This is a genomic window from Ruegeria sp. AL1 (genome assembly GCF_056540905.1).
This window is the reverse complement of record NZ_JBQFXP010000011.1, coordinates 1-57,671: the sequence shown is the minus strand read 5'-3', so window position 1 is coordinate 57,671 and position 57,671 is coordinate 1. Positions and strand designations below refer to the sequence as shown.

At 59.5% G+C, this 57,671-nt stretch carries 53 protein-coding genes and 1 tRNA gene (1 of these 54 running past the window's edge); 27 read left to right on the top strand and 27 right to left on the bottom strand.

What is annotated here, in order from left to right; translation table 11 throughout:
* The 3 genes from ACRZ9X_RS17250 to rplT all read left to right on the top strand — a co-directional run.
* Positions 1-332, top strand: partial view of an alanine/glycine:cation symporter family protein gene (locus ACRZ9X_RS17250; protein ID WP_480521091.1) — the 3' portion only. 1,219 nt of this gene lie to the left of the window's left edge; 332 of the gene's 1,551 nt are visible here — the last part of the coding sequence; the start codon falls outside the window, past its left edge; the stop codon is at positions 330-332.
* Between the two features lie 182 nt (positions 333-514).
* On the top strand, positions 515-715 hold the full coding sequence (gene rpmI, locus ACRZ9X_RS17245) for a 50S ribosomal protein L35 (protein WP_010443552.1): 201 nt from the start codon (positions 515-517) through the stop codon (positions 713-715).
* Between the two features lie 15 nt (positions 716-730).
* Positions 731-1,096, top strand: a complete 366-nt coding sequence (rplT, locus tag ACRZ9X_RS17240) for a 50S ribosomal protein L20 (RefSeq protein WP_170658380.1) — start codon at positions 731-733, stop codon at positions 1,094-1,096.
* A 92-nt stretch (positions 1,097-1,188) separates the two neighbouring features.
* On the opposite strand, the gene ACRZ9X_RS17235 is transcribed toward rplT, so the two are convergent.
* From ACRZ9X_RS17235 to ACRZ9X_RS17215, 5 genes are all read right to left on the bottom strand, one after another.
* On the bottom strand, positions 1,189-1,851 hold the full coding sequence (locus tag ACRZ9X_RS17235; protein ID WP_480521089.1) for a DUF1194 domain-containing protein: 663 nt from the start codon (positions 1,849-1,851) through the stop codon (positions 1,189-1,191).
* 163 nt (positions 1,852-2,014) lie between these two features.
* Positions 2,015-2,476, bottom strand: coding sequence for a hypothetical protein (locus ACRZ9X_RS17230; protein WP_480521087.1), 462 nt, complete (start codon positions 2,474-2,476; stop codon positions 2,015-2,017).
* Positions 2,477-2,557: 81 nt separating this feature from the next.
* A complete protein-coding gene (locus tag ACRZ9X_RS17225) occupies positions 2,558-2,947 on the bottom strand; it encodes a carboxymuconolactone decarboxylase family protein (RefSeq protein ID WP_480521085.1) in 390 nt (129 codons plus the stop codon).
* Positions 2,944-4,044, bottom strand: a complete 1,101-nt coding sequence (locus ACRZ9X_RS17220) for an aromatic ring-hydroxylating oxygenase subunit alpha (protein WP_480521083.1) — start codon at positions 4,042-4,044, stop codon at positions 2,944-2,946. The genes ACRZ9X_RS17225 and ACRZ9X_RS17220 overlap by 4 nt, the downstream gene beginning before the upstream one ends.
* Positions 4,041-4,928 (bottom strand): MurR/RpiR family transcriptional regulator, encoded by an 888-nt coding sequence (locus ACRZ9X_RS17215; protein ID WP_480521081.1) that lies wholly within the window; start codon positions 4,926-4,928, stop codon positions 4,041-4,043. Before ACRZ9X_RS17215 ends, ACRZ9X_RS17220 begins: the two co-directional genes overlap by 4 nt.
* Positions 4,929-4,993: 65 nt before the next feature.
* On the opposite strand from ACRZ9X_RS17215, the gene ACRZ9X_RS17210 reads away from it, so the two are divergent.
* The 5 genes from ACRZ9X_RS17210 (at position 4,994) to ACRZ9X_RS17190 (ending at position 12,099) form a co-directional block, all read left to right on the top strand.
* A complete protein-coding gene (locus ACRZ9X_RS17210; protein ID WP_480521079.1) occupies positions 4,994-7,447 on the top strand; it encodes an FAD-dependent oxidoreductase in 2,454 nt (817 codons plus the stop codon).
* On the top strand, positions 7,444-8,526 hold the full coding sequence (locus tag ACRZ9X_RS17205; protein WP_480521077.1) for an alcohol dehydrogenase family protein: 1,083 nt from the start codon (positions 7,444-7,446) through the stop codon (positions 8,524-8,526). Before ACRZ9X_RS17210 ends, ACRZ9X_RS17205 begins: the two co-directional genes overlap by 4 nt.
* Complete coding sequence (locus ACRZ9X_RS17200; RefSeq protein ID WP_480521075.1) at positions 8,523-9,626, top strand: mandelate racemase/muconate lactonizing enzyme family protein; 1,104 nt, start codon at positions 8,523-8,525, stop codon at positions 9,624-9,626. Before ACRZ9X_RS17205 ends, ACRZ9X_RS17200 begins: the two co-directional genes overlap by 4 nt.
* Before the next feature lie 3 nt (positions 9,627-9,629).
* Positions 9,630-10,907, top strand: coding sequence for an aspartate aminotransferase family protein (locus ACRZ9X_RS17195; RefSeq protein ID WP_480521073.1), 1,278 nt, complete (start codon positions 9,630-9,632; stop codon positions 10,905-10,907).
* A 73-nt stretch (positions 10,908-10,980) separates the two neighbouring features.
* The gene (locus tag ACRZ9X_RS17190; protein ID WP_480521071.1) at positions 10,981-12,099 is read left to right on the top strand and encodes an aminotransferase; all 1,119 of its coding nucleotides are present in this window, start codon (positions 10,981-10,983) and stop codon (positions 12,097-12,099) included.
* Positions 12,100-12,102: 3 nt separating this feature from the next.
* On the opposite strand, the gene ACRZ9X_RS17185 is transcribed toward ACRZ9X_RS17190, so the two are convergent.
* From ACRZ9X_RS17185 to ACRZ9X_RS17165, 5 genes are all read right to left on the bottom strand, one after another.
* Entirely contained in the window at positions 12,103-13,185 is a 1,083-nt protein-coding gene (locus ACRZ9X_RS17185) for an ABC transporter ATP-binding protein (protein ID WP_480521069.1), read from the bottom strand.
* 3 nt (positions 13,186-13,188) lie between these two features.
* Positions 13,189-14,838 (bottom strand): alpha-amylase family glycosyl hydrolase, encoded by a 1,650-nt coding sequence (locus ACRZ9X_RS17180; protein WP_480521067.1) that lies wholly within the window; start codon positions 14,836-14,838, stop codon positions 13,189-13,191.
* Positions 14,839-14,847: 9 nt separating this feature from the next.
* A complete protein-coding gene (locus tag ACRZ9X_RS17175) occupies positions 14,848-15,996 on the bottom strand; it encodes a carbohydrate ABC transporter permease (RefSeq protein WP_480521065.1) in 1,149 nt (382 codons plus the stop codon).
* Positions 15,997-16,000: 4 nt separating this feature from the next.
* Positions 16,001-17,008: a carbohydrate ABC transporter permease gene (locus ACRZ9X_RS17170; RefSeq protein ID WP_170658398.1), complete on the bottom strand. Its 1,008-nt coding sequence runs from the start codon at positions 17,006-17,008 to the stop codon at positions 16,001-16,003.
* A gap of 66 nt (positions 17,009-17,074) precedes the next feature.
* Positions 17,075-18,343 carry an ABC transporter substrate-binding protein gene (locus ACRZ9X_RS17165; RefSeq protein ID WP_480521063.1) on the bottom strand — a complete coding sequence of 423 codons (1,269 nt, stop codon included), beginning with the start codon at positions 18,341-18,343 and terminating at the stop codon, positions 17,075-17,077.
* 214 nt (positions 18,344-18,557) lie between these two features.
* Here ACRZ9X_RS17165 and ACRZ9X_RS17160 point away from each other — a divergent pair, with 214 nt between their 5' ends.
* Positions 18,558-19,589, top strand: coding sequence for a LacI family DNA-binding transcriptional regulator (locus ACRZ9X_RS17160; protein WP_480521061.1), 1,032 nt, complete (start codon positions 18,558-18,560; stop codon positions 19,587-19,589).
* Between the two features lies 1 nt (position 19,590).
* Complete coding sequence (locus ACRZ9X_RS17155; RefSeq protein WP_480521059.1) at positions 19,591-20,898, top strand: GH1 family beta-glucosidase; 1,308 nt, start codon at positions 19,591-19,593, stop codon at positions 20,896-20,898.
* Positions 20,899-20,900: 2 nt separating this feature from the next.
* On the opposite strand, the gene ureG is transcribed toward ACRZ9X_RS17155, so the two are convergent.
* The 9 genes from ureG to ACRZ9X_RS17110 form a co-directional block, all read right to left on the bottom strand.
* Positions 20,901-21,548: an urease accessory protein UreG gene (gene ureG / locus ACRZ9X_RS17150; protein ID WP_480521057.1), complete on the bottom strand. Its 648-nt coding sequence runs from the start codon at positions 21,546-21,548 to the stop codon at positions 20,901-20,903.
* Positions 21,545-22,216, bottom strand: coding sequence for an urease accessory protein UreF (locus ACRZ9X_RS17145; RefSeq protein WP_480521056.1), 672 nt, complete (start codon positions 22,214-22,216; stop codon positions 21,545-21,547). Before ACRZ9X_RS17145 ends, ureG begins: the two co-directional genes overlap by 4 nt.
* Positions 22,182-22,634: an urease accessory protein UreE gene (locus ACRZ9X_RS17140; RefSeq protein ID WP_480521054.1), complete on the bottom strand. Its 453-nt coding sequence runs from the start codon at positions 22,632-22,634 to the stop codon at positions 22,182-22,184. The genes ACRZ9X_RS17145 and ACRZ9X_RS17140 overlap by 35 nt, the downstream gene beginning before the upstream one ends.
* Before the next feature lie 28 nt (positions 22,635-22,662).
* Positions 22,663-22,887: a hypothetical protein gene (locus ACRZ9X_RS17135; RefSeq protein ID WP_480521052.1), complete on the bottom strand. Its 225-nt coding sequence runs from the start codon at positions 22,885-22,887 to the stop codon at positions 22,663-22,665.
* A gap of 122 nt (positions 22,888-23,009) precedes the next feature.
* Complete coding sequence (gene ureC / locus ACRZ9X_RS17130; RefSeq protein ID WP_480521050.1) at positions 23,010-24,770, bottom strand: urease subunit alpha; 1,761 nt, start codon at positions 24,768-24,770, stop codon at positions 23,010-23,012.
* On the bottom strand, positions 24,770-25,075 hold the full coding sequence (locus tag ACRZ9X_RS17125; RefSeq protein ID WP_480521048.1) for an urease subunit beta: 306 nt from the start codon (positions 25,073-25,075) through the stop codon (positions 24,770-24,772). Before ACRZ9X_RS17125 ends, ureC begins: the two co-directional genes overlap by 1 nt.
* A complete protein-coding gene (locus tag ACRZ9X_RS17120; protein ID WP_480521046.1) occupies positions 25,072-25,233 on the bottom strand; it encodes a hypothetical protein in 162 nt (53 codons plus the stop codon). The genes ACRZ9X_RS17125 and ACRZ9X_RS17120 overlap by 4 nt, the downstream gene beginning before the upstream one ends.
* A 15-nt stretch (positions 25,234-25,248) precedes the next feature.
* Entirely contained in the window at positions 25,249-25,551 is a 303-nt protein-coding gene (locus ACRZ9X_RS17115) for an urease subunit gamma (protein WP_480521044.1), read from the bottom strand.
* A gap of 1 nt (position 25,552) precedes the next feature.
* A complete protein-coding gene (locus ACRZ9X_RS17110) occupies positions 25,553-26,326 on the bottom strand; it encodes an urease accessory protein UreD (protein ID WP_480521379.1) in 774 nt (257 codons plus the stop codon).
* A gap of 442 nt (positions 26,327-26,768) precedes the next feature.
* Here ACRZ9X_RS17110 and urtA point away from each other — a divergent pair, with 442 nt between their 5' ends.
* The 5 genes from urtA to urtE are packed head-to-tail and all read left to right on the top strand — an operon-like array spanning position 26,769 to position 32,731.
* Positions 26,769-28,049: an urea ABC transporter substrate-binding protein gene (urtA, locus tag ACRZ9X_RS17105; protein ID WP_480521042.1), complete on the top strand. Its 1,281-nt coding sequence runs from the start codon at positions 26,769-26,771 to the stop codon at positions 28,047-28,049.
* 60 nt (positions 28,050-28,109) lie between these two features.
* Positions 28,110-30,062 carry an urea ABC transporter permease subunit UrtB gene (gene urtB, locus ACRZ9X_RS17100; RefSeq protein WP_480521040.1) on the top strand — a complete coding sequence of 651 codons (1,953 nt, stop codon included), beginning with the start codon at positions 28,110-28,112 and terminating at the stop codon, positions 30,060-30,062.
* 3 nt (positions 30,063-30,065) lie between these two features.
* Entirely contained in the window at positions 30,066-31,295 is a 1,230-nt protein-coding gene (gene urtC, locus ACRZ9X_RS17095) for an urea ABC transporter permease subunit UrtC (protein ID WP_480521038.1), read from the top strand.
* Entirely contained in the window at positions 31,292-32,032 is a 741-nt protein-coding gene (urtD, locus tag ACRZ9X_RS17090; RefSeq protein WP_480521036.1) for an urea ABC transporter ATP-binding protein UrtD, read from the top strand. The genes urtC and urtD overlap by 4 nt, the downstream gene beginning before the upstream one ends.
* A gap of 3 nt (positions 32,033-32,035) precedes the next feature.
* Positions 32,036-32,731 (top strand): urea ABC transporter ATP-binding subunit UrtE, encoded by a 696-nt coding sequence (gene urtE / locus ACRZ9X_RS17085; protein ID WP_480521034.1) that lies wholly within the window; start codon positions 32,036-32,038, stop codon positions 32,729-32,731.
* Between the two features lie 56 nt (positions 32,732-32,787).
* Here the strand turns inward: urtE and ACRZ9X_RS17080 are convergent, their stop codons facing one another.
* From ACRZ9X_RS17080 to ACRZ9X_RS17060, 5 genes are all read right to left on the bottom strand, one after another.
* Entirely contained in the window at positions 32,788-34,158 is a 1,371-nt protein-coding gene (locus ACRZ9X_RS17080; RefSeq protein ID WP_480521032.1) for an HlyD family type I secretion periplasmic adaptor subunit, read from the bottom strand.
* Positions 34,155-35,900, bottom strand: coding sequence for a type I secretion system permease/ATPase (locus tag ACRZ9X_RS17075; protein WP_480521030.1), 1,746 nt, complete (start codon positions 35,898-35,900; stop codon positions 34,155-34,157). The genes ACRZ9X_RS17080 and ACRZ9X_RS17075 overlap by 4 nt, the downstream gene beginning before the upstream one ends.
* Positions 35,901-35,963: 63 nt before the next feature.
* Positions 35,964-40,292, bottom strand: coding sequence for a CHRD domain-containing protein (locus ACRZ9X_RS17070; protein ID WP_480521028.1), 4,329 nt, complete (start codon positions 40,290-40,292; stop codon positions 35,964-35,966).
* A gap of 312 nt (positions 40,293-40,604) precedes the next feature.
* Positions 40,605-41,579, bottom strand: a complete 975-nt coding sequence (locus ACRZ9X_RS17065; protein ID WP_480521026.1) for a LysR family transcriptional regulator — start codon at positions 41,577-41,579, stop codon at positions 40,605-40,607.
* A 240-nt stretch (positions 41,580-41,819) separates the two neighbouring features.
* The gene (locus ACRZ9X_RS17060; RefSeq protein WP_480521024.1) at positions 41,820-42,365 is read right to left on the bottom strand and encodes a ZrgA family zinc uptake protein; all 546 of its coding nucleotides are present in this window, start codon (positions 42,363-42,365) and stop codon (positions 41,820-41,822) included.
* A gap of 233 nt (positions 42,366-42,598) precedes the next feature.
* Here ACRZ9X_RS17060 and ACRZ9X_RS17055 point away from each other — a divergent pair, with 233 nt between their 5' ends.
* From ACRZ9X_RS17055 to speB, 10 genes are all read left to right on the top strand, one after another.
* A complete protein-coding gene (locus ACRZ9X_RS17055) occupies positions 42,599-43,867 on the top strand; it encodes an imelysin family protein (RefSeq protein WP_480521022.1) in 1,269 nt (422 codons plus the stop codon).
* Positions 43,868-43,998: 131 nt separating this feature from the next.
* A complete protein-coding gene (locus tag ACRZ9X_RS17050) occupies positions 43,999-44,292 on the top strand; it encodes a (2Fe-2S)-binding protein (RefSeq protein ID WP_480521377.1) in 294 nt (97 codons plus the stop codon).
* Positions 44,240-44,725 (top strand): bacterioferritin, encoded by a 486-nt coding sequence (gene bfr, locus ACRZ9X_RS17045; RefSeq protein ID WP_480521020.1) that lies wholly within the window; start codon positions 44,240-44,242, stop codon positions 44,723-44,725. Before ACRZ9X_RS17050 ends, bfr begins: the two co-directional genes overlap by 53 nt.
* Entirely contained in the window at positions 44,685-46,232 is a 1,548-nt protein-coding gene (locus ACRZ9X_RS17040) for a di-heme oxidoreductase family protein (protein ID WP_480521018.1), read from the top strand. Before bfr ends, ACRZ9X_RS17040 begins: the two co-directional genes overlap by 41 nt.
* Complete coding sequence (locus tag ACRZ9X_RS17035; RefSeq protein ID WP_480521016.1) at positions 46,232-47,239, top strand: imelysin family protein; 1,008 nt, start codon at positions 46,232-46,234, stop codon at positions 47,237-47,239. The genes ACRZ9X_RS17040 and ACRZ9X_RS17035 overlap by 1 nt, the downstream gene beginning before the upstream one ends.
* Positions 47,240-48,328, top strand: a complete 1,089-nt coding sequence (locus tag ACRZ9X_RS17030; protein ID WP_480521014.1) for a DUF1513 domain-containing protein — start codon at positions 47,240-47,242, stop codon at positions 48,326-48,328. It begins immediately after the preceding gene.
* Positions 48,329-48,428: 100 nt separating this feature from the next.
* Complete coding sequence (gene speA, locus ACRZ9X_RS17025; protein ID WP_480521012.1) at positions 48,429-50,318, top strand: biosynthetic arginine decarboxylase; 1,890 nt, start codon at positions 48,429-48,431, stop codon at positions 50,316-50,318.
* 14 nt (positions 50,319-50,332) lie between these two features.
* On the top strand, positions 50,333-51,544 hold the full coding sequence (locus tag ACRZ9X_RS17020) for a saccharopine dehydrogenase family protein (protein WP_480521010.1): 1,212 nt from the start codon (positions 50,333-50,335) through the stop codon (positions 51,542-51,544).
* A gap of 78 nt (positions 51,545-51,622) precedes the next feature.
* Complete coding sequence (nspC, locus tag ACRZ9X_RS17015; RefSeq protein WP_480521008.1) at positions 51,623-52,792, top strand: carboxynorspermidine decarboxylase; 1,170 nt, start codon at positions 51,623-51,625, stop codon at positions 52,790-52,792.
* On the top strand, positions 52,789-53,631 hold the full coding sequence (gene speB, locus ACRZ9X_RS17010) for an agmatinase (protein ID WP_480521006.1): 843 nt from the start codon (positions 52,789-52,791) through the stop codon (positions 53,629-53,631). The genes nspC and speB overlap by 4 nt, the downstream gene beginning before the upstream one ends.
* A gap of 69 nt (positions 53,632-53,700) precedes the next feature.
* Here the strand turns inward: speB and lptF are convergent, their stop codons facing one another.
* Positions 53,701-54,831 carry an LPS export ABC transporter permease LptF gene (gene lptF / locus ACRZ9X_RS17005; protein WP_480521004.1) on the bottom strand — a complete coding sequence of 377 codons (1,131 nt, stop codon included), beginning with the start codon at positions 54,829-54,831 and terminating at the stop codon, positions 53,701-53,703.
* Positions 54,832-54,984: 153 nt separating this feature from the next.
* Positions 54,985-55,060 (bottom strand) — tRNA-Trp (locus tag ACRZ9X_RS17000).
* A gap of 142 nt (positions 55,061-55,202) precedes the next feature.
* On the opposite strand from ACRZ9X_RS17000, the gene ACRZ9X_RS16995 reads away from it, so the two are divergent.
* Positions 55,203-55,904, top strand: a complete 702-nt coding sequence (locus ACRZ9X_RS16995) for a lysophospholipid acyltransferase family protein (RefSeq protein ID WP_480521002.1) — start codon at positions 55,203-55,205, stop codon at positions 55,902-55,904.
* Between the two features lie 179 nt (positions 55,905-56,083).
* A complete protein-coding gene (locus ACRZ9X_RS16990; protein ID WP_480521000.1) occupies positions 56,084-56,659 on the top strand; it encodes a hypothetical protein in 576 nt (191 codons plus the stop codon).
* Positions 56,660-57,003: 344 nt separating this feature from the next.
* Here ACRZ9X_RS16990 and ACRZ9X_RS16985 read toward each other — a convergent pair.
* Positions 57,004-57,671, bottom strand: a 668-nt coding sequence (locus tag ACRZ9X_RS16985; RefSeq protein WP_480520998.1) for an EF-Tu C-terminal domain-related protein, incomplete at its 5' end; no start/stop codon positions are given.

Below are 57,671 nucleotides of genomic sequence, written 5' to 3'. Positions count from 1 at the left end.
GCTGGTTCCCGTTCATCCTGGCGATTGCCGTGGTGTTGTTTGCCTTCTCGACCATGATCAGCTGGTCCTACTACGGCCTCAAGGCCTGGACCTACCTGTTCGGCGAAGGTCACACCAAGGAACTGGTGTTCAAGATCATCTTCTGCGTCTTCGTTGTTATCGGTGCAGCGGCCAACCTTGGCCCGGTCATCGACTTCTCGGATGCGGCGATCTTTGCCATGGCGGTTGTGAACGTCTTCGCGCTCTACTTCCTGATGAAAGTGGTGCGGCAGGAGCTGGCATCCTACGCCGAGCGGCTGAAGAGCGGCGAGATTCGCAAATTCGAACACTAAACCAATTCACCGGGGCGGCCCGCAGCTGCCCCGGTGCCTGACCTGTGCGGATTCCGCAGATTCCGGTCGATACCCCCTTGCCAGTATGATCGAACTTGCGTAAACGGCGCATCTGTTGCGTGACCGGCCGAGATGGCATGCCGAGTCGCGTCTGAAACCGAACCCGAGAACAGGAGACGGAAATGCCTAAGATGAAGACCAAGTCGAGCGCCAAAAAGCGCTTTAAGGTGACTGCGACCGGTAAGGTCCTTGCTGGCCAGGCCGGCAAACGGCACGGCATGATCAAGCGGACCAAGAAGTTCATCCGCGACGCCCGTGGCAACACCACCCTGTCCGCCCCCGACGCAAAGATCGTCAAGGGCTACATGCCCTACGACCGCTAAGAGGAGATTTGAGAGATGTCCCGCGTTAAAGGTGGAACCGTAACTCACGCCCGTCACAAGAAGATCATCAAGGCCGCAAAAGGCTATTATGGTCGTCGCAAGAGCAACTTCAAAGTTGCCACTCAGGCCGTTGACAAGGCCAACCAGTACGCAACCCGCGACCGCAAGAACCGCAAGCGCAACTTCCGCGCGCTGTGGATCCAGCGCATCAACGCGGCTGTGCGCAGCCATGACGAGGCTCTGACCTATTCCCGCTTCATCAACGGCCTGAACCTGGCCGGTATCGAAGTGGACCGCAAAGTTCTGGCCGACCTGGCCGTGCACGAACCGGAAGCGTTCGGCGCGATCGTCGCCAAAGCTCAGGCCGCTCTGACAGCCTGATCCTCTGATACAGAGACAGTGAATGAAAAGGCCGCCCCTTGTGGGCGGCTTTTTTAGTTGGGTCAGCTTTACCTGCCCCTCAGAAATCACGATTATCGGCTGGCCACCGGGGCGGGGATTTCTCGGAGCAGTTTGCGCCGCAGGGCCGCTGCGTAATCCTCGTATTCAGAGGCGATTTCCATGAAAGCCCCGCTGCCGGAAATGACATGGGTGGCATAGTACTCAAGCACTTCAGACTCGGCTCCGGCGATCACCAGCGCGTTGACAGTGACGCCCTGCATCGCTGGCATTTCCCGCGCAACATGCGGACGAAACCCATTGTCGTGTTTGCCATCCCCTGACACGTCGATCACACGGCGTCTGCAATTTGTACCGTAATCGATCATCAGGGCACCGAAGGCGACGGCTGGTCCTATCCCGGTCGCGCCCGTTGCGCTTCGGGGCGCGGCAAGAATGTCCGCGGCCATCGCTTGCAACCCGACCGACCCTTTGACCAGCCGCCAAGCGGCGATTTGTGTTTGCTGTCGCGAATCAGCCCATTCATACGCCATAAGCGCCACCCCGCCGGGCTGTGCTGAAATCGCAGTGACCACATCGGGGTCGAGCAAGGCCGTGGCCAACCCTTCGCGTTGAAGCCGGAACTCGGCGTCATCGACGCTTCCGGAAACGTCCAAGGCGAGGGCCAACGCCAGTTCACACGACCACGCCTTGCCCATAGAAAGAAACAAGCTTGAGAAGATGATAAACGCAGCCATCCGCATGGCCAGAACTTGGCCCCACACAGGCGCGTATTGTCAACACAACTTTTGGTCGGTTCGCGCCCGTCTATTCAGCTTTTCCAGAACGTTTCGATCAATTTTGTACGCCAATTGCGAGCACATTCAGAATGCGGCAATCGAAGCGAACTTGCACGCCGGGCTACTTTCCATCGTCCTTCTTTACCAACTGCGCGGCAAAGGCCACGCCTGTGCCTGGCCCGGCATAGGTGACCATCAGGACGTCATCCAGATACACGCCGTTGAAGACGCCTGATGAGACGTCCTCACCCGAAGTCCCCGCCTCGGCCAGAACAAAGCGGGTGGGGTCGTCGAGTGCGAAGGTGCCCATGGTCTCTTCGACGATCCAGTCGGTGTCGCCGATCCGCCGCCAGCGGTTGGTGGCCGTGATCAGGTTGCCGTCGAGCTTGGTGATCTCAAGCTCCATCTCGGTTTTCAGCAGGCCCTTTTCGTGGTTGGGGTTCGATTTGGCGAAGGCCACCAGATAGGTCCCATGCCAGGTGCCAGTGATCTGAGGGAAACCGCCGCCTTCGTCTGCGGATACGGCGGCGGGGATGGTCAGGCTCAGAATGATGGCCAGTGATCGGGCAAGAGTACGGAACATTGTGAAATCTCCTGTGACACGAGGGGGTGATCACACGCTAACGCGCCTCAGGGATTTGACAAGCGCGCGGCCCGACGGTGGTCAGGAACCGACTTGTTCTTCGATCACCCTACGCGCCACGCGGAAGCATTCCAGCGCCTGCGGCACGCCGCAATAGATGCCGATCACGTGGATGATGGCGCGGATTTCCTCGGTGGAGACGCCGTTGTTGATCGCGCCTCGGCAATGGATCTCCCACTCGTGCATCTTGCCCAGCGCGCCGATCATCGACAGGTTCATCATCGACCGCGTCTTGGCGTCGATCACATCGTCGCCCCAGCCGAAGCCCCAGCACCAGGCGGTCATCGCCTCTTGAAACGGGCGGGTGAAATCGTCGGCGGCGGCCAGGTTCTTTTCGACATATTCTGCGCCCAGCGTCGCCTTGCGCTGTTCCAGACCTTTCAGGAACAGGTCTTCGTCAAATGTGCTCATGATCCGGTCCTCCGAGGCTGTTCGTCGATGGCTTCGCGCATCCATCTTTGCAGGTGCATGACGGGGTGTTCTGAATTCACCCCGCCCTTGGGGTCAATCACCAGCGGACCGGGGCGATAGCCGCGCGAATGCAGGCCTCGCTGTACGGATTCGACCAATCGGATGTCCTCTTCCACCGTGGTTGCTCGATCCTGCGCGGCGAGTTGCCGTATCTTTTGATCGTCCACGCCACCCACCGAATACCAGCCGCGCCAGACCACCACGTGATCGGCGCCCACAGCACGCCAGTGATAGGTGTTCAGTACATTCCCCGGATAGACTTGGAACGAGAACATCGGCCAGAGGAACCAGCTGGAATATTCATCAAAATGCTTAAAGCCTGACTGAATATCATAGGTCATGTTCTCAAGGCTCTGGCATTCCGTCGTGTGACGCAGGCACATGCCCTGAGGCTGGATGTCATAGGTTTCAGGCCGGACCACACCGTTCGCAAAGGTCGGGTGGTTCAGCGAGCAGTGGTAGCATTCCGAGTAGTTCTCGACCGAGACCTTCCAGTTGCACAGTTCCGGTATCTCGACCCATTCCAGCGGCTTCAGGTCAGCCCAATTGGGCACCCATTCCTCAAGCTCGGCGCGCGTGCTCGGGAACCAGTCGTCCATCGGCGCGGCGTTGGGGTCCAGATTGACGAAAACAAACCCCAGAAACTCTTCGCTGCGCACCTCGTTCAGGCAGACCGAGGATTTGTCGAACCCTTCAACCGCCTTGAGGTTTGGCCCGGCGCGCAGCTCTCCGGTCAGTTCGTAGGTCCAGGCGTGGTAGGGGCAGACGACGACGCGCGTGGTTCCGGTGCCCTCAACCAATTGATGCGCGCGGTGTTGGCAGACATTGTAGAACACGCGGATCGTGTCATCGCGGCCCCGGATGGCGAACAGATCCTGTCCTGCGACTTCAAACGCGACGTATGCGCCCGGCTCGGCCAGTTCCGAGGCGTGGCAGCCAAACTGCCATGTGCGCGCCAGCAGCCCTTCGGTTTCCAGTCGAAATATGGCGGGATCAGTATAGTACCGGGCTGCAAGAGATTGGATGGGTGCTGTCACGAGTCCTCCGCATGGTAAAGGCCAAGCTGATGGCGGCGTTTGTGAAAGGTCTCGACCCGTTCGACGATCTCATCGCTGGCAACGGCGATCACGAAGGACAGCAGCGTTTCCAGTAGCGCGACCGTACTGACCGAGGACGGGAAGAATTGCGGCGTGTCTGCCGAGATGACAAAACCATGGTCCGCCGCACGCAGGATCGGGCTGGCTGGGCTATCGGACAGGCTGACGATGGTAAGCCCCTGCTCTCGCGCGACCTCAACCGCCTCAACCACCTCGTTTCGGTAGGGCTTGCAGGTCATGGCGATTAGAACGTCGCGTTCATCGGCCCATGCCAAATCGTCGATCGGATTTGATCCGTCGCGCGGGATCGCGTGGAACTGCACCATCCCGGTCGAGGCCAGGTAAACAAAGTTCCGCGCGTTCGAGTTGTTCACGCCCACGCCCAGTACAAACACATTGCGCGAATTCCAGATGTCTTCTGCTGCGGCTTTCAATTGCTCAGAGGAGATATTGGCAAAAGTCTCCTCGACATTGCGCAGGGCGTCCTGAACCATATCGGCATAAAGCCCACCCATATTGCCAGACTTGCGAATATCCTGCAGCCAGCGGGCGCGGTCGGGAAAATCGGCCTGCCCGCGCCGGATCGCCTCGCGGAAGGGCACACGGAAATCCTCGTACCCTTCAAACCCCACCTGCCGCGCCATGCGGACGATGGTGTTGGGTTTCACATTTGCGGCCTCGGCGATTTCGCGCACCGTCGAAACCCCCACGTCGCGGGGGTTTTCCAGCACATAAGTGGCGGCTTTGCGCGCCTCGGGCGTCAGCTCGGACAGTTCATCCGCCAACCGTTCGAGAATCGTATTTGATACATTTGTCCCATTCATGATTGACGATGGTACTTTTGTTTGCTTACGCTGTCGAGACAAAATCGACTCAGAGGAGTGATCCGATGGCATCTGATTTCCCGGCCCACGCGCGCGTGGTTATTGTGGGTGGCGGAGTGATGGGCGTGGGCCTTGCCTACCACCTTGGGCACGAGGGCTGGGGCGCAGAGACCGTGCTGCTGGAAAAGGCCGAACTGACCAGCGGCAGCACCTGGCACGCGGCGGGGCAGATCACCCATTCGACCTCTAGCTTCGGCTTGGGCAAATGCGTCGATTACAATATCGGGCTCTATTCCGGTGCGTTGGAGGCCGAGACCGGGCAGGCGGTCACATGGCATGGCTGTGGTTCGTTCCGGCTCGCCTATTCCGAAGACGAGATGGACTGGCTGCGCCATACCCTGTCCGTGGGTCGTTCGCTGGGCTTCAACATAGATCTGGTCGGCCCGGACCGGGTGGCCGAGTTGCATCCGTTCTACAATCTGGATGGTGTGCTGGGCGCTTTGCACACCCCTGACGACGGCCATGTGGATCCGACCAATGTGACCATGGCGATGGCTGCGGGCGCGCGTCAGAAAGGCGTCCGGATCATTCGGCGTTGTCAGGCGACCAACATTACGCAGGCCGAGAATGGCGAATGGGTAGTCGAGACGCCAAAGGGTACGATCACCTGCGAGCATGTGGTCAACGCGGGCGGCACCTATGCGCGGCAGATGGGCGAATGGTCGGGCCTGCAACTGCCAATGACCTCGATGACGCATCATTACTTCGTGACCGAACCCGTGCCGGAGTTCGAAACGCTGGAACAGGAACTGCCGGTGATCCGCGACGACAAAAAGGTGTCGGGCTACATACGGATGGAGCAAAAGCGTGGCCTGATCGGGATTTACGAGAAAGAGAACCCGAACTCGGTCTGGCACGACCATTGCCCGTGGGATTACGAGAACTGGCTGTTCGATGCGGATTACGACCGGGTGATGCCGTGGCTCGAGGAAAGCCTGAACCGGATGCCGATCTTTGCGGAACTGGGCATTCAGCGCGAGGTACACGGCGCAATCAGCCATCCACCCGATGGCAACCCGCTGATCGGTCCTGCGCCGGGTGTGCGCAACTACTGGTGCTGCTGCGGCACGCAGATCGGGATCGGCTGGGGGCCGGGCCTGACACGCGAACTGGCGCGTTGGATGGTGCATGGCGCTGCCGATATTTCGATGCGCGAATATGATCCGCGCCGCTTCGGCAGCTACGCCACGAAAGACTGGCAGGTCATCAAGGCCGAGGAAGATTATTGCCTGCGCCACGAAATCCCTTTCCCGCATTTCAACCGGCTTGCTGGCCGTCCGATCAAACCGTCACCGCTGCATGAGGTACTGAAATCCAAAGGCGCGGTGCATGAAGAGGTCTACGGCTTCGAACGCCCGCGCTGGTTCGCGCGTGATGGGGTGGCGCAGCAGGATCACTATTCCTTCCGCCGAACGCCAGCCGACGACATGGTCGCGCAAGAGGTCAAGGCGGTGCGTGAACGGGTCGGCATCATGGACGTCACCGCCTTTACCAAGGTCGAGGTTTCGGGCCCGGATGCCTATGATCTGCTGGATCGTCTGACCGCGAACCGGATGCCGCAAAAAGACGGCTCGATCACCCTGACCCATATGCTCAACCGCCGGGGTCGGATTGAGTTGGAAACGACCATCGTGCGCATGGCGCAGGATCGCTATTACCTCGTCTGTGCAGCATTCTTCGAACAACGCCTGCTGGATCATCTGGCGCAACAGCGTAGCGAAGAAGATGTCACGATCACCGCGCATTCCGCCGATTGGTCGGCCTTGTCCCTGAACGGGCCAAGGTCGCGCGACGTGCTGGGCACCTGCACTGATGCCGACCTCAGCAATGCCGGATTCCGCTGGCTGTCCGCACAGCAGATCAAGATCACCGGCCACGACATTTGGGCCTTCCGCATGTCCTATGCCGGAGAGCTTGGCTGGGAACTGCACATGCCCAATGCCGCCTGCCTGGACGTCTATCACGCGCTCTGGGCTGCAGGTGAGGCGCATGGAATCGCCGATTACGGCAGCTTCGCGATGAATGTCATGCGGATGGAGAAAGGCTTCAAGGGAGCCGGAGAATTGACCAACGAAGTGACACTCGCCGAGGCCGACGTTCTGCGTTTTGCCCGCACGGACAAGGACTATCTGGGCAAGGACAAAACCCTGAACACCCACCTGCCGTGGATCTGCGCTTATCTCGAAATCGAACCGAACGGAGAGATCGACGGACATGGCGGCGAAGCCGTGCTCTTGGACGGGCGCGTCGTTGGCTCGACCGCATCCGTGGCCTATGGGCACACAGTCGGCAAAATCCTCGCCTTTGCTTACATCAAACCCGAAGCCACCGCCGCAGGCACCGATCTGCAGGTCATGATCCACGGCACCCCTCGCGCCGCGCGCGTCTTATCCAAACCTGCATATGACCCGCAAAGTCTGCTGCCGCGCACCGACGCTGCTCTGGAAGCCGCCCAATGACACAGCCAGACACAATGCAGGCCATGGTCACGATGGGCCACGGCGATCTGGATCAGATGGTCTGGCACGAGGAATGGCCCTGCCCCACCCCCGCCCCGGGCGAAGTGCTGATCAAAGTCGGGGCCTGCGGGTTGAACAACACCGACGTGAACACGCGATCCGGCTGGTACTCGAAAACCGTCAGCGATGCCACGACCGGAGGCGCGTTCGAGAATGTCGGCAACGACGACCCGACATGGGGCGGCGCGCCTCTGGCCTTCCCGCGCATCCAGGGCGCAGATGTGTGCGGCCAGATCGTCGCGGTTGGCGAAGGCGTTGACCCGCGCCGGATCGGCGAGAGGGTGATCACCGATTGCTGGCTACGCGATCCGGCGGAACCCACAAACAAGGACAAGGCCAGGTATTTCGGATCAGAACGGGATGGTGGTTTTGCACAATTCACGACCATCCCCACACGGAATGCCATTGCGATCCAGTCTCCGCTGTCCGATGCCGAACTGGCCACATTCTCCTGCTCATACTCCACCGCCGAAGGAATGCTGACCCGCGCAAATGTCTCGGAACGTGACACGGTTCTGGTGCCTGGCGCGTCGGGCGGCGTGGGCGGTGCTTTGGTGCAGCTGGCCAAACGACGCGGCGCGCGGGTGATCGCCCTGGCCACCGAGGCCAAACACGCCGACGTCGCCAAACTTGGCCCCGACCGTATTTTGCCTCGCGCGCCCGAAGAGCTGCGCGCAGCACTTGGGGAGGAAAAGATCACCGTTGTTGCTGATGTCGTGGGTGGCCCGTACTGGCCGACGCTGATCGACATTCTGGAGCGCGGTGGGCGATACACCTGCTCGGGTGCGATCGCTGGGCCGATGGTCGCGCTCGACCTGCGTACCTTCTATCTACGCGACCTGACCTTTACCGGCTCGACCGTAATCGACCCAAAGGTCATGCAAAATCTAGTGCAATACATCGAAGCAGGTGAGGTGAAACCCGCCCTCGCCGCGACCTATCCTCTGCGGGACCTGCACGCTGCGCAAACGGCTTTCATTACCAAGCAACACACCGGCAATATCGTGGTCATACCATGAAGATCACAAAACTCTCTCTCTGGTCCATCGACCTGACCAGTCACGATACCTACTACATGGCTGATGGCAAAACCTGTGCCACGGTTGAAACCCATGTGCTGTGTCTGAAAACCGATACCGGCCTGCAAGGCTGGGGCGAGGTCTGCCCGATCCCGCATTACCTGCCTGCCTTTGCCAAAGGCGTGCCCAGCGCAGTCGCCGAGATGGCGCCCGAAATCCTCGGCATGTCTCCGTTTGGCGTCGATGCGCCAATGCGCAAACTGGATGGCTTTCTGCAAGGTCATGCCCACGCCAAGTCGATTGTCGATATCGCTTTGTGGGACCTGTTCGGAAAGGCGACAGCACAGCCGGTCTACGCCCTTTTGGGCGGGCGGACGCGCAAGGACATGCCGCTTTATCACTCCATCACCTGCGTCGCCCCGGATGAGATGGTGCGGATCGCCCAGGCCGCCTATCAAACCGGTATCCGACAGTTTCAGGTCAAGCTGGGGGTCGAGGGCGACTGGCAGGCGGATGCTGAACGGCTGACCAAAGTGCGCGAGGCTGTGGGCAATGGCCCGCTGGTCTATGGCGACTGGAACTGCGGGGCCTCGCGCCTGCAGGCCACCCGCACCGGGCGCGCTGTGGCGCATCTGGATGTTATGCTGGAACAACCCTGCAAAACGCTGGAGGATTGCGCTGCCGTGCGGCAGGCCACCGGCCTGCCAATGAAAATCGACGAAAACGCGCATGATCTGGCCTCGCTGCTGCACGCCTCGGAACTGGGCTGCATGGACGCGGTTGCACTGAAACTGTCGAAATTCGGTGGCCTGTCGGCCATGCGCCGCGCCCGCGATCTGACCGTGCATCTGGGGGCCGAGATATGTGCCGAATGCACCTGGGGCTCGGACATTGTGACCGCCGCGTCGTTGCATTTTGCCGCCTCCACGCCGCAAGGTTCGCTGATGAACACCTGCGATCTGTCCTCTTACGTGTCGCCGCGTCTGTGCCCGAATGCGCCTGAGCGTGCAGATGGCCGGATTGTACCGCCCGACGGTCCGGGGCTGGGCGTGACGCCCGATCTGGGCCTCCTTGGAACCCCGATTTTGGAAATGGCCTGACAGATGCTGAAACTTCACACTCAATCCGAATGGATCGCCCGCGCCGAACAGGTTCTGCCCGCCGGAGGGTTCGGCAATTTCGACCCCGGCATCCTGATCGCGCGCGGCGAGGGCAGCCGCGTCTGGGACGAGGATGGCAAGGAATATGTCGATTACCTGATCGGGTCCGGCCCGATGCTGCTGGGCCATGGCCACCCCGAGGTGATGGAGGCGGTGCTGGAGCAACTGCCCAAGGGCATGACCTTTTTCGCCAACAACAGCAAAGGCGTGGAACTGGCCGAAGCCATCGTGAACGCCGTGCCGTGCTGTGAACAGGCGCGTTTTGTCGCCTCGGGCGGCGAGGCCGATATGTACGCGATCCGGCTGGCGCGCGCCTATACGGGCAAGGACAAGATCCTGAAATTCGAAGGCGGCTATCACGGCATGAGCGCCGAGGCACAGATGAGCCTCGCCCCCGCGAAACGGGTGAATTTCCCCCAGGCCGTACCCGACAGCGCCGGTATTCCGCAGGGTGTCGCAGATCAGATGCTGATTGCCCCGTTCAACGATCTGGAAGCCGTGGCAGCGTTGCTGGCGGAACATGACGACGTAGCCGCGATCATCGCGGAACCGTTGCAACGGATTATCCCACCCGAACCCGGCTATCTGCAGGAGCTGCGTGACTTGTGCGACAAACACGATGTGCTGCTGATTTTTGACGAGATCGTCACCGGCTTTCGCCTTGCCTATGGCGGTGCACAGGAACGCTATGGCGTGACGCCCGATATCTGCACCCTGGGCAAGATCATCGGCGGAGGGTTCCCTCTGGCGGCCCTTGGTGCCAGCGTCGAGATCATGCAGCATTTCGACAAGAATAAAGTCGGCGCAGATAAATGGCTGATGCAGCTGGGAACGCTGTCAGGCAATCCGGTCGCCGCAGCGGCAGGCCTGAAAACGATGGAGGTTCTGGCCCGTGAAGGAGCCTATGATCGGCTGCGCCAGACAGGGCGTGCCCTGCAAGACATGCAAAGCAAGGCGCTGGATGCGGCAGGTATCCCTCATCGGATCTGTGGGGATGAAACCCTGTTCGATATCTTTTTCACGGAAACGCCCTGCCGGGATTATCGTAGCGCCGCGCATGACGACCCGGGCCGGAACGCGCATTATAACGCGGTTTTGCGGGCGCATGGCGTGTTCAAGGCCCCGGGCAAACTTTACCCATCGATGGCCGTTACGCAGGCCGATCTGGACCTGACACAAGAGGCGGTCGCTGCCGCAGTCGCGGCTATTCAGTCTGGCTGAAGGTTGACGTTGCGGGCGGCGCGTGGGAACGATGTCACCATAGCTCCAGCCCTTCAACACATAGGACCAAGCAATGAAGATCGAGCCGTTCGGTGTCGAAATCTGGATGAACGAATGGGAAACCAAATGCGCGTTCAATCTGGCCGAAACCTGCGTCGAAAGCCTGACCATCGCCGAGCTTTTGCAGATCGCCGGGCGAAACTCGGACGATCTGTCGGACTTGCTGGGCATGAAGATGACCTATGGGGCCATCGAAGGCTCTGACCGGCTGCGCGACGCGATTTGTGGGCTGTACCAGACCCAGAAACGCAGCAACATCGTCGTTACCCACGGCACGATCGGCGCCAATATGCTGGTTCACAAGACGCTTGTAGAACGAGGCGATCATGTCGTGGCTGTGGTGCCGACCTATCAGCAGCATTATTCGATCCCCGCCAGTATCGGGGCCGAGGTGTCGCAGGTGCATCTGCGGGCGGAAAATGGCAATCTGCCTGATCTGGACGAGCTGCGCGCCGCTGCTAAACCCGGCACCCGGCTGATCGCCATCAACAACCCGAACAACCCGACGGGCGCTCTGATGAACCGCGAATATCTGCTGCAGATTGTCGACATTGCCCGCGACATCGACGCATGGTTACTGTGCGACGAGGTGTATCGCGGAACAGCGCAAGATGGCACGGGCATGACCTCGTCTGTGGCTGATCTTTACGAAAAGGGCATCTCGACCGCCGGTATGTCCAAGGCCTTTTCACTGGCCGGGTTGCGTCTGGGATGGATTGCGGGATCAACCGACCTGATCGAGGCGGTGTCGATCCACCGGGATTATGACACGATATCGGTCGGCATGATCGACGATCACTTTGCGGCCATCGCGCTGGAAAACCACGAAAAGGTTCTGGCCCGCAGCCATGCGATCACGCGCGGCAATCTGGCAATGCTCAGCGATTGGGTGGACAGTAAACCGCTTATCTCATGGGTCAAACCCAAGGCGGGCACAACCGCCCTGCTGCACTATGACCTGCCGCTTTCCTCACATGAGTTTTGCGTGCGCCTGCTGCAGGACACGGGCGTGATGTTCACGCCCGGATCAGCGCTGGGGCTGGAAGGGTGCGTGCGCATCGGTTATGCGAACACGCCTGCGATCCTGCGTGACGGGCTGGCGAGAGTGTCCGATTTCCTCGCCCGCCAATAGGCGTCACTTTCGCATCGACTTCCCGTCGTGAAACAGATGCACCTTGTCGGGTGATGCGGTCACGGCCACCGTCTGCCCGCGCATGTTGCGTTGAACGCCGGGCAGTTTGGCGATGTTGGCATCCGTGCCTTCCGGTGCCGCGAAATACAGCAGCGTGACCTCGCCCAGCGCTTCGGTGAAATCGACAACGCCTGAAAAGATCGGCGTATCCTCGGTGACGACAAAATCTTCGGGGCGGACGCCGATATTGACCTTCTTGCCCTCATCCGATGCTTCGGTTGCAATTGCCGACATGGCAACGCCGCCATCGTCCAGCGTCACCGTTGTTGTCTCACCCGTGCCGGTGATCGTACCCGGCAGCAGGTTCATCGCGGGCGAGCCGATGAACTGCGCGACAAATTCATTGTCCGGCGTTTCATACAGCTCCAGCGGTGTCCCGACTTGCGCAATCCCTTTGTTGGCCAGAACCACGATGCGGCTGGCCAACGTCATCGCCTCGACCTGATCGTGGGTTACATAAATCATCGTGCTGTCGGGCATCGCCTCTTTCAGGCGCGCAATCTCAATCCGGGTCGCCACACGCAGCGCGGCGTCGAGATTTGAAAGCGGCTCGTCAAACAGATAGACCTTGGGATCGCGTACGATGGCCCGCCCGATGGCGACCCGCTGACGCTGCCCACCTGAAAGCGCCTTGGGCAGGCGGTCCAGAAACGGTTCAAGCTGCAGGATACGGGCGGCCCGTTCGACGGCAGCATCGACCTCGGCCGCGGGCATTTTGGCGATCTTCAACGCAAAGGCCATGTTCTCGCGCACGGTCATATGCGGATACAGAGCATAGCTTTGGAACACCATCGCGATGCCGCGTTGTGCCGGGGGCACCTCGTTCATCACCTGCCCTTCGATCTCAAGCGTTCCGCCCGAGATTTTCTCCAGCCCTGCAATCATCCGCAGCAGGGTGGATTTGCCGCAGCCCGAAGGGCCCACAAAAACGATCAGCTCGCCCGTTTCGATGTCCAGATTGATGTTCCGCAGGACATCGACCGTGCCATAGGTCTTGGCCACATCCGTGAGATTGAGTTCCGACATGGCTTATCCCTTCTCTCTGACCATCAAACAGAATTGAGCAGCGTCCAGAGATACACTCCCTGTCCCCGTGACGCTGCCCAACCCCTCCCCGATTGCGCGCCAGTTGCCTTCGGGCAATCTGACGTCTTCTGTGTCCGACCCAAGGTTGAATGCGCAGAACACCTGCTCGGTCGCATCCTCACGCAGGAATGTCAGAACCGGACCGTTCTGGGTCATGTCCGACTGCGCACCGGACATCAGCGCGGAATGCGCGTGGCGCAGCGCAATCGCCGCGCGGTAATGATGCAGCATGGAATTGGGGTCCTGCTCCAACCGGTCCACAGCGCGCTCTGCTTGAGGCGAGCTGACAGGCAGCCAGGGCCGACCGGTGCTGAACCCCGATTGTTCATCCTGCGCAGCCCAGACCATCGGCGTTCGACACCCGTCGCGGCCCTTGAACTCGGGCCAGAATTCGATGCCATAGGGGTCTTGCAAATCTTCGAACGCCACATCGGCTTCGGGCAGGCCCAGTTCCTCGCCTTGATAGAGGCAGGCAGACCCGCGCAAGCACATCATCAGCACCGCATGCTGCCGTATGGCCGCATCGTCCAGACCCCAGCGCGAGGCATGGCGCTGCACGTCATGGTTCGAGAACGCCCAGCAGGGCCAAGCGTCGCCTGCCTTAGCCTCAAGCTCGTCAAACACCTGTTTGGCGTATGAGGCCGTGAGGCGGCGTTTCTCAAGGAATTCAAACGCATAACACATATGCATCCGCTTGTCGCCGGTGGTGTATTCGCCCATGATCTCCAACCCGCGCTGTGCGTCTCCGACCTCACCCAGACAGGCGCGGCCTTCGTATTCGTCAGTCAAGGCACGCAGGCGTTCCAGGAAGGCGACATTCTCGGGCTGGCTTTTGGAGAACAGATGATCCTGATGGTTATAGGGATTCACCATCGGCGCGATTGACGCATTACGCTGGTCCATCGGAAGGCCGGGATTGTCGCGCAGCTGAGCATCGTGGAAGTAGAAGTTGATTGTGTCCAGACGGAACCCATCGACGCCCAGATCCAGCCAGAACCGGGCCACGTCCAACAGGGCATCCTGAACTTCGACGCAATGGAAATTCAAGTCCGGCTGCGAAGTCAGGAAATTGTGCAGGTAGTATTGCAGCCGCCGGGAATCCCATTGCCAGCCCGAGCCGCCGAAGATCGACAGCCAGTTGTTGGGCGGTGTCCCATCGGGTTTGGGATCGGCCCAGACATACCAGTCCGATTTCGGATTGTCCCGGCTGGCGCGGCTTTCGACAAACCACGGGTGCTGATCCGAGGTATGGGACAGCACAAGGTCAATCATCACCTTCAGCCCAAGCCCATGCGCCTGATCCAGCAGGTCCTTGAAGTCCGCCATCGTGCCAAACATCGGATCGACATCGCGGTAATCGCTGACGTCGTATCCGAAATCCTTCATCGGAGATTTGAAGAACGGCGAAATCCAGATCGCATCCACACCCAGCGAGGCGATATAGCCCAGCCTTTGCGTGATGCCCTTCAGGTCGCCGATCCCGTCGCCATTGCTGTCCTGAAAGCTGCGTGGATAGATCTGATAGATCACTCCGCCGCGCCGCCAGTCGGGCTTTGCTTTGGTTGTTTTGAATGCTGTGGTTTGCACGTTCATCAGACGCCTCTATTTGACGGACCCGGCCAGCAGCCCGCGGACCAGGTATTTTTGCATTGCGAAGAAGACGATCAGCGGCACGGCTATCGAGACGAAGGCCGCTGTCGCCAGAATTTCCCAGTTGCCGCCGCGCGTGCCCAAAAGCTCGACAATCCGGTTGGTCATGACTGTTGTCTGACCGGATGCATCAATCAGGAACACCTTAGCGACCAGCAGATCGTTCCAAGTCCACAGGAACTGGAAGATCGCAAACGAGGCCAAAGCCGGAAAGCTGAGCGGCAGGATCAGTTTGGTGAAGATCTGGAACTCGGTCGCGCCATCGACCCGCGCGTTCTCGATCAGGTCACGGGGCAGCCCGGCCATGTAATTGCGCAGCAGATAGATCGCCAGCGGCATCCCAAAGCCGGTATGGGCCATCCAGACGCCCAGATACCCTTTGCCGATCCCGATATTCAGATGGAATTTCAGCAACGGGATCAGCGCCAGTTGCAACGGCACCACCAGCAATCCGACCACGGCAGCGATCAGCAGGGCCCGCCCGGGGAAGTCCATCCACGCCAGCGCATAGGCCGCAAAGGCTGCCACCAGAATGGGGATGATCGTCGCCGGGATGGTCACCGTCAGCGTGTTGAAGAACGCCCGCCCCATACTGTCGGTGCTGTCCTCGGCCAGCAGGACCTTGTGATAGTTCGCCAGCGTGAACTCGGGCGGCAGTTCCGCTGTCACAAAGACACGCGCGCCTCGGCTGCCGGTGAACTCCTCGGTGTTCTCCATCCGGTAGTTGCCCTGCGCGTCCAATGTGATCGTGCCACCGCGACGCAATTCAGCCGTATCGCCCGGAACGTACTCATCCACAGCGCGGGAACTGACACCCCATTTCGAGATCGTGGCCTGCGTGCCTGCGTCGAACAGGTTGCCTTGGATCACATACATCCCGTTTTCCTGCACCTGCGTTTCAGGTGCGGCGGCGCGCAGGGTCAGGTTCTGCTCGGACGGGAAAAGCGATCGCCACCAGCCGCTGGTCGCGATCTGATCCGCCGTGCGGAAGGATGAGATCAGCAGCCCCAGCGTTGGAACCACCCAAAGCACCACCAGAAACAGGACCGAGGCATGGACAACCCAGCGCAGTGCCGGTTTGGTTCCTGCAATATCGCTCATGGCCTCACTCCATCTCTTTGCGCGCGTTGCGCACGTTCCAAATCAGGATCGGTGTGACCAGAAGCATGATCACCATGGCCGAGGCAGACCCAACGCCCCAGTCATTGGCGCGGAACAATTTGTCATACATGTAGTTGGCCAGAACCTGCGTCTCCCACTGGCCGTTGGTCATGGCAAAGACGATGTCGAAAACCTTGAGCACGGTGATGGTGATCGTGGTCCAGACAACTAGGATCGTCGTCTTGATCTGCGGCACCTTGATGCGGAAGAAAATCTGGAACGGATTGGCACCGTCCAGAATGGCGGCTTCTATGGTTTCCTCGGGTATACCGCGCAGGGCGGCGGAGAGGATCACCATGGCAAAGCCGGTCTGAATCCAGATCAGTACGACCATCAAGAAGAAACTGTTCCAGAACGGGATGGTCAGCCATGTCTGCGGCTCGGTCCCGCCAAAGAAGATGTACAGCGCGTTCAACATGCCGATCTGATCCTGCTCGGCCGGGCGGGTGTCATAGACCAGTTTCCAGATCACCGAGGCCCCAACGAACGAGATCGCCATCGGCATGAAAATCAGAGACTTGGCGACATTGCCCCAGCGAATACGATCCGTCAGTTGTGCCACCAGCAAGCCGAACGCGGTCGACATGGCGGGCACGATGATCAGCCAGAACATGTTGTTGCGCATGGCTTCCCAGAACTTGGGCTCTTTCGCCATCTGAATGTAATTGTCCAGCCCGACCCATTCATACCCGCCGCCGGGGATGCGATCGGTCAGCGACAAGCGCAGGGTCTCCACCACCGGGTAAGCCAGATACAGGCCCAGAGCCGCAATCGCCGGGAACAGGAACAGCCAGGGCCGGATGATGTTGGCGCGGTTGATATTGCGCCCTGCGTTCGGACCCCGTGCCGGAAACAGAACTTTGTCCAGGAACTGGTTCGAAAGGTAGAAATAGCCCACGCAACCTGACACGCCGATGGCGATGGTCAGCAGGCCCTGAAATGCCGGATGCATGCCGCGTCTCCCTTGCGACGGTGGGGTGGGGCAACCCGGCGTTGCGGGTTGCCCGGTGCGGAACGCTTAGTCGAGCGCGTCCCAGGAGGATTGGATTTCATCGGCAACCTCTTGCGCCGATGTTCCGCCGGTATAGTCGACCATACCGGTCCAGAAGGTTCCGGCACCCACGCCGCCCGGCATCAGGTCAGACCCGTCAAACCGGAAAGTGGTGGCCCCCAGAAGAATGTCGTTCATCTTCTTCAGCGTCGGGTCCGAGAACAGCGAGGTATCAACGCCCTTATGCGGTGTCAGGAACCCCGTTAGCTGCATCCAGGTTTCATGCGCTTCGGGTGTTTGCAGATACTCGATCAACGCATGCGCGCCAGGGCTGTCATTGGTGATCGCCCACAAAGTGCCTGCGCCCAGAACCGGGCTGCCCAGGTCCTTGCTCTCATAGGCCGGGAAGTAGAAGAAATCCGCGTCTTCCCCCACAATCGTCCCTTCCGGGAAGAAGGCAGGAATGAACGAAGCCTGACGGTGCAGATAGCATTGCGGAGGTGAGCTGAACATGCCTTTCGGGCTGTCGCGGAAATCGGTGGTGGCAACGGCACCCGCGCCGCCGGCGACGTAATCGTCATTACGGGCAAAGGCACCGAATTCTTCGATGGCCTCAATCACCTTGGGGTCGTTGAACTTCATCTCATTGGCGACCCAAGCGTCGTAATCCTCGGGCGACTGCGTGCGCAGCATCATATCCTCGACCCAGTCTGTCGCGGGCCATCCGGTCGCGCCGCCTGATCCCAGACCGATGCACCACGGTGTTTCGCCATCCGCCACGATCTGATCGGTCAGCGCCTTCAGCTCTTCCATGGTGGTTGGAATTTCGTAACCGGCGTCCTCGAAATTCTCGGGTACGTACCAGACCAGAGATTTCACATCGACCTTATAGAAAAACCCATACAAGTGATCCGCACCGTCTGGCCCGGCGTAGGTGCCCAGATCGACCCAGGACTGACCGGCGGCATAGTTGTCACGAATCCAATCCGCGGTCCCGTCCCCCAGCGGGGTCAGAAAACCGGACCGGGCCATGTCTGCGGCCAGACCGGGCTGCGGGAAGACGGCGACATTGGGGGCCGACCCCGCCTCGGCATCAATCCGGATCTGCTGTTCGAAACTGTCCGACCCGACATAGGTGTACTCATGCCCGGTTGCGGCGGCGAATCCGTCCAGCACCTTTTCGACATTTTCCTGATCCGGCCCCAGCCACGGACCGAACACGGTGACCTTGTCGGCCTGCGCCGCGCCCGCCATCAGGGCGAACGTGGCCGCACCTGCGTAAAGCGAGTGTTTCATGAAGTATCCTCCCAAAATTTCTCGCGCATGAGACTCAGTTTTCAAAGCGCTTTGAATGGGCAACTTTATCCGCTAACATTCAAGTTCTGTCAATAAAGAGTTTCCAGATGCCTGCATTGTTAATATAACAGCCCTTGGGAATGGATGGATTGACGGAGATGGGAAATGCCGTCACTACATACGATCAGAAAGATTTGAAGGCGCTTTGAAAGCCATGAACCTCAAGCAACTCTCGGAAATCCTTGGGCTCTCGCAGACCACGGTCAGCCGTGCGCTGAACGGCTACCCCGAGGTGAACGAGAATACGCGCCTGCGGGTTCAGGCCGCTGCGGCCAAGCACGGTTACAGTCCGAATATCCGCGCCAAAGGGTTGGCGACAGGGCGGTCGATGGTCATCGGGCATGTGATTCCCAGCTCATCCCAGCATGAAATGGTAAACCCGATCTTTGGAGATTTCGTCGCCGGTGCCGCGCAGAAATACGGCGAGAATAACTATGACATGATGTTCACCCATGCGGCGGACACATCCATCGAAGATGCCTATCGCAGCCTGTTCAGCCGTGGCGCGGTGGACGGGATTGTGCTGCAGGGCCCCAAGGTGAATGAGCCTCGGATAACCGTCCTGTCCCGTATGGGCGTGCCCTTTATCGTCCATGGCCGCTCAACCGGGATTGAGGAGCCCTATGACTGGATCGACGTCAACAACCTTCGGTCCTTTGAGCGTGCCACACAGTTTCTGATCGACCTCGGTCACCGCCGCATTGCCCTGATCAACGGGCTGGAGGACATGGATTTCGCCCAGCGCCGTCGGAACGGCTATGTTGCGGCGCTGGAAAAGGCAGGGCTGGCCGTCGATCCCGCCTTATTGCGCAGCGCCGAGATGACCGAGATTTATGGCCACCAGACAACCAGCGAGATGCTGGATCTGGAGGACCCGCCCACCGCCATTCTGGCCTCATCCATCATCGCAGCCGTCGGGGTCCGGCGCGCCATCGACGAACGCGGGCTGCGGATGGGGCGGGATGTGTCGGTCATCGCCCATGATGATGAGCTGTCTTATATGCGCAACGGCATGGATGTGCCGATTTTCACCGCCACGCGCTCCTCGGTCAGACATGCCGGAGAGCTGGCTGCAGAAATGCTGATCGAACGGATCAACAACCCCGATGATCCCCCCAAAACCCGGCTTCTTGAAGCTGAACTAGTGGTCGGAAGCTCTACCGGCCCTGCCCCGCAAAGGTCCTGACATGAAATACAATCGCAGTGATTTTCCGGACGGTTTTCTGTTCGGCGTAGCAACCTCGGCCTATCAGATCGAAGGCCACGCACAGGGCGGCGCAGGCCGCACCCATTGGGACAGTTTCGCGGCGACCCCGGGCAACGTGGTCAACGCGGAAAACGGTGATCTGGCCTGCGATCACTACAACCGGTTCCAACAGGATTTCGACCTGATCCAAGAGGCCGGTCTGGATTGTTATCGCTTTTCCACAAGCTGGGCGCGGGTGCTGCCCGACGGGCGCGGCGCAATCAATCAGGACGGTCTGGACTACTATGACCGCCTGACCGACGCGCTGCTGGAGCGCGGAATCAAACCTTGCGCGACGCTTTATCACTGGGAATTGCCGTCGCCTCTGGCGGACTTGGGGGGCTGGCGCAACCGGGATATCGCCGGGTGGTTTGCGGATTTCACCGAAGTGATCATGGGCCGGATCGGCGACCGCATGTACAGCGTCGCCCCGATCAATGAGCCGTGGTGTGTCAGTTGGCTGAGCCATTTTGACGGCCACCACGCCCCCGGCCTGCGCGACATCCGCGCCACCGCCCGGGCGATGCATCACGTTCTTCTGGCCCATGGCCGCGCGATTGAAACCATGCGCGGGCTGGGGATGGATAACCTCGGCGCGGTGTTCAATCTGGAATGGGCCGAACCCGCCGATGACAGCGACGAAGCGCGTAGAACGGCGGCACTGTATGACGGTATCTACAACCGCTTTTTCCTGGGCGGCGTGTTCAACAAAGCCTATCCACAGAATGTGCTGGAGGGGCTAGAGCCGCATCTGCCCACCGGCTGGCAGGACGATTTCGACACCATCGGCACCCCGGTCGACTGGTGCGGTCTGAACTATTACACCCGCAAGCTGATCGCCCCTGCTGACACCCCGTGGCCCGGCTACAAAGAGGTCCCCGGCCCCTTGCCGAAAACTCAGATGGGGTGGGAGATTGAGCCCGCCGCCCTGTCGCGGTTCCTGATCCGCGCCAAACAGGAATACACCGGAAATCTGCCGATTTTCGTCACGGAGAACGGCATGGCCAGCCCCGAGCGGCAGCAGGATGATGACCGGATCGATTACCTCAACCAGCATCTGACCGAGGTTCAGCACGCGCTGGATCAGGGTGTGCCGGTGAAAGGTTATTTCATCTGGTCGCTGCTGGACAATTACGAATGGGCGCTGGGCTATGAGAAACGCTTTGGTCTGGTGGACGTGGATTTTGAGACGCTGGAGCGGACGCCCAAAGCCTCGTACCACGCGCTGAAAGCGGCGCTTGCCTCCTGATCTTACTCGCCCGCCAGCGCCGCCGGGTCGGCCGCCACCGGCAAGCCGCCGATCTGCGCCAGCAGGTCCACGATCTCGGATACCCCCTGCCGCTGACGTAGCGAGGTGAACACAAACGGGCGTCCGTTGCGCATACGGGTCGCGTCACGCTCCATCACGTCCAGCGAGGCGCCTACATGTGGGGCCAGATCGGTTTTGTTGATGATCAGAACATCCGATTTGGTGATCGCCGGGCCACCCTTGCGTGGGATTTCCTCACCCGCAGCCACGTCGATCACATAGAGGGTCACATCCGCCAGTTCCGGGCTGAACGTGGCCGACAGGTTATCGCCGCCGCTTTCGATCAGCACCACATCCAAATCGGGATGGCGCGCCTGCATCTCGGCCACGGCGGCCAGATTGATCGAGGCATCCTCGCGGATTGCTGTATGCGGGCAGCCGCCGGTTTCCACGCCGATGATCCGGTCCTGCGGCAGGATCTGCATCCGCATCAGCGCCTCGGCGTCTTCGCGCGTGTAGATGTCATTGGTGATCACGCCAATGGAAACCTTATCGCGCAGGGCTTCGGACAATGCGGCGGTCAGGGTGGTTTTGCCTGCGCCCACGGGGCCGCCAATGCCCACGCGCAGGGGGCCGTTCATGCTGCTCATGTTCGGAACATCCTTGAATATTGGGTTTCGTGTTTCATCGACGCGATGTCGGGCAGAAAAGCCATTGAGCTCAGATCATTCAAATCAGCGCCCAACGCCTCGGATGCCACGCGTTGACACAAAGGGGTCATGTCGCGGATCAACCGCTGGCCCTCGGTTTGGCCCAATGGCACAAGACGGGTCGCGCAGGCCACAAGATTGGACATGAACGCCTGCAAAAACATCTGCGTTGTCAGAGGTAAGGGCAGGTTGCGCCGCCCCGCTGCGTATCCGACGGCAACAGGATAGGTCAGGGCCGCCAGATCGACCGCCCAGACATCGGATGTCACGCCGCAAAACGCCTCACCCAGCAATCGCGTTTCCATAAGCCGCTCGGACGAGGGGCAAAACGCGCGCGCCGTCTGGTCAATCGCAGACAATTCGTCTGGCGACGTCGCCCGATATGCGAATGCCAAAAGGATGCAGTCATTGCGGCCAGTGCCATGCGCGACCACATCAGCAATCCACTCCCCCGTCTCGGCCGCGTTCGTCACGCTTCCGGTTTCAATCGCCCATTCCAACCCATGCGAATAGGCGAACCCGCCCACCGGGTAGGCTGGTGAGAACCACTGCGTCAGGGTCAGGATATCCGCGTCAGTGGGCGTGGCCATGGGTCCTGCCGTGGCCATAGGCCCCGCCTTCGGGGGTGAAGGGTTCATGCACCTCGCACACAGTCGCGCCGAGTTTCAACAGCATGTCGCGGATGACGTGATCAACCTGGATCAACAGGCGGTCGGCCTCAACCTGACAAGGGGTGTGCCGGTTACCGATATGCCAGGCGACGCGGGTCAGGTCTGGGGCAGTGACCTCAAGCAGCGCCTCGGGTGCCGCCTGAATGCCGATCTCGCGCCCATCTTCCAGAACCAGCACGCCGCCATGATCCAGCGAGGTTGTCTGGGCCAGATCGACCAGAATCTGCTCACCGCCGTCACAGGTCAGAACCTTTCGGCGCAGAAATCGGTCTTCATAGCTCAGCGACAGGTGATCGGCAGGAACACTATGAGTATGGTCGCAATAGCGACGGGCGGTAGAATAAAAGGCGGTCATGGGGCACTTGCCCCATAAGCTGGTACAGTCAGAGCCAGACGGTATCCGCAAAGACCCGGTGAACGATACGCTCGCGTGTCAGGCCGCGCTTGGACAGTTCCTCGTCGCTGAGCGATTGCAGGAATTCGACCTGCTGAACCCGCGATTGTGCCTCGGCCAAGCTGACCAGAAACGAAAAGACCGACGCGCCGATGGATGAGATCAGACCGGGCAGCGAAAAGCCTGCCGATGCGTGATGCGCAGAATGTGCCATTTGGACCTCCGCAAAGGTTGGTCCTCCCTTGTGTGCTTATCTTTGTCATTTCATCCCTGCTGAGTAGTGGCTGTTTGGGCATGGCCGGATTGCGCTCGATGCAATGCACCCGGCCATTTGGGTCAGAACATAAAATATCGCTGGGCCATCGGCAGAACCTCAGCCGGTTGGCAGGTGAGCAATTCGCCGTCGGCGCGGACCTCATAGGTTTCCGGGTCCACCTCAACCTCGGGAGTGGCATTGTTCAGCAGCAAATCGCGTTTGCCGATGTTGCGGGTGTTCTGAACAGCCACTGTTTGCTTTGCCAGCCCAAGCGCGTCGCCAATCCCTTCGGCCTGCGCAGCGGCTGAGACAAAGGTAATCGCCGAATGCTCGACCGAGCGCCCATAGGCCCCGAACATCGGGCGGCTATAGACCGGCTGTGGCGTCGGGATCGAAGCGTTCGGATCGCCCATCTGCGCACAGGCGATGGTGCCGCCCAGCAGGACCATTTCGGGCTTCACGCCGAAAAACGCCGGGTTCCACAGCACCAGATCGGCACGTTTACCTTCTTCGATACTGCCGATTTCATGGCTCAGACCATGCGCAATCGCCGGGTTGATCGTGTATTTGGCGATATAGCGACGAACGCGCAGATTATCGTTTTCGCCGATCTCCTCGGGTAGGCGACCGCGCTGCTTTTTCATCTTGTCCGCGGTTTGCCATGTGCGGATCAGAACCTCTCCGACACGGCCCATGGCCTGACTGTCTGACGCGATGATACTGAACGCGCCCATGTCGTGCAGAATGTCCTCGGCTGCGATCGTCTCGCGCCGAATGCGGCTTTCGGCAAAGGCCACATCCTCGGGAATGGATTTGTCGAGGTGATGGCACACCATCAGCATATCCAGATGCTCTTCGACCGTGTTCACGGTGAAGGGCCGCGTCGGGTTAGTGGATGAAGGCAGTACGTGGTTTTCGCCGCAGATCTTGATGATGTCTGGGGCATGGCCACCACCTGCGCCCTCGGTATGGAAGGCGTGGATCGTCCGGCCTTTCATGGCCGAGACGGTGTTTTCCACGAACCCGGATTCGTTCAGCGTATCGGTGTGGATCATCACCTGCACGTCCATCGCATCCGCGACTGAAAGGCAACAGTCGATGGCCGCAGGCGTGGTGCCCCAATCCTCATGCAGTTTCAGCGCACAGGCCCCGGCCTTGACCTGTTCCTCAAGTGCGGCAGGCAGCGAGGCGTTGCCTTTGCCTGCAAAGGCCAGGTTCATCGGAAAGGCGTCGGCGGCCTGCAGCATCCGCCCGATATGCCAGGGGCCGGGGGTGCAGGTGGTGGCCAGAGTGCCATGCGCAGGTCCAGTGCCGCCGCCCAACATGGTGGTCAGGCCGGAATGCAACGCATCCTCGATCTGTTGCGGGCAGATGAAGTGAATATGGCTGTCGAACCCACCTGCGGTCAGAATACGCCCCTCGCCCGCGATGGCCTCGGTGCCCGGGCCGATGATGATGTCGACGCCGGGCTGCGTATCGGGGTTGCCAGCCTTGCCGATCTTGGCGATGCGCCCGTCTTTCAGACCCACATCGGCCTTGTAGATCCCCGAGTGATCCACGATTAGCGCATTGGTAATGACCGTATCAACAGCCCCTTCGGCCCGCGTGACCTGCGATTGCCCCATCCCGTCGCGGATCACCTTGCCGCCGCCGAATTTGACCTCTTCGCCGTATAGCAAAGCATTATCGCCGGTTCCCCCGGTCGCGGCGGCGCCTGCGCGTTCTGCGGTCAGGTCGCGCTCCACTTCGATCACCAAATCCGTATCGGCCAGCCGCAGCTTGTCGCCGGTGGTGGGGCCGAACATCGCGGCATAGTCAGAGCGTTTGATTGTTGCTGGCATCAGAGCGCCCCCATCACCTTTTGATTGAACCCATAAACTCTGCGCGCACCGCCAATCGGGATCAGCGCAACCTCGCGCGATTGGCCCGGCTCGAACCGGACGGCAGTACCCGGAGCGATGTCCAGACGCAAACCATGCGCAGCAGTTCGGTCGAACTCCAACGCCGGGTTGGTTTCGGCGAAATGGTAGTGTGAGCCGACCTGAACAGGCCGGTCGCCTGTATTGGCAACCATCAGCGTGATCGCTTCGGCGTTTGCGTTCAGGGTGATTTCACCCTCAGCCGGGAAAAGCTCGCCGGGGATCATTTCGGCAACTTCACCAGTAGGGTGATTGCAACCACAGCGACCAAAGCCAGCCCCGCACCAAGGGTTGCATAGTCCGTGCCGTGGGCGTGGATATGGGTGTCGGTGTGCGCCATTGCAGGACCGGACAGGACAAGGGCGGGAAACAGCATACGGTTCATTGGAATACTCCTGAGTTATCGGATAGGGTTGTGGACGGTCACCAGCTTGGTGCCGTCGGGAAAGGTGGCCTCGACCTGAACCTCGTGGATCATCTCGGGCACGCCCTCCATGCAGTGTTCGCGGGTGATCACCTCGGCCCCGGCCTGCATCATGTCGGCGACGGACCGCCCGTCGCGCGCACCTTCGACCACCGCGTCTGTGATCAGCGCGATGGCTTCGGGGTGGTTCAGCTTGACGCCTCGGGCCAGCCGCTTGCGGGCGACTTCGGCGGCCATGGCGACCAGCAGTTTGTCTTTTTCACGGGGGGTCAGGTTCATGTCAGAGCATCCAGCATCGGGGAAGAGTGTTTTTGTTCAGCCGTCGTAGCACCGGCAGCAGCGCGCGGCGCAGCGTATGGCTGTCCGGGGCCAACAGCCGCACGGCCAGCAGATCCGGTGCGATCAGGCTGGCGCCAGCGGTTTGTGGCAGAAGGTCAAGGGTTGGGGTCAGGTGCGCCTCGGCCCTGTCGCAGGCCAGAACGATCAGCGCCATCGCCCCTGCCCCGTTGGCGATATTGGGGCGGGCGAGATGCGCCTGCAAGTCACCGGCAAAAGCCATCGCATCCAGAAAGATTGTCCGGCCGTCGCGACGAATCTCGATCCGGTCGCGCAGATGAACATCGGTCAGGGTCTCGCCCATTGCGGGTCGGCCAAAGACCAGCGGTTCGACCAGCAGGGCCGACGCCCCGGGTTCCAGATCAACAACCAGCCGCCGGTCCAGCGCGCTGCCGTCGAACAGGATGGTTTCCTGTGGCAGCCAGTTCAGCCGTCCGCCTGCTGCAACGGTCACCGCATTCCTGATCCGGCCAGTCTGCCCGGGCTGCGCCTTATAGGCGCGCTCGCAGGCCTGCGTGGTCACAGTTAGAGTGGTCTCGGCGGCCACAGCACCCGAAAACCGAAACTGGTCGCCGCCGGTGACGCCCCCGGCCGTGTTCAGCAGAACCGCATCCAGATGCGGGGAATTCGCGCGTGGAAACAAGCACTTGAATGACCCGGCCTGCCGCAAATGGTCGATCACACTGCGCCCGTTTACAGGTTTGGTGGTCAACGTCACCTCACCCACGGCACGCGGCGGGGTGTCCTGAGTATCAGGCGATATAGGAGAGAGATGAGTGATGACAGCGGCCTTCAGGGTTTGAACTTCTGGCGCTTTTTTCACCGTTTCGATGTCGAAACTCTATTCCCTTGTGCCGCTTTCAGGCCGGGCACCCCGGCAATAGCCTAATTTTTAATCCAACATCTGAGTTGCAGGTTAAAAATTAATCAGATGGCGCGATTTCGATAAGCGGTCCGGCCCGAGGGTTTGCCAATTTCGCTGCATTGCAGAATTCGTATGGGGCCTGCCGGGCACTGGGGTACCGGGGGTGTGTGACGGCTGCGCGAATTGGACCTCGATCACAACCGCCACACGAAACGCAACAACAGTTGCGGGGATCAGGTAGAAGAAGACGGCGTCTTAACGCAAGACTTCTGTGCCGCCCCGCCAGGAGGACTCTATGTCATTTCTCAAATCCACGCTTGCCGGATCGGCCGTCTTCGCCGCCATGGCAACCGCTGCGCTGTCGGCAGAAGACACGATCAAGGTCGGCGTGCTGCACTCGCTGTCGGGCACCATGGCGATCTCGGAAACCACGCTGAAAGACACCATGCTGATGTTAATCGACCAGCAAAATGCCAAGGGCGGCCTGCTGGGCAAGCAGCTTGAGGCCGTCGTGGTCGATCCCGCATCCGACTGGCCACTATTTGCGGAAAAAGCGCGTGAGTTGCTGAGCGTGCATGAGGTGGATGTGATCTTTGGCAACTGGACATCTGTCAGCCGTAAATCGGTTCTGCCCGTGATCGAGGAACTGAACGGCCTGCTGTTCTATCCGGTTCAGTATGAGGGCGAAGAATCGTCCAAGAACGTCTTCTACACCGGTGCCGCTCCCAACCAGCAGGCAATCCCTGCGACCGACTATTTCCTGGAGGAACTGGGCGTCGAGAAATTCGCTCTGCTCGGCACAGACTATGTCTACCCCAGGACCACCAACAATATTCTGGAAAGCTATCTGAAGCAGAAGGGCATCTCGGATGACGATATCTTCGTCAACTACACCCCGTTCGGCCACTCTGACTGGTCCAAGATCGTGGCGGACGTTGTCGCGCTGGGTGCGGATGGCAAGAAGGTCGGCGTAATCTCGACCATCAACGGCGACGCCAATATCGGCTTCTACAAGGAACTGGCCGCCGCGGGCGTTTCGGCGGATGACATCCCGGTCGTGGCCTTCTCGGTCGGCGAGGAAGAACTGTCGGGTCTGGATACCACCAACCTCGTGGGCCATCTGGCCGCTTGGAACTACTTCCAGTCGGCGGATACCGATGCAAACGCTGAATTCGTCGAAACATGGAAAGCCACCATGGGCGAAGACCGCGTGACCAATGACCCGATGGAGGCGCATTACATCGGCTTCAACATGTGGGTAAACGCCGCGACCGAGGCCGGATCGACCGAAGTGGATGCCGTGCGCGCCGCCATGTACGGGCAGGAATTCCCGAACCTGACCGGCGGCACCGCCGTCATGTTGCCGAACCACCACTTGGCCAAGCCGGTTCTGATCGGTGAGATTCAGGAAGACGGACAGTTTGATATCATCAGCGAAACCGACGTTGTGCCGGGTGACGCCTGGACCGACTTCCTGCCGGAATCGGCGGTTCTGGTATCGGATTGGAAAGAACTGGGTTGCGGTATGTACAACACCGAGACCGAGACCTGCGTTCAGACGCTGTCGAACTACTAAACGACACGCAAGGCGGGTGATCACGCCCGCCTTGCCCCAAGACATCTCGGGTTTCACCACATGTTACGACTATTCCTTGCGGGCCTCGCAATCCTGTGCGCCTGCCTGACCGCCAACGCGCAAGAGGGTGGTCTGCAAACGATCCTGCAAGAACATCGGGAGATCATCGCCAAAAGCTCGCGCAAGACGATCGGGCCTGCGATCGATGCGATTGCTAGCAGTGGTTTGCCGCAAGCGCAGGTGATGCTTGAGACGTGGGCCGCCAAAAACGTTTGGATGCGCAAGTCCGACGGCCTGTTCTTTGCCGGCAAAAAGGGTGAAGGGCGGTCGTATGAGCTGGCCGATTTCGACACCGGCGAAGTGGTTGGCACCTTTGAGAAATCCGACCTCAAACAACTGAAACCCAACAGCGGCATCCGCGCGATGATCGGGACAGCTCTGGTGCAGTTCCAACTGACTGACCCAGACCGCGCGCGGCGGCTGGCCGCTTTGCAATCCATCCAACGCGATCCCGAAGGCGCTTTGCTACAGCCGCTGCGCGCGTCGATTGACGATGAACCCGATGCCGACCTGAAGGCCCAGAAACAGCGGCTCGAACGGTTGCTGACGATTGGATATGACGAAGATAGCGCGGCGCGCGTGGCCGCGATTGAGGACATGTCCGGCGATCTGGGCGTCGACGTCCGTGGCGCGTTGAACCCTCTGATCGTCACGACACGACAGGCGGCAGCCGAACTTCCATCCGATGCGAATATCGCCGCCGTTTTAGAGCCGGGTTCCAGTGATTTGTCGCGCGATGAGGCCTATGACTTACTGGTCACCGGTGATCTGGCATCCCCGCGTGTGTCAACGGATGATATCCGGACCGCTCTAGCGGCCAATATCGACGGTGGCCGCGTTGGTGACATTCCGGTTGCCCAACTGAATACGGATGCCACGCGCGCCCGGGCTTATGCAGCTTTGGCTGAGGCCGGGGTCGTTCCAGCCTTGGTGACCGAGGCCGACATAGACGCGGCGCTGGCTGAACATGTGTTCTTTGATACCTACACGGAACCCTCGCCTCAAGTGACCGCGACCGCCGCGCAAGCGCTCGAACAGATCGAGCTGAAGGTCGGCCTGAACCAGACCCTTGACCTGACGCTGGACGCGATTTCTCTGGCCTCGATCTATTTCCTGGCCGCCATCGGTCTGGCCATCACCTTCGGCGTGATGGGCGTTATCAACATGGCCCATGGCGAGTTCATCATGATGGGCGCCTATACCGGCTACGTGGTGCAGCAGTTCATCCCCGACCATACGCTCTCGATCATCGTCGCCATCCCGATGGCCTTTGCCGTCACCTTCGCTATGGGCGTCGCGATGGAGCGGCTGGTGATCCGCTGGCTGTATTCGCGCCCGTTGGAGACGCTACTGGCGACCTTCGGCATTTCGATTGCGCTGCAACAGCTGGCCAAGAACATCTTCGGCACACAGGCCCGGCCTCTGACCGCGCCCGGCTGGCTGGACGGGGCGTGGGTGCTGAACGACGTGGTTTCGATCAGCTATATCCGTATCGCGATCTTCGTGCTGGCGATGATCTTTTTGGGGCTGTTCCTCTACATCATGAAGCGCACCCGGCTGGGGCTTGAGATGCGCGCGGTGACGCAAAACCCCCGCATGGCCGGGTCGATGGGCATCAATCCGGGGCGAGTGAATATGCTGACCTTCGGGCTCGGCTCCGGCATCGCCGGGATTGCAGGCGTCGCGATTGGCCTGTTTGCCAAAGTGACGTCTGATCTGGGCAGCGACTACATCGTGCAAAGCTTCATGACCGTGGTTGTCGGCGGGGTCGGCAATATCTGGGGCGCGTTGGCAGGGGCAGGCATGATTGGCTTCCTGCAAAAAGGGATCGAGTGGATGAACCCGTCAAACACCCTCGCGGCCCAAACCTACATGATCATCTTCATCATCATTTTCATCCAGTTCCGGCCAAGGGGCATCATCGCCATCAAAGGCCGCGCAGCGGGGGATTGAGCCATGGAACGCAGCTTTGTCGCCAAGAACCCCTCGGTACTGGTCTTTCTGGCCATCCTGTCGCTGTTCACTTTGGGCGTCACCGTCCTGTCCGAAGGGTTCGGGATTGGTGTGATCTCGACCAGTTTCGTCAAGACGCTGGGAAAGACCTTGTGCCTGTGCCTGATCGCTGTGGCTATGGATTTGGTCTGGGGCTTCACCGGCATCCTGTCGCTGGGCCATTTCGCCTTTTTCGGGCTGGGCGGCTATATGATCGGCATGTGGCTGATGTACGAACGCACACGCCTGATCGTGGTCGAGTCATTGTCCCAAGCCGATATCCCGCCAACGCCATCCGAGGTGGTAGACGCCATCGGCACGCAAATCTTCGGCGTCGTCGGATCGTCCGAGTTCCCACTGATCTGGGCCTTTTCGGACAGCCTGTTCCTGCAACTTATGCTGGTCGTGCTTGTACCGGGCCTGCTGGCGCTGATCTTCGGGTGGCTGGCCTTCCGCAGCCGGGTCACGGGCGTGTACCTGTCGATCCTGACCCAAGCCATGACATTGGCACTGGCTTTGTACCTGTTTCAGAACGACAGCGGCTTGCGTGGCAACAATGGCTTGTCGGGCTTGCAGAACCTACCGGGTGTCACCGCCTCGCAGGACGTGGTGTCGATCTGGTTCCTCTGGGCCTCGGCGCTGGCCCTGGGGCTAGGCTATGTGCTGTCCGCGTGGATCGTATCGGGCAAATTCGGCTCGGTCATCCGTGGCATTCGCGACAACGAGGCGCGGGTGCGATTCCTTGGCTACTCGGTCGAGGTCTATAAGCTCGCCGTCTTCACACTAACCGCCTGCATCGCGGCCATCGCGGGGGCGCTTTATTACCCGCAGGCGGGCATTATCAACCCCGAGGAAATGGCCCCCATCGCCTCGATCTACCTCGCCGTCTGGGTCGCCATCGGCGGGCGCGGGCGTCTATATGGCGCGGTCATTGGCGCAGCCTTTGTCAGCCTGCTCAGCACATGGTTCACCGGCGGGCAGGCCCCGGACATCCCGCTGGGCTTCTACACGATCAAGTGGGTCGACTGGTGGCAAGTGCTGCTGGGCGTGTCCTTTGTGCTCGTCACGCTGTTCGCCCCCAGGGGGATCGGAGGGCTGTTCGACCTCTGGACCAACCGCCGCGCACCACAGCGCCACGGCGCGGCACTCGGGCCTGATGACGGCGCGTTGCGTGAAAAGGAGGCCACGGAATGAGCACTCTGCTAGAAGTCAGCGGCGTGTCGGTCACCTTCGACGGGTTCCGCGCCATCAACAACCTGTCTTTCCAGATCGGCAGCGCGGAACTGCGCGCCGTGATCGGGCCGAACGGGGCGGGCAAGACCACCTTCATGGACATCGTCACCGGCAAGACACGCCCCGACGAAGGCCGTGTGATCTGGGGTGATAAATCTGTATCGCTGCTGCGTATGAGCGAGGCCAAGATCGCGCAGGCCGGGATTGGGCGTAAGTTTCAGAAACCCACGGTGTTCGAGGACCAGAGCGTGCAGGAAAACCTGCTGATGGCACTGAAGAACAAGCGTGGCTGGCTGGGCGTGCTGTTTTATCGGCCTTCGGCTGGCGACCTTGAAATGGTCGAACAACTGGCGGTCGAAATCGGCTTGAAGGATGAACTGACCCGCAAATCCGGCGAACTCAGCCACGGGCAAAAGCAATGGCTGGAGATCGGTATGTTGCTGGCGCAGGAGCCGCGTTTGTTGCTGGTTGATGAACCCGCCGCCGGAATGACCCCGCAGGAACGGGAACACACGACCGATCTGCTGGTACAGGCGGCCAAGACCCGCGCCGTCGTTGTGGTCGAGCATGATATGGAGTTCGTCCGGCGCCTGAACTGCAAGGTCACAGTCCTGCATGAAGGCTCGGTTCTGGCTGAGGGCTCGCTGGATCATGTCACATCAAATCAGGACGTCATCGACGTCTATCTGGGGCGTTAGGCAATGCTGAAACTGACCGATCTGACCCTGCATTACGGGCATTCGCAAATCCTCTATGGCATCTCGATGGAGGCTGCGCAGGGCGAGGTGACCTGTGTTATGGGCACCAATGGCGTGGGAAAAACCAGCCTGATCAAGGCGATCTCGGGCACACATCCCCGCTCGGGCGGCGAGGTGCAGTTGAACGATGAAGACCTTCCCCCGCTACCCGCGCACAAGATGGCTTGGAAAGGTGTCGCTTATGTCCCCCAAGGACGTGAGATTTTCCCTCTGCTGACCGTACGCGAAAACCTTGAGACCGGGTTTGCTTGCCTGCCCACTGACGAACACTTCATACCAGACGAGATTTTCGAGCTGTTCCCGGTTCTCAAACAGATGCAGAACCGACGGGGCGGAGACCTGTCGGGCGGTCAGCAACAGCAACTGGCCATCGCGCGGGCCTTGATCACCAAGCCCAGTTTGCTTCTGCTGGACGAACCAACCGAAGGTATCCAACCCAATATCATCCAACAGATTGGAGAGGTCATCCGCCATCTCAGAACCAAAGGCGAAATGGCCATTGTGCTGGTCGAACAGTATTTCGATTTTGCTTACGATCTGGCCGACCAATTCGTGGTGTTACGGCGCGGCGAAATCCTGATGCAGGGGCGCAAGGCTGACCTGTCACGCGATCAGGTGCTGCAAGGCGTCACGGTGTAACGCGAAAGGGCCGCCGGTTCGCAGTACCGACGGCCCTTCCTGCTCGACCGCTGCGTTCATTCGATGAACGTGCGCGCCAAACGGTCCCGCAACGGCTGCGCCAGATAGCTCAACGCGGTGCGTTCGCCGGTGTTGACGAACAGATCGGCGGGCATCCCGGGCACCAGTTCCAGCGCGGCGACCTGCTCGGGCTGCGCCTGATCCAGCTTGACCTGCGCCAGATAGTAAGGCTCACCGGTGCGGTCATCCTCAAGACTGTCGGCCGAGATATCGGTGATCTTGCCTGTGGCCTCGGGCACTTCGCCCTGATCGAAGGCGGACAGGCGCACGCGGGTCGACTGACCGACATAGAGTTTTTCGATATCGGCAGTGTTGACCCGTGCTTCGACCACCAGCGGCTGATCGGCCGGGACGATATCCAGAATGGCCTCGCCCGGGCGCACCACTCCGCCTGCGGTAAAGACGGTCATGCCAACCACGCGCCCGCTGACCGGGGCCGTCACTGCCACGCGCTTGCGACGCTCGGAGGCTCCGACATATTGCGGCTCGAGCGTGGCCAGCAGCGCCTCGACCTGCGCCAGCTCGCTGGAAACGGCCTCGGCGCGCTGCGTCTCCTGCCCGATGCTGGCCAGCTTCAGCTCGCTGATCTGGTTACGGGCCTGCGCTGCCTGCGTGGTCAGCGAAGCATCCACACCGATCAAACGCTCGATCTCGACGCGGCGACTGTTCACACGGTTCGCCGCAACCAATCCCTTGGCTTGCAGGGTCTCCAGGTTGCCAAGCTCTTCGCGCGTAATGTCCATCTGGCGCGCATTGGCCTGCCGCTGAGACGTCAGACCCTGAATCTGCTCTTCCAGATTGGCAATTTGCTGGTCCAGCAGGTTGCGCTCGGCCGCGCGCGTGCGGATTTCGGCGTCAAACAACAGCTTCTGGGTTCGGAAAGCGTCATCCCAGTCGCGGCTGTCCATCTGAACCCGCAACATGTCGGCCACATCCGCGCGCTCAAAGCGGTCTTCGCCCCGGATTTGCGACACCAGCCGAGCCCGGCGCACGGTTAGTTCACCCAGTTGGCTTTTAATCACGTCCAGATTGACGTCCAGATCGGTGCTGTCGAGTTCGACCAGCGTCTGCCCTGCTTCGACCAGATCGCCATCCGCGACCAGAATTGTGCTGACGATCCCGCCGTCCAGATGTTCAACCGTCTTGCGGTTGCCTTCCACCACAAACGAGGCTGGCGCAACCACCGCACCGTCCAGTTTGGAGGACGCCGCCCAGTAGACGGTACCGCCCACGAAACTGGTGACGATCATCAGGCCCAGGAAGACAAAGCCCTTGATGCCTGATCCCGAAACCGTTGGTTCGACCCGGTTGAAATCTTCCAGACGCAGAACGCTTTGATCGGGTTTGTTGTAAACGGCCGGTGTCATTGGGCTGCTCCTTTCTGTGCTTGGGGCTGCGCATCATGTGTGGCGATCTGGGGCTTGTTCTGTGCAGGCAGGCCGGTTTGACGAGGGCGCAGAATGTCCTCTTTGTTTCCGAACCCGGTCTGCGTGCCCTTGTTGAGAGTGAGAACCTTGTTCACGGCCTCCAGCGTGCTGGGGCGATGGGTCATCACAAAGGTAATGGCCCCGCGCGCACTGGCCGCCCGGATGGCATTCCGCAACGCCAGTTCACCTTGAGAATCCAGATCCGAATTCGGCTCGTCCAGAACCAGAATGAACGGGTCGCGATACAACGCGCGGGCAAGCGCAATGCGCTGGCGTTGACCGCCCGACAGGTGAAAGCCGTTGCCAAGCTGTGTGTCATACCCGTCCGGCAAGTCGCTGATCAGGCCATGAACATCGGCGGTGACGGCGGCCTCAAAAACCTTGGCATCGTCGATCGAAGTGGCAAAACGTGCGATATTCTCGCGAATGGTGCCATCGAACAGCTGAACGTCCTGTGGCAGGTATCCAACCATCTGGCCCAGATCCTGAGGGTCCCACTTGGCCATCGGTGTGCCATCCAACCGGATCGCGCCGCGTTGCGGTGTCCAGATACCGGCCAGCATCTTGGCCAGCGTGGTCTTGCCTGATCCGCTGTGACCGATCACGGCAACCACATCCCCTGCCGTCAGGGCAAACTCGATCCCGCCGATGGTCGCGTTGCGCGCCAGCGGCGGCCCGGCCTGCGTGATCACCGTATTCATCGAAAACTGCGGATGCGGCAGCGCCAGACGCTTGGGTTGCGTAGGGAAGGCCTCGTCCAGCGCCCGCAGGTTCTTGTAAGACCCGCGCGCCGCCAGAAAACCGCGCCATTGACCGATCAGCTGGTCAATCGGGGCCAGAGCACGGGCCAGCACGATCGTCGCGGCGATCATCACCCCGGCGGTGGCCTGTCCGGTGATGGCCAGCGCCGCCCCCAGACCCAGCATTCCCGATTGCAGCGCCATACGGATCGTCTTGGACATCACCGAAAAGCTCGCGATGCGATCGGACACGCGGGTTTTCAGGTGATGGGCATCTTGTTGCAGAGCTGTCCAGCGCCGGGCGAGATCACCATTCATCCCCATTGCCTGGACAAGCTCTGCATTCTGCTCACTCGCGGTGAACAAAGCGTCGGACCTGCTGCGCGCGCGGGATGCATCCTGCATGACGCCAGCGGCGCGCGAATTGTTGATCAGGGCCAGAATTGTAAGAATCAGCGCACCGGCAAGGCCAAGGGCGCCAAGAAAGGGGTGCAGCATGTAGAGCACCGCCAGATAAATCGGAATCCACGGCGCGTCGAAAAACGCAATCAGCGTGGGACCCGAGATAAAGTCGCGCAACCCGGTGATGTCTGCGGCGGGATTGTCGCCCGCGGCGGATTTGCCGTGCAGGCGGCTCTGGATCGAGGCCTTCAGCAACGGAGCGCCGATCTTAAGCTCAAACCGGGCACCAAGACGGTTCAGGATACGGACCCGCATCAGGTCCAGCAGACCCGAGACGATGAACACGCCACCCAGCAACAGCGTCAGGGCGATCAGGGTGTCCATGTTCTGGCTGGTCAGCACGCGGTCATAGACCTGCAACATATAAAGTGGACCGGCGAGCATGAGAAGGTTGAGAACAAGGCTGAAAAAGCCGATTGCGAAAAAGCCGCCTCGTAGCGAGGCCCAGGCTGTTTTGACGGATGATTTTTTCTGAAACATGACGGTGATCTCTTTTCAGGGTGAAAGGGTGGCGACCTGCGCCGCCACCCCGTTGGTCTTTGATCAGGCGATGAAGTCGTCGTCCTGGCTCAGGTCGCTTGCGTTCACGCCTTCCAGACGGACCGAGGACCCGATGCTGGCGAAGCTCACGACTGCGTCTGCGCCGTCCTGTGCGACATTGACGACACCATCGAAGTCGGGGCCAAAGTCACCCAGTTCGATGCGGTCAGCACCTACTTCGAAGTCCTGAATGACGTCGTTGCCGAACCGACCTTCAAAGACGAAGGTGTCGTTGCCTGCGCCACCGATCAGGATGTCGTCGCCGCCGCCACCGTTCAGGACGTCATCGCCACCCTGACCGTTCAGCGTGTTGGCGTTGTCGTCGCCGATCAGGATGTCGCCGGCAGTGGCACTGCCCGACACGTTCTCGAACCCGGACAGGACGTTGTTGCCAGCGCCGCCCGTTGCCGCGAAGTCATCGCCGCTGGCGATCTGCTCGCCGGATGCGAAGGCTTCGAACTGCTCGGCCGAGACCTGATTGTTCAGATCGACCACAACACCGTTCGGGGCTGCCGAGAACAGAGCGGTATCGATCCCTTCACCACCGGCCAGGAAGTCGTTCCCTGCAAAGCCGTGGATGACATCGTTGCCCGTGCCACCTTCGATGACGTTGACTTCGTTGTTGCCGAAGAGCCCGTCGTTGAAGTCCGACCCGACGATGTTCTCGACATCATCGATCTCGGCCAGGATCGCGTCTTCGGGAACCGGAGTTCCGAGAACGCCCGGAGGTGCTGTCAGCACGCCACCGCTCTGGCTGGGGGTACCCACGGCACCGGCAGAGTTCACATCGAGATCAACAATGACGCCGTTTAACGGACCGAAGATGTTCGGATCGCTGGCTTCGACATCCGAGAAGTCGACTGTGTCGATCCCTTCGCCGCCATCGATCGTATCCAGACCATCCGAGATCAGCGTGTCGTTGCCCGCACCACCGATCAGGACGTCAGCACCACCCTCACCGCGCAGCACATCGTCGCCATTCTGACCGTTCAGAACGTTGACACCCGAGTTGCCAGACAGAACGTCGTTACCGCCGTTCGGGCTGTTCAGGTTGTTCGAGCCGTTGATATTCTCGAAACCGAACACCTGATCCAGGGTCGCGCCTTCCGGTGCGTTGACCGAAGCAACACCGTTGCCCTCTTCATCCAGGTCCAGAACAACGCCCGGCCCTGCGGTGAACAGCGCGGTGTCCGTGCCTTCACCACCGATGATGACATCCGCACCACCGAACGAGTGGATCGCATCGTTCCCGGCACCGCCGTCGAGGATGTTGAACTCGTTGTTGCCCAGGATAAGGTCATCGCCGCTGGAGCCGATCACGTTTTCAAAGTCATCGACTTCGGCAACGATCACACCGTTCTGGATGATGGCTCCGTCCTGCGGACCCTCATCGCCGGTGCCAGCCGGGTTCGGAGACGGGGTGCTGAGGTCCAGATCAATGGTGACACCGTTGAAAGCGGACAGGTCAACCGTGTCGCTGTCATCGGAACCCACAACACGCTCGATCGAGCTGAGGATGTCGGTCTCGATCTGGTTGTCGATCACATCTTCACCGATCACACCGGTTCCGCCTGTGGCACTGGTGTCCAGCGTCGCACCGGCATCGACCAGCGTGTCCTGAACCACCGGACCGTTCTGGCCAGCAGGTGCATTGTGCAGGTGGATGGCCGAGACAACACCCGGGATCGGCGTCAGCAGATCAGCTTCGTTCAGGCCGGTGACGCTCAGTTCGCTGGAATAGGTGACTTCACCGGTCTCCAGGTTCTGAACAACTGTTGCCGTCGCGAAACCGGTGGCTTCACTGTCGGACAGCGGTCCGGGTTCCTGCGCCGCATCCAGCGGACCCGCCAGAGTGATCGTGCGGATACCATCCTCGGTCACGTCGCTCTGAACCAGCAACTGCCCACGGATCTCACCAGCCGGGAAGTCAGCAGTATGGATGTTGAAGTACAGGTTCTCGGCAGCAGCCTGTTCGACGAACGCGGCACCGTCTGCGATGGCAGAACCGAACTGACCGGGGTTCGAGACAGACGCGTTGACAACGCTGACGTTGAACCCGGTGTCACGCACTGCAGTACCGTTGCCATTGGCATCCAGATTGACAGTTACGGCAACATCCAGATCCGAGAAATCTGCAGTGTCAAAACCTTCACCACCTTCGATGAAGTCGTTTCCAAGGCCACCAACGATCACGTTGTCCCCGTCTCCGGCGATCAGAACGTCATCCCCGGCACCGCCGTCGATGACACCGTTGATCTGACCGAGGTCTACAACGATGTCATCTCCGGCACCCAGCAACACATTACCATTTACCACACCTTCGTCATCGTTAACGAATGTCACTGAGCCTGCCTCGGTCGCGTCGATGGCATTGACTTGACCCGAGATTTCACCCTCGTTGACGATTGCGCCCAAGATGTTCAGGCCACCATCAACGCGGATACCCGCTGCGGCGTCGCTGTCTTCCGACCCTGCGATTACGCCGCTGTTCTGTACCAGACCGGCAAAGCTTGCGTCTTCCACATTGCTGAACAGACGCAGGCCATCGCCCACCTGATTACCCTCTGTCGCGTCGCCGCGACCCTGGAAGGTCCCTTCATTGAAGATCGCGGCTGACACCACGTCTCCGTCCACGTCTCCGGTTTGCAGCGATACGGCAGAGCCGTTGTTGCCAAAACCTGCATCGACCAGACCAGTGTTGGTGAAGGTATAGTTGTCGGCGGTTCCGTCCGCGTAGACGGTGCCATTGCGCTGATCGCCAGTACCCAGAATGTCACCTTCGTTGCGTACATCCAGACCAAAGCCATCGATGTTCACCGCACGACTGTCCGAAGTCACGGTGCCGGTGTTTACAAACGAGCCACCCGAATGGTCTCCGGTGCCGAAGTAGACGCCGTTCTGGATACCTGCAATCAGGCCCGCGTTGGTCAACGTGCCCTGGAAGTTCACGCCGTTGACGACACGCACACCAGCGACGGTGCCATTTGCACCTTCGGACAGAATTGTGCCCGTGTTGGTGATGGTGGCATCGGTTGTGCCTTCGTTGCCGACATTGCCAATCCGCACGCCGTCGCCAGCGAGGTTGTCCGCAGCGCCTGCGTTGCCGCGGCCCAGGATGATGCCGTCATTTTCCAGCGAGAAGGTGTTCGCGCCGTCCTCGGCACTGCCGATCTCGGCACCAAAGCCCGAGCCCTGATTGCCTTCGCCTGCATCGATCAGACCGTTGGCCAGGTTGCGCACCGAGAAGTCGTCGGCGGTGCCATCGGCATAGACTGTACCGTTGCGCTGATCATCGGTGCCCAGAATGGTGCCGCCATTGACCAGATCAACCCCGGTTCCGTCGATGTTCACAGCGCGGCTGCCCGACTGGATGGTTCCAAAGTTGAAAACGTCCAGATCGTGTTCGCCCTCACCGATATACAGACCGTTGCGAACGCCTTCGATCACACCGGTCGAGGTGTTCAGGATACGACCTTCGGAGTTTGCGCCGTCCGCGATGCGGATACCGCCTGCAGTACCTTGATCGCTTTCGGACGAGATCAAGCCGCTGTTGGTCAGATCAACCTCGTTGACGACGCCTTCGGCACCATCATCAAAGCGAACCCCATCACCTGCGCCGGGGGTGTTCGATGCTTCCTGACCACGACCCTGAATGGTCGCGCCAAAGCCATTGAACAATGTGTTCGATACGCGATCGTTGAGTTCATCACCAACCTGGAACGAGACGCCCGCGCCCGAATTGCCTTCGCCCGCGTCGATGGTGCCGCCCGAAAAGTTCGAGATGCTGACATCTTCAGCAGTCGAGTTGGTGTAGATCGTTCCGTTGCGCTGGTCGCCGGTGCCGATGATGTCGCCAAAGTTGCGAACGCTTACACCTTCGCCCTGAATGTCAACCGCACGGCTGTCGGAAGAGATCACGCCACCGCGGAAGTTGTCGAGGGTGCCTGAACTGCCCGCGCCCGCAAACTGGACGCCGTTGAACTCGCCTGCAATCTCACCAAAGTTGCGGATATCCGCGCTGCCGGTCACCTGAATCCCGGTTGCCAGTGCGTCCGGGCCCGAGTTCGCCTCGATGCTGCCCGTGCGGAAGTTAAAGACCTGTGCGTTTTCACCTTCAACCGAAACAGCCGCCACAGCGTTGTTGGTGGTGATCTGACCAAAGTTCAGAAGACGCGCAAAATCATTGTCCAGCACGAAAGCCGGTGTGTTGTCGACAACAGTGTTCTGAAAAAAACCGTTGTTGAGTGTCTGTCCGTCACGGACAGTCTCTTGGGCCAGTGACGAGGTCGTCAGCAATCTGGCGCGCAAGGATGCGAGGAAGTCGGAAAGCATTGGGATCTCCTAGGTTGCGTTTTGTCAGGCGGAGGTCCAACCGGAGAACCGGCTGTCCGCTGTCTCAACAAGTGCGGACCAGCCCATCTTTTTGAAATTCTTCCTTTGAATGGGGCATATAACCAAAGCGAATAATCACGTGGATCGCGAGGTTTGGAAAAAATTTATGAATAATTTACAAAAGCTTACGTGAAAACTTCGAAAGCCGCGTTCTATTCTCTGACGCGGATTCACGTAAAAGTGGGTGAACGTGACCGTATTGCGCGCAAAAATGCCGAAGCAGAACACCGTGCCCAGCCAGCGATCTGTGTTTCAGTTGTCAGTGGAGACGGTCTTCTTGCCCAGATTCGCATTGCGCGACGCCATGGTGCCCCGGGGCGGGTCCAAACAGATTTGTTTGCCCATGGCTTCGATGACTTCAGGGTTAGGGTATTGTGGTCGCGTCAGCGCACCCAGTTCCCGCATGTTGCCCTTGTCATCAAAGGGCAAAAAGCTCAGGCCAAAGCCATCGCGCTTGAATTGTTCAGCAGCAATCGCGTTGACCATGGTGCAGGCGTCGCTTTGCGCAACATATCTGCAGACAGTTTCAAACCGCGCCGTCGAAACATCGATGCCGGTTTCCTCGGCCACCATGTCGGACGGCTCTGGCAGGTCGCGTTCCAGGTCGTACCCAAACGAGATGGGAAACCGGATCAATTGGTCGGCCGGCACTTCATGGGCCCAGATACTGGATTTTTTGCTAAGCGGATGACCTGTGCGTACCCCAAGATACAAAGGCTCGAGCCACAGCGACGTGAAATCCATCGGCCGTTTTGAACCGCGATAAATCTGATTGAAGCTTTTGCGAGCGATAAAGGCAATATCAACCGACCGGTCTTCGACCATCTTGGCCAGGGCCACGGGATACTCCTCGACGATGATGATCTTGCGGTCCGGCACGGCCATTGAAAAAAGGTCCCGGAAATACAGCGACAGATAGGCCGCCAGAGTCGGTGTCATCCCCAGGCGAATGGGCGGCAGTTCAGTCGTTTGATGTCGCCGGGCCAGATCGCTGATGTTGTCCACAAGCTCGACGATCTGCCCTGCACGAGCCACCATTTCTTGTCCGAAGGGCGTGAGCGTCACACCATCCCGGCTACGATCAAAGATCGGCACACCCAGTTCGGCCTCCAGCTTTTTGATCTGGTTGGACAGGGCAGGCTGACTGACGGCAGCGGCCTGAGAGGCGCGGGTAAAATTTTGATGTTCGGCAACGGCCAAAACATATTGAAGATCACGTAAATTCATCTGTTTAACTTAACTCGTAGGCCGTGGCTGGTGAGATGTCCCGAAAACGGCCCTTCGGAATGGGATCGCTGAAATCCTGCCCCCCTGAACACGTCTTAGCAACACGCATCGCCCGATTTCCCGGATTCGTGAGCGATTGTGCACAGGATTCATTTGATCTGCCCCGGCCTCCTTTGTTGGCCCACTGCAGATAAATGAAGAACGACCAAATACGAGGGTCTTACTGACCTGATAAGGAATTTAAGGTGTTTGTGACAGGGTCAGCACCGGCGAGGCGCGCAGAACCTCGAACATGTCGCTTTCCCCGCCTGAAGAATAGTGCACGGTCAAAGCCTGCGTATTCTGAAAGTGCTCAAAATAGCGGAAACTCAGGCGATCCAGCGCCTCGATACTCTGACATTGGATCATATATTCCGCCTGAAAACGGGTGCCCGATCCGTTCGTCGCCTTGAAGACACCGGTGGATTGCCCAAAGGTGTCCCCGGTCAGCGCGACATTGGCTGACGCGGTCATACACCCGGCTTCGGACGGCGGCACGAATAAAGTCAACGGATCTGACAAGCGCGACATGGCTGTGGCGACCTGATCACGTTGTTCCCCGCTTTCCGACTCACCGGCCGCGCCCATGATGTCAGCGCTGGGAACCTCGAGAACCAAAAGGAATTCTGACCCCGACACGGATATGGTCAGACGCGCCGCACCTGCCGCTTGGGCACTGTCGGCCTGAGCCGCTTGAACCAATAGCGCAGCAGGCAAGAGCAAAATGGCAATCGCCACGCGTTTCATAATACTCACCAAAAATCACACAAATCTGGTTGGGCATTTTAATAAAACTGTGACTTTTCGCAATAAACAAGGCGTGGTCCCGAACCCCCCAATTATAGCGGGGTAACAGGGAGTAAAATTCCCGACTATAAAAGTCAGGTTGACATTGCTGACTATTTCTATCAGTTATTCGCGCATCCACATCCCGACACATGTCGGAGACGAATCCTGATTTTACCTGTGAGATCAAACCTATGACCAGATTCCTTGCCGCAACCAGCTTGTTTGGATTGTGCATCGCACCTGCGGCCCTTGCCGAAACGGACACAAAAGGCGAAGTCCTGAACACTTACGCAAATATCGCCGAAGCCAAGTTTGAAGACAGCTTGATTGCCGCAAAAACCCTTGGTGCGGCGGTCGACGCCCTGATAGCGGACCCGTCTGACGCGACATTAAATGCCGCGCGTTCCGCATGGGTTGCGGCGCGGGTTCCGTATCAGCAGACCGAGGTGTATCGCTTTGGCAATGCCATCGTCGATGATTGGGAAGGGAAGGTAAACGCCTGGCCTCTGGACGAAGGGTTGATTGACTATGTCGACGCCTCCTATGGCGGTCCGACGGACGAAAACGAATTCGCCGCCCTGAACGTCATTGCAAACCCCAGCTTCCAGTTGTCAGGCCAGACAATCGAAGCTCGTGACATCACACCCGACCTGCTGGCCAATACGCTGCACGAAGCCGACGGCATCGAAGCCAACGTTGCCACCGGGTACCATGCGATTGAATTTCTGCTTTGGGGTCAGGACCTGAACGGTCATGGCCCGGGCGCTGGCAATCGCCCGTGGACAGACTACGCACAAGGCTCGGCTTGTACCGGCGGCAATTGCGACCGTCGCGCACAATATCTGAGCGCGGTCACTGACCTGCTGATCAGCGATCTGGACTGGATGACGGCCCAATGGCAGGACGGCGGTGCGGCCCGTTTGGAATTGCTGAAAAACGAAGACGCGGGCGTCAGCGCCATTCTGACCGGCATGGGTTCGCTGTCATATGGCGAACAGGCTGGTGAGCGGATGCGATTGGGTCTAATGCTGAACGACCCCGAGGAAGAGCATGATTGCTTCTCGGACAATACCCATAACAGCCACTATTACGACGGTCTGGGCATTCAGAATGTCTATCTTGGAAGCTACACCCGAATCGATGGGACGCCAGTCGGCGGAGCCTCGCTGTCCGATCTGGTTGCCGCAACGGACCCGGCGCTGGACGCCGAGATGAAGGCCAAGCTCGCCACCACCATGCTGGCCTTGGGCCGGATCAAATCGACGGCTGAGGCCGGGTTTGCCTATGATCAGATGCTGGAACAAGGCAACGCAGGCGGAGAGGCGTTGATCATGGGCGGCGTGAATGGCCTGATCGACCAGACAAAGACCATCGAACGTGTCGTCACAACGCTGAACCTGGGCCAGCTCGACTTTGAAGGGTCAGACAGTCTGGATAACCCGGACGCGGTTTTCCAGTGAGTCCAATTGTGCGAGGCGGCAGATCTTTGCCGCCTCTCGGGATTTTGAAGACGGACAGACAGTTTGCCGCAAGACAGCCCATATTATCCTGATTATTATTGTCAGATAACCAGCAGAAAAGCACCTACACCATGATTGTCTGTCATTGCACCCATATCTCGGACACGGATATCCGCGCCGCGATTGACTGGATGCGAACGTCGGATCCCGACACGATCATCACACCGGGCAAGATATATCATGCCCTCGGAAAATCGGCGGACTGCGGCGGATGCATGCCTCTTTTCCTAGACACAATGCGCATGAGCGATAATCTGGAAGTCCCCATGCAGCTCCGTGCGTTGCGCACCGGAGTATCACAGGAGAATGCAGATGAAGGGCGATCCCAAAGTCATAGAATACCTCAACAAATCCCTGCGGCATGAGCTGACGGCAGTCAGCCAGTATTGGCTGCACTACCGCCTGCAGGAAGATTGGGGCTTGGGCCATATGGCCAAGAAAAGCCGCGAGGAAAGCATCGAAGAGATGGGGCATGCAGACAAGCTGATCGAGCGGATCATCTTTCTGGAAGGTCACCCCAACCTGCAAAAACTGGACCCTCTGCGGATCGGTCAAAACCCGAAGGAAACTCTGGAATGTGATCTGGCCGCCGAAAATGACGCACGCGCCCTTTATGTCGAGGCGCGAGAATACTGCCGCGAGGCGGGGGACTATGTGACCATGTCCCTGTTTGAAGAACTGATCAGCGACGAAGAAGGTCACATCGACTTTCTCGAAACGCAGCTTGATCTGTACGAGAGGATTGGCGAAGCCAACTATGCGCATCTCAACGCATCGAAAATGGACGAAGGCGAATAGCCTGCACCTGTTACCGGTGGTCGCTTTGGCGGCCACCCCATCCCTGGCCCAGGAGCTGCGGGATATTCACCTCAACACAACGCCCAGAACCGCCGAAGAACTCGCCCGGATCGAGGCCGCGACCGCGGTCCCGACCGATTTCATCGCGTCGCAGAAACACGAAGAACTCAGCGCCGGGGCCGCGACTGTACGGGCACGTACGGATGCGGATGCGTTTTCGCAGCCCTCGGGTAATCTCAGCTTTGAACAAGAGCTGGATTTCAAGGTCGGCAACGGGCTGTTCAAGAAGATATGGATTTCGACCCCGTCATCGACATTGGCGTCCGACGGCTTGGGCCCTTTGTTCAATGCGCGCTCTTGCCAGCGCTGCCATATAAAGGACGGGCGCGGTCATACGCCAAATGGGCCGGATGACAACGCCATCTCGATGTTCCTGCGTGTCTCGGTCCCGGGCGACCCGGATGACGCACCGGCCGCAATCGAAGGCTATCTGGCCACCCTGCCCGATCCGACCTATGGCGGGCAGTTGCAGGATTTCGGGCTGCCCGGCCATCCCGCCGAATACCGGCTGGACATTACGTATACGGAAATCCCGGTCGCCCTGTCCGATGGTGAGACGGCGTCGCTGCGACAACCCGATTATCAGGCCGCCGATCTGGGGTATGGGCCGTTGCATCCCGAGGCGATGCTAAGCCCTCGTGTTGCGCCGCAGATGATCGGCCTGGGCTTGCTCGAGACGATCCCGGCGCAGGACATTCTGGCCAATGCGGACCCAGGGGACAGCAATGGCGACGGTATCTCGGGCCGGGCCAATATCGTCTGGTCGACCGAGTTTGACGCCCCCATGTTGGGCCGGTTCGGACATAAGGCCGGAATGCCCACGGTCATGGAACAATCGGCTGCTGCCTTTGCCGGTGACATCGGAATATCAAGCCCGCTTTTCCCGCGCCCCTATGGAGATTGCACCCACGAACAGGCAAGTTGCGTGCAAGCCCCACATGGGGATACCGACATTCGCAGGCATGAAATCGATCAGACCGGCATGGACCTTGTCGCCTTTTACAGCCGCAATCTGGGTGTGCCTGCGCGGCGCGATGTCGATGACGCGCAGGTGCTGCGGGGCAAACAGGTGTTTCATGACGCCGGATGCGCGTCTTGCCACACACCAGCCCATGTCACCCATCGTATGGACGACCGTCCCGAGCATAGTTTTCAGTTGATCTGGCCCTATACCGATCTGTTGCTGCACGACATGGGCGACGGTCTGGCCGACCACCGCCCCGAGGCGCGTGCAACGGGTCATGAATGGCGCACCCCGCCTCTATGGGGTATCGGATTGACCGAGCGCGTGTCGGGTCACACACAATTCCTGCACGACGGTCGCGCGCGAAACCTGCTTGAGGCAATCCTGTGGCATGGCGGCGAGGCAGAATCAGCCCGCGATCAGGTTGTCTCAATGCCAAAGGCGGACCGCGACGCCCTGATCCGATTTCTGGAAAGCTTGTGATGCGCTGGAAGACCCTCTTGTCCGCTTTGGTATTCCCAGTGGTCTTGTGGGCGCAGGACCGTGGATCAATTCAGGCCGAGATTGCGCAAAGTCACATTCTGCCCCGGTTCGGCACATTGTCCGACGCGGCCACAAGCCTTGCAGCTCAAGCCCAAGCAGACTGCGCGCCGTCCGACAGCTTGCGCACCACCTATGGAGCCGCATTTGACGCGTGGATTTCTGCCAGCCATCTGCGCTTTGGCCCCACGGAAACCGATGACCGGGCCTTTGCTCTCGCTTTCTGGCCTGACACCAAAGGGTTCACCCCCAAAACCCTGTCGCGGTTGATCACCGATGCGGATCAAGTGGTTGCCGACCCGGACGCCTTTGCCCAGATTTCCATCGCCGGACGCGGGTTCTTTGCACTGGAGCGGATGCTGTATGATCCGGCCTTTCAGGATCAGGGTGGTGCGGCGTATCGGTGTGCTCTGATTCAAGCCATCACAACAGACATCGCCCGCAATGCGGACGCCATTTCATCCGATTGGGCCGGATACGCAGCGACCTTTACGCATCCAAGTGAAGACGGCCCTTACCGTTCAGAAGACGAGGCGTTGCAAGAACTGTTCAAGGCCCTGACAACGGGTCTGCAACTCACCGCAGATACCCGTTTGGGCCGTCCGCTTGGCACCTTCGACCGCCCCCGCCCCAACCGGGCCGAGGCGCGCCGATCCGGTAGATCTCTGCGCCATATCGAATTGTCGCTGATCGCGCTGCAGGATCTCGCGGCGCGTTTGTCCGGCGACTACCCCGACATTGCCGCCGAACTGGATGCAGCCTTTGCCAGGGCCATAAGCCGCGCCCGGGCACTTGACGATCCGGCGCTGGCGGGTGTTGCGTCCCCTCAGGGACGTTTTCGGATCGAAGCCCTGCAGCAATCGATCAACGACATCCGCACCATAACGACATCGGAACTGGGCCCGACGCTTGGCATAAGCGCTGGCTTCAATTCCCTGGACGGAGACTAAATGATGCCCACGCGCCGCCAATTTCTGGCCGGGCTGACGGCCACCAGCTTTGCACCTCAGACTGGCTGGGCTGCGACGGGCGCACCTGCTTATCTGGCCGCCGCCCAGTTTCCGGACGGAACCTACCGGCTGGCCGGGCTGAACGGGCAAGGCACTGTTCTGTTCTCGCGGCCTTTGCCCGATCGCGGCCACGCCGCCGCTGCGCATCCGCACAAACCCCACGCAGTCGCCTTTGCCCGTCGTCCCGGCACCTTCGCGATGGTGATCGATTGCGCCAGCGGACGAGAACTGGCTCGGCTGCGCGCCCCGGAAGGACGGCACTTTTATGGGCATGGTTTGTATTCGCCCGACGGCCATCAGTTCCTGACAACCGAAAACGACTATGAGGCAGCCACGGGCATCATCGGCATCTGGGACGCAAAAAGCTATGCCCGGGTGGGCGAAATCCCGTCCGGTGGCATAGGCCCTCATGACATGCACCTGATGCCCGACGGCAATGCTATGGTCGTTGCCAATGGCGGCATCGAAACCCATCCCGATTCAGGCCGCACAAAGCTGAACCTACCTTGGATGCAGCCCAATCTGACATATCTTGACCTGTCAGGCACCATCCTGGAACAGGTTCATTTGCCGGGCAGGCTGCACAAAAACTCGATCCGCCATCTGGATGTGCGGGCGGACGGGCTGGTGGCTTTCGCCATGCAATGGCAGGGCGATATGTCCGAGGCCCCGCCTTTGCTGGGCCTGCACAGGATCGGGCAGGCTCCGACCCTGCTGTCTGCTTCAAGAGATCAGCAAGTAAAGCTGCAGGGCTATGCAGGCAGCGTCGCCTTTGCTTCGGATGGGACAACAGTCGCCATGACCTGCCCCCGCGGCAATGTTCTGCACCAGTTCAACATCACAAGTGGCGACCTGATCCACGCCTTCCCGTTGCACGACGTCTGCGGGTTAGGTGCTGGACCCAACGGCCTTGCCTTCACGACAGGCACCGGCGCGTTCGGATCGGTCAAGCATGGCAAAGCCCGGGTTGAAGGCACAATGGACTGCAAATGGGACAACCATCTGATCCCCATCCGCGCCTACGGATAAATTCGGCAATTCCCGCAACATAGATTACACTTGGACGAATCAAACTGCTGCCGTATTGGCGGGCGCGAAACCGGCATCCCTATTGCAAGGAACTGACTGATTGAAACACACGCCCGACGCACCGCATTCCATCTACGGGGTTGAGAAATGGGGCAAAGGCCTCATCGAGGTGACCGAGCAGGGCGAGATCGGTCTGCGCAATCCCATGCACCCCGAGGCCGCCGCGATCAGCCTGCCGGGCATCCTGTCCGATCTGGACGACCGGGGCATCAAAGCCCCGATGGTTCTGAGGGTCACGTCCTATCTGGAACATGAGATCGCGCATCTGAACGAAAGCTTCCGCGATGCCATCGCGCGGGTGAACTACAAAGGTTCCTACCGGGGTGTTTTCCCGATCAAGGTGAACCAACAAGCGCAGGTCGTGGACCGGATCGTCGAGTTCGGTAAGAAATACAACTATGGGCTTGAGGCCGGATCGAAGCCCGAACTGGTCGTGGCGCTGGCCCATCGTCTGGCGTCTGAGGCACTGATCGTCTGTAACGGCGTCAAAGATGCCGAGTTCATCCAACTGGCCATCCTGTCCCGCAAGATCGGCTTCAACACCGTCATCGTTCTGGAAAGCCCGAAAGAGGCCGACACGGTGATCGAGGTCTACAAGGAGTTGGGCATCGAACCCCTGATCGGCGTGCGGGTGAAGCTGACCAATCAGATCAGCGGCAAATGGGAAGAAAGCTCAGGCGACCGGTCGGCCTTTGGTATGAACACCGATCAGCTTGTCGCCACGGTGGACAAGCTGAACGCGGCGGGCTTGTTGCATTGTCTCAAGCTGCAGCACTCGCATCTCGGCAGCCAGGTGCAAGACGTCAACGATGTGCGCCGCGCTGTCGGCGAGGCGTGTCGCTACTACACCGAGTTGACGCGCGAGGGCGTGCCTCTGACCCATCTGGACCTCGGCGGCGGCATGGGTGTGGACTATACCGGCGAGAAGAAAGCGGCTGAGAATTCAATCAACTACACGGTCGAAGAATACTGCGCCAATGTGGTCGAAACCGTCGCCTACGCGATGGACGAGGCCGAGATCGCCCACCCCATGCTGGTCACGGAAAGCGGTCGTGCGGTGGTGGCTACATCGTCGATGCTGGTCTTCAACGTGCTGGAAACCACGCTCTACGATGCGCCCACCGCGCCGGATGTGGATCCCGATGACAACCATCTGGTCTCGGACCTTGCTGCGGTGCATGGATACCTTAGCAGCGACCGCCTGCAGGAATGCTGGAACGACGCAACTTTCTACCGCAACGAACTGCGCGCGCTGTTCCGGCGCGGCTATGTCGACCTGCGCCAGATGGCCCGGGCCGAGCGTATCTACCTGTCGCTGATGGCCCGCCTCAAGGCGTTGGCGGCCAGCGACGATCTGGAAACGGATGTGGACGATCAGCTTGAGAAAGTGGCCGATATCTACCACTGCAACTTCTCGCTGTTCCAATCCCTGCCCGATGTCTGGGCCATTGACCAGTTGCACCCGATCGTGCCCCTGCAAGGGTTGAACACCGTACCTGACCGCCGTGCCGTCCTGTCTGACATCACCTGCGACAGTGACGGCAAGATCGACCGGTTTATTCTGGCCGACGGCGTCTCGCCCAGCCTGCCGGTGCATTCTCTGCCCGAGGATGACGAATACTTCATGGGCGTCTTCTTTGTCGGCGCCTATCAGGAAACACTCGGCGATCTGCACAACCTGTTCGGAGACACCAACGTTGTCACCATCGACCTGCGCGCCGATGGCGGGTTCGACCTGCTGCACGAACAAGAGGGCGACACGATCAGTCAGGTCCTGTCCTATGTGGAGTTCGACCCGCAGGATTGCGTCGCAGCCTTCCGCAAAATGGTGGACGAAGCGATCTCGACCGGTACTCTGCAAGCCAAGGACCGCAAAACCCTGATGAGCGCCTATCGCGACTCGATCAACGGCTACACCTATTACGAATAAGAAGGAGACAGACCATGGGCAAAACACTGGTTGTCGGCGCAGGTGGCGTATCCCACGCAGCCGTGCACAAGATGGCGATGAATTCGGATATCTTCACCGAGATCACTCTGGCCAGCCGCACAAAATCGAAATGCGACGCCATCGCAGCGGCCGTCAAGGATCGCGTCGGCGTTGAGATCAAAACCGCCGAACTGGATGCCTATAAGGTCGAAGATACGGTCAAGCTGATCAAGGAAACGGGCGCGGAGATTCTGGTGAACCTCGCCCTGCCCTATCAGGACTTGGTGCTGATGGATGCGTGCCTTGAGGCCGGTATCCACTACCTCGACACCGCGAACTACGAGCCCGAGGATGAGGCCAAATTCGAATACCACTGGCAATGGGCCTATCAGGAACGGTTCAAGGCGGCGGGCCTGACCGCCATCCTCGGCTCGGGCTTTGATCCGGGCGTGACCTCCGTCTTCGCCACATGGCTCAAGAAACACAAGCTGAACACCATCCGCCAGATCGACGTTCTGGACGCCAATGGTGGCAGCAACGATCAGGAATTCGCCACCAATTTCAACCCCGAGATCAACCTGCGCGAAGTGCTGGCCGAGGTGCGTCACTGGGAAAACGGCGCATGGCAGCATTCCCCGGCCATGACCCACAAGGTCGAATTCGACTTCCCCGCCATCGGGCCCAAGAATATGTACCTGATGTATCACGAGGAACTGGAGAGCCTCAGCACCCACTTCCCCGAGATCGAGCGCGCCCGCTTCTGGATGACCTTCGGCGACGCCTATATCATGCACGCCAAAGTGCTGGAAAACGTCGGCATGACCCGCATCGACCCGGTGATGCATGACGGCAAGGAAATCATCCCGATCCAGTTCCTGAAAACCCTGCTGCCCGATCCCGGCGATCTGGGCGCGGAAACCAAGGGCAAGGCCTGCATCGGCGACATCGCCACAGGTCAGGCCAAGGACGGCTCGGGTGAGAAAACCTACTACATCTACAACATCTGCGACCACGAAGAATGCTATGCCGAGGTCGGCTCCCAGGCCGTCAGCTACACCACCGGCGTCCCCGCCATGATCGGCGCGGCACAGGTGCTGAAAGGCAACTGGACGCAGCCCGGCGTGTGGAACATGGAACAGCTGGACCCGGATGATTTCATGGACATGCTGAACACCCAGGGCCTGCCATGGCAAGTCCACGAACTCGACGGTCCCGTCAGTTTCTGACCTTCATCTTTTCCCAAATACTCCGGGGGGTCCGGGGGGCTGGCCCCCCGGCCTCTCCACCACTCGGAGACGCCTGACATGTCCGACATGATGACCACCCAAGCGGGCGACGCCGGCGCCTTCCGCAATTTCGACCTTGCCCGCGTCCCCACCCCCTGCTTTGTGGTCGACGAAAAAGCGGTCGAGCGGAACCTGACCATCCTCTCCGATATCGGCACCCGATCCGGCGCACATGTCCTGAGCGCACTCAAAGCGTTTTCGATGTTCTCTCTGGCCCCGCTGGTACGCCATCACCTCGGCGGCACCTGCGCCAGCGGTATTTACGAGGCCCGTCTGGGCCGCGAGGAATATGGCGGTGAGGTTGCCACCTTCTGCGCCGGATACAAAGAATCCGATATCGACGAAATCCTGTCGCTGTCCAACCACATCATCTTCAACTCACCTGCGCAAAAGGACCGGTTCCTGGCCAAAGCCCAAGCAGCAAATGTTCAGGTCGGCCTGCGCATCAACCCCGAACATTCCGAGGGAGAGATCCCCAAATACGATCCCTGCGCGCCCTGCTCGCGTCTCGGCACACCCGTCAGCCAACTTACGGCAGACACGCTCGACGGCGTCGATGGTCTGCACATGCACACGCTCTGCGAACAGGGCTTCGAACCGCTGCAACGCACATGGGCTGCCGTCGAGCCAAAACTCAAACCCTTCCTCGGCCAACTCAAATGGATGAACTTCGGCGGTGGGCATCACATCACGCGTGACGACTATGACCGCGAGGGGTTGATCACCTTCATCAAAGCCATCCGCGAAACCTACAACATCGACGTCTACCTCGAACCCGGCGAGGCCGTCGCGCTGGACGCGGGTATTCTGGTCGGCGAAATCCTCGACCTGCCAACCAATGGCATGAACCTCGCGATCACCGACATTTCGGCCACCTGCCACATGCCCGACGTGATCGAGGCCCCCTATCGCCCAGCCCTGATGGACGAGGCCGAGGCGGGCCACACTTACCGCCTCGGCGGGCCGTCTTGCCTCGCAGGGGATGTGATCGGGGACTATACGTGGGACAAGCCGCTGGAGATCGGTCGGCGTTTTGCCTTCCTCGATCAGGCGCATTATTCGATGGTCAAGACCAACACGTTCAACGGTGTCCCCTTGCCCACCATCGCCCTTTGGAACAGCGAAACGGACGAGCTGAAGATCATCAGACAGTTCGGCTATGATGACTTTAAGGACCGCCTCTCATGACCATTTTCCTCGACAGTGAACTGACCGCATCCGAGCGCTCAGATAGCGCCCGGTTTTGCGTCATCCCAGTGCCGCTGGAACGCACTGTTTCATACGGCTCGGGCACCGCCAAAGGACCAGCTGCGATTATTGAAGCCAGCAATGAGCTCGAGCGCATCACCGGCCATGCCGAGCCTTGCGTCGAGGGCATCTTCACCGAGGAACCGCTGGATTGCGACGGCGCGCTACCTGACGTGATGGAACGGCTGGCTCAACGAACCGAAGCCGCCATCCACGCAGGCAAAGTACCCGTAACCCTGGGCGGAGAGCACTCGCTTAGCTATGGGGCGGTGATGGGTGTGACCCGGGCGTTGGGGCAACCGGTCGGCATCGTTCAGATCGATGCCCATGCGGACTTGCGCAACGCCTATCAGGGCGAGAAACACAGCCATGCCTCGGTCATGCATCTGTTGGTCGAGCAAGGCCTCCGACTGGCCCAATTCGGGGTGCGCGCCTTTTCAAGGGAAGAGGCCAAAAGCCGCCTTGCGAACCACGTCTTTCACGTGGACGCCGAAGAGCTTGTGACCGGGCATATCCACGCTGTCGATTTGCCCGAAGACTTCCCCGATCTGGTCTATGTCAGTTTTGACGTGGACGGGCTGGACCCCTCGCTGATGCCCGCGACCGGAACCCCTGTTCCCGGCGGATTGGGGTATTATCAGGCATTGCAACTGGTCGAACACGCGCTGAAGAATCGCAAATGCGTGGGCTTCGATGTGGTCGAGCTGGCCCCGAACGGCAACGCTGCATGGGATTTCACAGCTGCCCAGATCGTCTATCGCCTGATGGCTGCCTGCTAAGTTTTGACGCTTTCGCGCGAGCCTTTCTAACGACGCGGTACTAAGATAGCTACCGCCGAAAGGGTTGCCTCAGACCGGAGTGGACACGCGCGATGCCCGGCCGGGCTTCAGAGGCCGACCGGCAATCGCCAGAAACACGCAAGACACCGCGACTCCCATCAAAGCGGGCATGTAAAGCAACCACCAAAGTCGCAGGTCGTCAATCACGACTGGAGACACAAAGCCGCGGACGCCCTCCAGCATCACAAGAATGGTAAATGCCCCCAAAATCTGCGGCCATAACCCGAATCGCGAAAAACTGCCCAGCATCAATGCCGAATACCCGACAAGGGCGACCGCGACGCAGATCGCTATCCAGGAAAACCGTTGATGCAATTCGTCCACCATCTCGCCTTCGGTGTATTTATCCGCTTCGGCAATCTGACTACGATCCTGCAACAGCTCTGCCGTCGGGATCGCCTCAAGGCTGCGCTGGCCGCTTTTAGGGCCGCTGGTGATCTGCGAGATGTCGTATGCCGCATCTTCGAACAACGTCGAAGACAATGTTGTGTCCGCCACATTCAAGCGCAGCGCCACTCCATCAAGCATCACCAGATGCAAACCTGTACCGTCATTGACCAAATACGCAGTGGCGCTGGAGTAGCTTGCGGGATTTTCCGGATCTCGGCGGTCAGACACAAAGACCTCATGCAATGTGCCATCCAGGTCGACGCGCCCGATGTAAACCGTGACGCCTTTGGCGGGGTGCAGAAACTCGCCTTCGTTCAAAAGCTGGGCGGTCACATCGCCCGCGACCTCTGCCTGACGGAGTTCAAGCTGTTCCAGCGATGCAGGGCGCAAAAACACGCTGATAATCGCCATCATCAACCCCGCACTCAGACCAAACAACACGACCGAGCGCGCCAGACGCCAGGGGCTTGATCCCGTGGCCAGCATGACGGTCAGCTCGCTTTCGCGACTTAGCCGGTTGGTCGCATAGACAGCCGCAGCAAACACGGCCATCGGCATGACGGTCCTGATAAGCGTCGGCAATGTCAGAGCAGTGAATTCCAAAAACACGATCGCGGATTGGCCACCGCTAATGACCCGTTCGAACAGGCTCACCGACCGGGTGATCCAGAAAACGCCAACCAGAACAAGGGTGAAGAACCCGAACAACACAAGCAATTGCCGCAGGAAATACCCATCAAAACGCGACATGACACTCCATCCACCGATCAGGTTCGCCCGGACAATATGTCAATCCCCGGCCAGAGGGAACCGCGATTGCACCACCTGCGACCAGCAATCTGCCATACAGGATTTAACACCTGCAGAAACAGTAGCGGCCAGTGCACTTTGAATTTGGTGATATGGCAGGGGCAGCAGGGTTCGAACCCGCGACCTACGGTTTTGGAGACCGTCGCTCTACCAACTGAGCTATACCCCTATCGTGCGCCCTCAGATATGACAGTGGCGCAGCGGACTCAAGAGGCTTTTTCAGTTTTGTACGCCATCGAGAAAACGACAAAGACATTGCGTGACGCGTCAGGTTCGTTAAGACGGCGGGCAAAGGGAAAAGGTTGTCGTCGTTGAGCATCCGAAAGAAAATCGCTGACAGCGAAGCCGTGCTGAACTGGGCTGCGCGACAGATCGCGGGATATATTCGCATGGTCCACCGCAACACGCACTGGCAACGGATCGGGTATGAAGAACTGGACCAGCTGGCCGAACAGGGTGAACCGGTCATTGTCGTGCTCTGGCATCAGCGTCTGGCCCAGTCGCCTTATTTTTTTCCGTTGGACAAGGGGCGCATTTGTTCGATCACATCCGCCGCACGGGCCGGCAGCATGGTAGGGCGTGTTCAAAAGCTTTTCGGCATGGATACAATCGCCATGAGCAGCCGCAAGCGCCATGTTGCCTTGTCGCGCGAGGTGCTTGGCAAGATGAAACAGGGCATCTCGATCGGGATCGCAGCGGACGGGCCACGTGGACCCGAGCGTGTATCCTCGACTGTCCCACTGATCTGGGCGCGCACGTCGGGAAAACGGGTGTTCGGCATCACCTATTCCGCCCGCCACGGGCGCGAAGCAGGCACGTGGGATCGGTTGCTGATGCCGCGCCCCTGGCGGAACGATGGTGTATTCCTGTGCCGGGAATGGACTGAAACCGTGCCGCGCAAGGCCAGCGAAGAGCAGATCGAGACCCTGCGTCTTAGCCTCGAGCAACACATGAACAATATTACGGCCGAGGCGGACCGCTTGGTCGGCCGCGAGGCGTGGACGCCCCGCTAATGAGGAAAAAGAACCTTTATTGTCTTCACTTGGTCAATAGTATCTGGAAATAACGGCTTTTCCGACGCGCCTTCACCTTCGATTGATGTCAAAAGCACTATCCATTCATAGAGTTAATTCCAGTTTGCTGTGTGGGTTTTTATGTCTGGCACTGTGACCTGTTAATAAGTGAAGGTGGTATGAAACTTGTTTTCTCATATTTGATCGCAGTTGTGATAATAGGTTTTGCAAGCCCATCTTCTGCATTAACAATGACTTATAATATTGACCGAGTAGTTGGATCGAACACTTTCACGGCAAGTTTCACAATCGATTTACCTACCAATTCAGTATCAGGCTCGACAACAGGCCTGACTGTGAACTCTATCAACTTTCCGGTGGATAATGGAATTCAGTATTCCTATTATCCTCAGAGCGGTGGTTTCCTGAGCATCGATGGAGGGTTGCCGAACTTCTCGACAACTGGGAACGATTTTACTTTAAGCATCCAAAATGCAGCCTCGTCCAATCCGACGCTTTTCGGGTTTGGACTTAGATTGCCAAGTCAGGGCATCAACACTGGAATCTCAACCAATGGTGTGACTTTCAGTGCCTTTGCCGGTACACCACCTGCTCCGGTTCCACTTCCAGCCAGTCTGCCGCTTCTTTTGTCCGCGCTTGCCGGGTTGCTCTTTATGAGATCACGTAAGTGGAAGTTGCAAAAACTAACATATCTTTGCATTCCCAATGTGTCTCGTGGCGCACAATCCTGTTAACACTGTGTCACGGCCTGACCGGTCTAGAAAGCTCCTTGAATCCAATGTCGCCGGGCTTTTGCCGAGTTTTTTCATAGTTGACTGATTTCGGGCAAAAGAAAGCCGCTCTTTAGAGACCGCCTTCTTTCGTTCACCCGTTGTTAGGTGCGAGATTATTCGACGAATAATCTCTTCACCGCCACCGGTTGCGCGATGATTTTGACATGCTTGTTATTTTCGTCTCGGGATCACAGACCTCAAAGAAAAAAGGCCGCCCCTTTGTGGGACGGCCTTCTTTAGTTCGACGGTGTGGGCTCTCATTGCTCTTTCAGAGCAACTGCCGCCCACCAGTCGGCAGAGCCGACTTACTCGATGATTTTCGACACAACGCCCGCGCCGACGGTGCGGCCGCCTTCGCGGATCGCAAAGCGCAGACCGTTTTCCATCGCGATCGGCGCGATCAGCTCAACGCCGAACGACACGTTGTCGCCAGGCATGACCATCTCGGTGCCTTCGGCCAGGGTCACGGTGCCGGTCACGTCCGTGGTCCGGAAGTAGAACTGAGGACGGTAGTTCGCGAAGAACGGGGTGTGACGACCGCCTTCTTCCTTGGTCAGGATGTAGGCTTCCGCTTCGAACTTGGTGTGCGGTGTAACCGAACCCGGCTTACACAGAACCTGGCCACGCTCAACGCCGTCACGATCCACACCACGCAGCAGCGCGCCGATGTTGTCGCCTGCTTCACCGCGGTCCAGCAGCTTGCGGAACATCTCAACACCGGTGCAGGTGGTTTTGCTGGTGTCACGGATGCCGACGATTTCGATCTCGTCGCCAACATTGATCACGCCACGCTCAACACGACCGGTCACAACAGTACCACGGCCCGAGATCGAGAACACGTCTTCGATCGGCATCAGGAACGGCTGGTCAACAGCACGCTCGGGGGTGTCGATGTAGTCATCAACAGCCGCCATCAGTTCCTTGATCTTCTCTTCGCCGATTTCCGGGTTGTTGCCTTCCATCGCGGCCAGAG

Coding starts and splice junctions, on each gene's coding strand:
- ACRZ9X_RS17040 (WP_480521018.1), top strand. CDS start 44,685: ATGCGCATCTCAACGCATCGAAAATGGACGAAGGCGAATAGCCTGCAC.
- urtA (WP_480521042.1), top strand. CDS start 26,769: ATGTCATTTCTCAAATCCACGCTTGCCGGATCGGCCGTCTTCGCCGCC.
- ACRZ9X_RS17080 (WP_480521032.1), bottom strand. CDS start 34,158: ATGACACCGGCCGTTTACAACAAACCCGATCAAAGCGTTCTGCGTCTG.
- ACRZ9X_RS17120 (WP_480521046.1), bottom strand. CDS start 25,233: ATGAACCGTATGCTGTTTCCCGCCCTTGTCCTGTCCGGTCCTGCAATG.
- ACRZ9X_RS17070 (WP_480521028.1), bottom strand. CDS start 40,292: ATGCTTTCCGACTTCCTCGCATCCTTGCGCGCCAGATTGCTGACGACC.
- lptF (WP_480521004.1), bottom strand. CDS start 54,831: ATGTCGCGTTTTGATGGGTATTTCCTGCGGCAATTGCTTGTGTTGTTC.
- ACRZ9X_RS17115 (WP_480521044.1), bottom strand. CDS start 25,551: ATGAACCTGACCCCCCGTGAAAAAGACAAACTGCTGGTCGCCATGGCC.
- ACRZ9X_RS17170 (WP_170658398.1), bottom strand. CDS start 17,008: ATGCATCCGGCATTTCAGGGCCTGCTGACCATCGCCATCGGCGTGTCA.
- ACRZ9X_RS17020 (WP_480521010.1), top strand. CDS start 50,333: ATGGGCAAAACACTGGTTGTCGGCGCAGGTGGCGTATCCCACGCAGCC.
- ACRZ9X_RS17060 (WP_480521024.1), bottom strand. CDS start 42,365: ATGAAACGCGTGGCGATTGCCATTTTGCTCTTGCCTGCTGCGCTATTG.
- ACRZ9X_RS17125 (WP_480521048.1), bottom strand. CDS start 25,075: ATGATCCCCGGCGAGCTTTTCCCGGCTGAGGGTGAAATCACCCTGAAC.
- ureG (WP_480521057.1), bottom strand. CDS start 21,548: ATGAGCAGCATGAACGGCCCCCTGCGCGTGGGCATTGGCGGCCCCGTG.
- ACRZ9X_RS17195 (WP_480521073.1), top strand. CDS start 9,630: ATGCTGAAACTTCACACTCAATCCGAATGGATCGCCCGCGCCGAACAG.
- ACRZ9X_RS17175 (WP_480521065.1), bottom strand. CDS start 15,996: ATGAGCGATATTGCAGGAACCAAACCGGCACTGCGCTGGGTTGTCCAT.
- urtD (WP_480521036.1), top strand. CDS start 31,292: ATGAGCACTCTGCTAGAAGTCAGCGGCGTGTCGGTCACCTTCGACGGG.
- ACRZ9X_RS17210 (WP_480521079.1), top strand. CDS start 4,994: ATGGCATCTGATTTCCCGGCCCACGCGCGCGTGGTTATTGTGGGTGGC.
- ACRZ9X_RS17145 (WP_480521056.1), bottom strand. CDS start 22,216: ATGGCCACGGCAGGACCCATGGCCACGCCCACTGACGCGGATATCCTG.
- nspC (WP_480521008.1), top strand. CDS start 51,623: ATGTCCGACATGATGACCACCCAAGCGGGCGACGCCGGCGCCTTCCGC.
- urtE (WP_480521034.1), top strand. CDS start 32,036: ATGCTGAAACTGACCGATCTGACCCTGCATTACGGGCATTCGCAAATC.
- bfr (WP_480521020.1), top strand. CDS start 44,240: ATGAAGGGCGATCCCAAAGTCATAGAATACCTCAACAAATCCCTGCGG.
- ACRZ9X_RS17165 (WP_480521063.1), bottom strand. CDS start 18,343: ATGAAACACTCGCTTTACGCAGGTGCGGCCACGTTCGCCCTGATGGCG.
- ACRZ9X_RS17215 (WP_480521081.1), bottom strand. CDS start 4,928: ATGAATGGGACAAATGTATCAAATACGATTCTCGAACGGTTGGCGGAT.
- ACRZ9X_RS17065 (WP_480521026.1), bottom strand. CDS start 41,579: ATGAATTTACGTGATCTTCAATATGTTTTGGCCGTTGCCGAACATCAA.
- urtC (WP_480521038.1), top strand. CDS start 30,066: ATGGAACGCAGCTTTGTCGCCAAGAACCCCTCGGTACTGGTCTTTCTG.
- urtB (WP_480521040.1), top strand. CDS start 28,110: ATGTTACGACTATTCCTTGCGGGCCTCGCAATCCTGTGCGCCTGCCTG.
- rpmI (WP_010443552.1), top strand. CDS start 515: ATGCCTAAGATGAAGACCAAGTCGAGCGCCAAAAAGCGCTTTAAGGTG.
- ACRZ9X_RS17185 (WP_480521069.1), bottom strand. CDS start 13,185: ATGTCGGAACTCAATCTCACGGATGTGGCCAAGACCTATGGCACGGTC.
- ACRZ9X_RS17180 (WP_480521067.1), bottom strand. CDS start 14,838: ATGAACGTGCAAACCACAGCATTCAAAACAACCAAAGCAAAGCCCGAC.
- ACRZ9X_RS17200 (WP_480521075.1), top strand. CDS start 8,523: ATGAAGATCACAAAACTCTCTCTCTGGTCCATCGACCTGACCAGTCAC.
- ACRZ9X_RS17160 (WP_480521061.1), top strand. CDS start 18,558: ATGAACCTCAAGCAACTCTCGGAAATCCTTGGGCTCTCGCAGACCACG.
- ACRZ9X_RS17205 (WP_480521077.1), top strand. CDS start 7,444: ATGACACAGCCAGACACAATGCAGGCCATGGTCACGATGGGCCACGGC.
- ACRZ9X_RS17155 (WP_480521059.1), top strand. CDS start 19,591: ATGAAATACAATCGCAGTGATTTTCCGGACGGTTTTCTGTTCGGCGTA.
- rplT (WP_170658380.1), top strand. CDS start 731: ATGTCCCGCGTTAAAGGTGGAACCGTAACTCACGCCCGTCACAAGAAG.
- ACRZ9X_RS16990 (WP_480521000.1), top strand. CDS start 56,084: ATGAAACTTGTTTTCTCATATTTGATCGCAGTTGTGATAATAGGTTTT.
- ACRZ9X_RS17050 (WP_480521377.1), top strand. CDS start 43,999: ATGATTGTCTGTCATTGCACCCATATCTCGGACACGGATATCCGCGCC.
- ACRZ9X_RS17075 (WP_480521030.1), bottom strand. CDS start 35,900: ATGTTTCAGAAAAAATCATCCGTCAAAACAGCCTGGGCCTCGCTACGA.
- ACRZ9X_RS17225 (WP_480521085.1), bottom strand. CDS start 2,947: ATGAGCACATTTGACGAAGACCTGTTCCTGAAAGGTCTGGAACAGCGC.
- ACRZ9X_RS17035 (WP_480521016.1), top strand. CDS start 46,232: ATGCGCTGGAAGACCCTCTTGTCCGCTTTGGTATTCCCAGTGGTCTTG.
- speB (WP_480521006.1), top strand. CDS start 52,789: ATGACCATTTTCCTCGACAGTGAACTGACCGCATCCGAGCGCTCAGAT.
- ACRZ9X_RS17190 (WP_480521071.1), top strand. CDS start 10,981: ATGAAGATCGAGCCGTTCGGTGTCGAAATCTGGATGAACGAATGGGAA.
- ACRZ9X_RS17230 (WP_480521087.1), bottom strand. CDS start 2,476: ATGTTCCGTACTCTTGCCCGATCACTGGCCATCATTCTGAGCCTGACC.
- ACRZ9X_RS17140 (WP_480521054.1), bottom strand. CDS start 22,634: ATGACCGCCTTTTATTCTACCGCCCGTCGCTATTGCGACCATACTCAT.
- ACRZ9X_RS17235 (WP_480521089.1), bottom strand. CDS start 1,851: ATGGCTGCGTTTATCATCTTCTCAAGCTTGTTTCTTTCTATGGGCAAG.
- ACRZ9X_RS17055 (WP_480521022.1), top strand. CDS start 42,599: ATGACCAGATTCCTTGCCGCAACCAGCTTGTTTGGATTGTGCATCGCA.
- ACRZ9X_RS17135 (WP_480521052.1), bottom strand. CDS start 22,887: ATGGCACATTCTGCGCATCACGCATCGGCAGGCTTTTCGCTGCCCGGT.
- ureC (WP_480521050.1), bottom strand. CDS start 24,770: ATGCCAGCAACAATCAAACGCTCTGACTATGCCGCGATGTTCGGCCCC.
- ACRZ9X_RS17030 (WP_480521014.1), top strand. CDS start 47,240: ATGATGCCCACGCGCCGCCAATTTCTGGCCGGGCTGACGGCCACCAGC.